Annotated in this window: 44 protein-coding genes (1 of these 44 running past the window's edge); 19 read left to right on the forward strand and 25 right to left on the reverse strand. The window is 65.5% G+C overall.

The genetic code is table 11. From position 1 onward, the window contains the following. The first annotated feature begins 976 nt into the window (after positions 1-976). The gene (locus HNP46_RS16905) at positions 977-1,441 is read left to right on the forward strand and encodes a BRO-N domain-containing protein (RefSeq protein ID WP_184590983.1); all 465 of its coding nucleotides are present in this window, start codon (positions 977-979) and stop codon (positions 1,439-1,441) included. A gap of 446 nt (positions 1,442-1,887) precedes the next feature. On the opposite strand, the gene HNP46_RS16910 is transcribed toward HNP46_RS16905, so the two are convergent. From HNP46_RS16910 to yaaA, 14 genes are all read right to left on the reverse strand, one after another. Continuing rightward, positions 1,888-3,330 carry a mannose-1-phosphate guanylyltransferase/mannose-6-phosphate isomerase gene (locus HNP46_RS16910; RefSeq protein WP_184590985.1) on the reverse strand — a complete coding sequence of 481 codons (1,443 nt, stop codon included), beginning with the start codon at positions 3,328-3,330 and terminating at the stop codon, positions 1,888-1,890. A gap of 349 nt (positions 3,331-3,679) precedes the next feature. Then, entirely contained in the window at positions 3,680-4,336 is a 657-nt protein-coding gene (algF, locus tag HNP46_RS16915) for an alginate O-acetyltransferase AlgF (RefSeq protein ID WP_184590987.1), read from the reverse strand. An 82-nt stretch (positions 4,337-4,418) separates the two neighbouring features. Further along, positions 4,419-5,597: an alginate O-acetyltransferase gene (locus HNP46_RS16920; RefSeq protein WP_184590989.1), complete on the reverse strand. Its 1,179-nt coding sequence runs from the start codon at positions 5,595-5,597 to the stop codon at positions 4,419-4,421. Between the two features lie 13 nt (positions 5,598-5,610). Beyond that, a complete protein-coding gene (locus tag HNP46_RS16925) occupies positions 5,611-7,173 on the reverse strand; it encodes an MBOAT family O-acyltransferase (RefSeq protein WP_184590991.1) in 1,563 nt (520 codons plus the stop codon). Positions 7,174-7,592: 419 nt separating this feature from the next. Next, positions 7,593-8,705, reverse strand: coding sequence for a mannuronate-specific alginate lyase (locus tag HNP46_RS16930; RefSeq protein ID WP_184591317.1), 1,113 nt, complete (start codon positions 8,703-8,705; stop codon positions 7,593-7,595). Between the two features lie 35 nt (positions 8,706-8,740). Further along, positions 8,741-10,153 carry an alginate O-acetyltransferase gene (locus HNP46_RS16935; protein ID WP_184590993.1) on the reverse strand — a complete coding sequence of 471 codons (1,413 nt, stop codon included), beginning with the start codon at positions 10,151-10,153 and terminating at the stop codon, positions 8,741-8,743. Between the two features lie 9 nt (positions 10,154-10,162). Further along, a complete protein-coding gene (algG, locus tag HNP46_RS16940) occupies positions 10,163-11,842 on the reverse strand; it encodes a mannuronan 5-epimerase AlgG (RefSeq protein ID WP_184590995.1) in 1,680 nt (559 codons plus the stop codon). Between the two features lie 155 nt (positions 11,843-11,997). Beyond that, positions 11,998-13,431: an alginate export family protein gene (locus HNP46_RS16945; protein ID WP_184591319.1), complete on the reverse strand. Its 1,434-nt coding sequence runs from the start codon at positions 13,429-13,431 to the stop codon at positions 11,998-12,000. A 101-nt stretch (positions 13,432-13,532) separates the two neighbouring features. Beyond that, positions 13,533-14,930 carry an alginate biosynthesis TPR repeat lipoprotein AlgK gene (gene algK / locus HNP46_RS16950; RefSeq protein WP_184590997.1) on the reverse strand — a complete coding sequence of 466 codons (1,398 nt, stop codon included), beginning with the start codon at positions 14,928-14,930 and terminating at the stop codon, positions 13,533-13,535. Between the two features lie 13 nt (positions 14,931-14,943). Next, positions 14,944-16,116, reverse strand: a complete 1,173-nt coding sequence (locus tag HNP46_RS16955) for an alginate biosynthesis protein Alg44 (protein WP_184591000.1) — start codon at positions 16,114-16,116, stop codon at positions 14,944-14,946. Between the two features lie 33 nt (positions 16,117-16,149). Next, complete coding sequence (alg8, locus tag HNP46_RS16960; protein ID WP_184591017.1) at positions 16,150-17,631, reverse strand: mannuronan synthase; 1,482 nt, start codon at positions 17,629-17,631, stop codon at positions 16,150-16,152. A gap of 213 nt (positions 17,632-17,844) precedes the next feature. Continuing rightward, positions 17,845-19,155 (reverse strand): GDP-mannose 6-dehydrogenase, encoded by a 1,311-nt coding sequence (algD, locus tag HNP46_RS16965; RefSeq protein WP_184591021.1) that lies wholly within the window; start codon positions 19,153-19,155, stop codon positions 17,845-17,847. Positions 19,156-19,413: 258 nt separating this feature from the next. Then, positions 19,414-19,659, reverse strand: coding sequence for a hypothetical protein (locus HNP46_RS16970; RefSeq protein WP_184591024.1), 246 nt, complete (start codon positions 19,657-19,659; stop codon positions 19,414-19,416). 589 nt (positions 19,660-20,248) lie between these two features. Beyond that, a complete protein-coding gene (gene yaaA / locus HNP46_RS16975) occupies positions 20,249-21,028 on the reverse strand; it encodes a peroxide stress protein YaaA (protein WP_184591026.1) in 780 nt (259 codons plus the stop codon). 527 nt (positions 21,029-21,555) lie between these two features. On the opposite strand from yaaA, the gene HNP46_RS16980 reads away from it, so the two are divergent. The 9 genes from HNP46_RS16980 (at position 21,556) to ubiT (ending at position 29,018) form a co-directional block, all read left to right on the forward strand. After that, positions 21,556-22,947: a PhoH family protein gene (locus tag HNP46_RS16980; protein WP_184591028.1), complete on the forward strand. Its 1,392-nt coding sequence runs from the start codon at positions 21,556-21,558 to the stop codon at positions 22,945-22,947. A 445-nt stretch (positions 22,948-23,392) separates the two neighbouring features. Then, positions 23,393-23,884, forward strand: coding sequence for a cyclic pyranopterin monophosphate synthase MoaC (gene moaC / locus HNP46_RS16985; RefSeq protein WP_184591030.1), 492 nt, complete (start codon positions 23,393-23,395; stop codon positions 23,882-23,884). After that, positions 23,881-24,129 carry a MoaD/ThiS family protein gene (locus HNP46_RS16990; RefSeq protein ID WP_184591032.1) on the forward strand — a complete coding sequence of 83 codons (249 nt, stop codon included), beginning with the start codon at positions 23,881-23,883 and terminating at the stop codon, positions 24,127-24,129. The genes moaC and HNP46_RS16990 overlap by 4 nt, the downstream gene beginning before the upstream one ends. A 4-nt stretch (positions 24,130-24,133) precedes the next feature. Then, positions 24,134-24,586, forward strand: a complete 453-nt coding sequence (moaE, locus tag HNP46_RS16995; RefSeq protein ID WP_184591034.1) for a molybdopterin synthase catalytic subunit MoaE — start codon at positions 24,134-24,136, stop codon at positions 24,584-24,586. A gap of 226 nt (positions 24,587-24,812) precedes the next feature. Next, positions 24,813-25,367: a molybdenum cofactor biosynthesis protein B gene (moaB, locus tag HNP46_RS17000; RefSeq protein WP_184591036.1), complete on the forward strand. Its 555-nt coding sequence runs from the start codon at positions 24,813-24,815 to the stop codon at positions 25,365-25,367. After that, positions 25,364-26,599, forward strand: coding sequence for a gephyrin-like molybdotransferase Glp (glp, locus tag HNP46_RS17005; protein ID WP_184591038.1), 1,236 nt, complete (start codon positions 25,364-25,366; stop codon positions 26,597-26,599). The genes moaB and glp overlap by 4 nt, the downstream gene beginning before the upstream one ends. A gap of 55 nt (positions 26,600-26,654) precedes the next feature. Continuing rightward, a complete protein-coding gene (gene ubiU, locus HNP46_RS17010; RefSeq protein ID WP_184591040.1) occupies positions 26,655-27,650 on the forward strand; it encodes a ubiquinone anaerobic biosynthesis protein UbiU in 996 nt (331 codons plus the stop codon). 10 nt (positions 27,651-27,660) lie between these two features. Then, on the forward strand, positions 27,661-28,551 hold the full coding sequence (locus tag HNP46_RS17015) for a U32 family peptidase (RefSeq protein WP_184591043.1): 891 nt from the start codon (positions 27,661-27,663) through the stop codon (positions 28,549-28,551). After that, complete coding sequence (gene ubiT / locus HNP46_RS17020; RefSeq protein ID WP_409372442.1) at positions 28,545-29,018, forward strand: ubiquinone anaerobic biosynthesis accessory factor UbiT; 474 nt, start codon at positions 28,545-28,547, stop codon at positions 29,016-29,018. Before HNP46_RS17015 ends, ubiT begins: the two co-directional genes overlap by 7 nt. A gap of 139 nt (positions 29,019-29,157) precedes the next feature. On the opposite strand, the gene HNP46_RS17025 is transcribed toward ubiT, so the two are convergent. From HNP46_RS17025 to HNP46_RS17035, 3 genes are all read right to left on the reverse strand, one after another. Next, positions 29,158-29,526, reverse strand: a complete 369-nt coding sequence (locus HNP46_RS17025; protein ID WP_184591045.1) for a putative zinc-binding protein — start codon at positions 29,524-29,526, stop codon at positions 29,158-29,160. A 617-nt stretch (positions 29,527-30,143) separates the two neighbouring features. Then, a complete protein-coding gene (gene narL, locus HNP46_RS17030) occupies positions 30,144-30,797 on the reverse strand; it encodes a two-component system response regulator NarL (RefSeq protein ID WP_184591047.1) in 654 nt (217 codons plus the stop codon). Continuing rightward, on the reverse strand, positions 30,794-32,656 hold the full coding sequence (locus HNP46_RS17035; protein ID WP_184591049.1) for a histidine kinase: 1,863 nt from the start codon (positions 32,654-32,656) through the stop codon (positions 30,794-30,796). The genes narL and HNP46_RS17035 overlap by 4 nt, the downstream gene beginning before the upstream one ends. A gap of 173 nt (positions 32,657-32,829) precedes the next feature. Here HNP46_RS17035 and HNP46_RS17040 point away from each other — a divergent pair, with 173 nt between their 5' ends. The 9 genes from HNP46_RS17040 to HNP46_RS17080 all read left to right on the forward strand — a co-directional run bounded on the left by HNP46_RS17040 (position 32,830) and on the right by HNP46_RS17080 (position 46,025). Continuing rightward, positions 32,830-34,131, forward strand: a complete 1,302-nt coding sequence (locus HNP46_RS17040) for a nitrate/nitrite transporter (RefSeq protein WP_184591051.1) — start codon at positions 32,830-32,832, stop codon at positions 34,129-34,131. A 12-nt stretch (positions 34,132-34,143) separates the two neighbouring features. Then, positions 34,144-35,550, forward strand: a complete 1,407-nt coding sequence (locus tag HNP46_RS17045; protein WP_184591053.1) for a NarK family nitrate/nitrite MFS transporter — start codon at positions 34,144-34,146, stop codon at positions 35,548-35,550. Positions 35,551-35,697: 147 nt separating this feature from the next. Then, on the forward strand, positions 35,698-39,477 hold the full coding sequence (locus HNP46_RS17050) for a nitrate reductase subunit alpha (RefSeq protein WP_184591055.1): 3,780 nt from the start codon (positions 35,698-35,700) through the stop codon (positions 39,475-39,477). Positions 39,478-39,488: 11 nt separating this feature from the next. After that, positions 39,489-41,036, forward strand: a complete 1,548-nt coding sequence (gene narH, locus HNP46_RS17055; protein WP_184591057.1) for a nitrate reductase subunit beta — start codon at positions 39,489-39,491, stop codon at positions 41,034-41,036. A gap of 5 nt (positions 41,037-41,041) precedes the next feature. After that, on the forward strand, positions 41,042-41,794 hold the full coding sequence (gene narJ, locus HNP46_RS17060; protein ID WP_184591059.1) for a nitrate reductase molybdenum cofactor assembly chaperone: 753 nt from the start codon (positions 41,042-41,044) through the stop codon (positions 41,792-41,794). A gap of 2 nt (positions 41,795-41,796) precedes the next feature. Continuing rightward, a complete protein-coding gene (narI, locus tag HNP46_RS17065) occupies positions 41,797-42,483 on the forward strand; it encodes a respiratory nitrate reductase subunit gamma (RefSeq protein WP_045210685.1) in 687 nt (228 codons plus the stop codon). A gap of 98 nt (positions 42,484-42,581) precedes the next feature. Continuing rightward, positions 42,582-43,400: a peptidylprolyl isomerase gene (locus HNP46_RS17070; RefSeq protein WP_184591061.1), complete on the forward strand. Its 819-nt coding sequence runs from the start codon at positions 42,582-42,584 to the stop codon at positions 43,398-43,400. 116 nt (positions 43,401-43,516) lie between these two features. Further along, positions 43,517-44,503 (forward strand): GTP 3',8-cyclase MoaA, encoded by a 987-nt coding sequence (gene moaA / locus HNP46_RS17075; RefSeq protein ID WP_184591063.1) that lies wholly within the window; start codon positions 43,517-43,519, stop codon positions 44,501-44,503. 745 nt (positions 44,504-45,248) lie between these two features. Then, complete coding sequence (locus HNP46_RS17080; protein WP_184591065.1) at positions 45,249-46,025, forward strand: ABC transporter substrate-binding protein; 777 nt, start codon at positions 45,249-45,251, stop codon at positions 46,023-46,025. Between the two features lie 1,258 nt (positions 46,026-47,283). On the opposite strand, the gene HNP46_RS17085 is transcribed toward HNP46_RS17080, so the two are convergent. From HNP46_RS17085 to HNP46_RS17120, 8 genes are all read right to left on the reverse strand, one after another. After that, entirely contained in the window at positions 47,284-47,907 is a 624-nt protein-coding gene (locus HNP46_RS17085; RefSeq protein ID WP_184591067.1) for a helix-turn-helix transcriptional regulator, read from the reverse strand. 80 nt (positions 47,908-47,987) lie between these two features. After that, positions 47,988-49,118, reverse strand: coding sequence for an NAD(P)/FAD-dependent oxidoreductase (locus HNP46_RS17090; protein WP_184591069.1), 1,131 nt, complete (start codon positions 49,116-49,118; stop codon positions 47,988-47,990). Next, positions 49,115-50,080, reverse strand: a complete 966-nt coding sequence (locus HNP46_RS17095; RefSeq protein ID WP_184591071.1) for an ornithine cyclodeaminase family protein — start codon at positions 50,078-50,080, stop codon at positions 49,115-49,117. The genes HNP46_RS17090 and HNP46_RS17095 overlap by 4 nt, the downstream gene beginning before the upstream one ends. A 199-nt stretch (positions 50,081-50,279) precedes the next feature. Then, the gene (locus HNP46_RS17100) at positions 50,280-52,238 is read right to left on the reverse strand and encodes a methyl-accepting chemotaxis protein (RefSeq protein ID WP_184591073.1); all 1,959 of its coding nucleotides are present in this window, start codon (positions 52,236-52,238) and stop codon (positions 50,280-50,282) included. A 320-nt stretch (positions 52,239-52,558) separates the two neighbouring features. Continuing rightward, on the reverse strand, positions 52,559-54,109 hold the full coding sequence (rhlB, locus tag HNP46_RS17105; RefSeq protein WP_184591075.1) for an ATP-dependent RNA helicase RhlB: 1,551 nt from the start codon (positions 54,107-54,109) through the stop codon (positions 52,559-52,561). A gap of 96 nt (positions 54,110-54,205) precedes the next feature. Beyond that, positions 54,206-55,363: a dipeptidase gene (locus HNP46_RS17110; protein WP_184591077.1), complete on the reverse strand. Its 1,158-nt coding sequence runs from the start codon at positions 55,361-55,363 to the stop codon at positions 54,206-54,208. A gap of 87 nt (positions 55,364-55,450) precedes the next feature. Further along, positions 55,451-56,389, reverse strand: a complete 939-nt coding sequence (locus tag HNP46_RS17115; protein ID WP_184591079.1) for a GGDEF domain-containing protein — start codon at positions 56,387-56,389, stop codon at positions 55,451-55,453. A 151-nt stretch (positions 56,390-56,540) separates the two neighbouring features. Further along, positions 56,541-57,671 carry the 3' portion of an acyl-CoA synthetase gene (locus tag HNP46_RS17120; protein WP_184591081.1) on the reverse strand. The gene runs 762 nt beyond the window's last position, so the window shows 1,131 of its 1,893 coding nt (coding positions 763-1,893); its start codon lies beyond the right edge, outside the window — the gene reads right to left on this strand; its stop codon occupies positions 56,541-56,543.

The raw sequence follows: 57,671 nt of genomic DNA on the forward strand, positions 1-57,671 counted from the left end.
TTGACCTCGTAGGGCGCATAACGCGCCAGCGTTATCCGCCGGGGGGTAAACGGCGGATAACCCGTGCCGGGTTATGCGCCCTACGTTCTGGCTCTGGTTTTGAAGTCTTCCAGCGAAATATCCGCTCGCGCCGAAGTGCCCCTTTCAGGAGGCCGAAGGTGATCGGAGTTCCAGGGGCCGAGCGACATGGATGTCGCGAGAGCGTTGTCGGGCCAGGGATGGCCCGTCAACGCGGGCCCCTGGAACTCCGAGGAACCGAGGGTACTTTTCGCGAAGCGAAAAGCCGGATGGCAGGGGCGAGACCTTTGCCCACCTTTGGGTCTTTCCAAAGTGGGTCGCCCGAGGGGGCGAAACACGTATTCCGCGCGCACGTCGAAGCGACGCGGGAAACCCGGAGCGAGGCAGGCTCATCGCGGACAGAGTCCGCTCCTACAGACTGGCTCCGTCGGTTTGGTTCGTGCAGAAGTGGGCTTCCCCATACGAGGTAAGCGTATGCCGGGAATGGCGGCTGGGGGCGGTTCGCGAGCAAGCTCGCTCCTACAGATATGGGTAACGACGAGGTGGGGATAAGTGGTGGTGTCCTATGTGCGCTCTCATGAATTAGTACCGCAGTTTCGTGTATGAAACTTCCGTATCATCCCCTGGCGTTCCGGGCGGGCTAACGGAGCCTATTGGGAAGCAGTACCTTTGCGCTCGGTGCTGAACACACCCAGTAGGCGGCCCGCCGCCACCCGACAACGCGGTTGTTTTTGCTGCTGTAGCTGCTGCTATGGCCGGGTGGCGCGCAGCCATAAAACACCCGAAAGGGGAAATCTGCGGGCGGTCCTACTGCCGTGTTCAAGCACCCGGTCGCCCCTCTGAACAGGGGGCGGAGGATGAACGAACCAGTAGGTATTCCGAATGACACATCTGCTCGATTTTCACGCCGTTTGCGTTCCCAGGATTTCATCCAGACCCTCCCTGACGGAGGCCCTCCATGGATAACGAAATCCTCATCCCCACTACCTTCATCCGTCACCGCCGTCAGTTGCGGGCATTCCTGCTCGATGACGAGCCCTGGTTCTGCGTCAGCGACCTGGGACGGCTGATCAACCGTCCGCTGGACGAGCGCCTGCACAACAGCCTTGATGCCGACCAGTTGCAGAACTGCTGGATCCGCAACAGTTGCGGCGATTACGAAAAGTCCCTGCTGGTCAGCGAGTCCGGCTCCTATGCCGCGCTGATCTTTCACTTCCATCCGGAGAACCGCAGCATCCGCCATTGGCTCAACCGGCAGGTGGTGCCGGCATTGCGCAGCGCAGAGCACCCGGCTTTGCGGCCGAGGGAGCGGCAGTTGAGCTGGGCCGACCAGCACCTGGGCGTACTGGAGTGGCACGGACGGTTGTGGGTGCCGTTCGATGACCTGCCGGCGATAGGCCGGCTGGAAAGGCCCGAGGCGTAATTCAATCGCTTGCTCCGAAACTTCGGCGGAGCACGACGTAGGATGGTGTGGAGCGCAGCGATACCCATCGATTCCGGTGCACCGACAGCATGGCTATCGCAAGCTCCACCCATCCTACAAAAGCGTTCTTCTGTGAAGGCGGCAGAGTGCGGTTCGCGAGCAAGCTCGTTCCTGCCATCGGGCGCTGCAAATCAGTGATGCCTGGGAGGATCGAATTCCGCCGCGCAGGATTTCGCGGACAAGGTCCGCTCCTGCGTCACCGGAAAATCCATCAGCCGAGTAGGGCGCATAACGCGACAGCGTTATCCGCCGGGGAAATGGCGGATAACCCGTTTCGGGTTATGCGCCCTACGCAGGGAATTCTGCGAGCGGGCATAAAAAAGCCCCCGCACCGGAAGGGGCGGGGGCATTGGCGCCGATGGGGGGGAAGCGCCAGGTCCCGGGGCTTAGCGGACTACAGCCTGGACTTCCACGTTCTCCGTGGTGCGGCCGTAGACGTCTTCCAGACGCTCGATGTCGTCTTCGCCCAGGTAGCTGCCCGATTGCACTTCGATGATCTCCAGCGGGATCTTGCCCGGATTGGCCAGGCGGTGGACCGAAGCGATCGGGATGTAGGTGGACTGGTTCTCGGTGAGCAGGAAGGTCTTGTCGTCACAGGTCACCTGGGCGGTGCCGGAGACGACGATCCAGTGCTCGGCGCGGTGGTGGTGCATCTGCAGGGACAGGCGCGCGCCCGGCTTGACGCTGATGTGCTTGACCTGGAAGCGGCCGCCCATGTCCACCGAGTCGTAGGAGCCCCACGGGCGGTAGACCTGGCAGTGGTTCTGGGTTTCGCTGCGGCCGGCGGCGTCGAGCTGGTTGACCACTTTCTTGACGTCCTGCACGCGGTCCTTGTGGGCAATCATCATGGCGTCCTTGGTTTCGACCACCACGATGTCCTCCAGGCCGACCACCGAGACCAGCTTGCCGTTGCCGTGCACCAGGCAGTTGTGGCTGTCGTGCACGACCACGTCGCCCATGGTGACGTTGCCGTTGTCGTCCTTGTCATGCACTTCCCAGATCGACGACCAGCTGCCGACGTCGTTCCAGCCGGCGGCCAGCGGGACCACGCAGGCGCGGCGGGTCTTTTCCATCACGGCGTAGTCGATGGAGTTGTCCGGGCAGCACTCGAAGGTGGCGGCGTCGATGTTGATCAGGTCGCCGTCGTGCTGGCTGCGCTCAAGAGCCAGCAGGCAGGTGTCGTAGATGTCGGCGTCATGCTTCTTCAGTTCTTCCAGGAAGCGGCTGGCGCGGAACAGGAACATGCCGCTGTTCCAGAAGTAGCCGCCTTCCTCGACGAACTGCTGGGCGCGGGCCTCGTCGGGTTTCTCGACGAAGCGCTCGACGCGGATGACGCCGTCCGGCAGGCCGCGCTCGTCGCCGGACTTGATGTAGCCGTAGCCGGTTTCCGGGCGATCCGCAGGGACTCCGAAGAGCACCATCTCGCCCTTTTCGGCGGCGTTGGTGGCCAGCGCCAGGGCACGCTGGAAGGCGCGCTGGTCGTCGATCACGTGGTCGGCGGGGAGGATCAGCAGCAGCTCGTCACGGCCTTCGGCCATGAGCTTCATGGCGGCGATGGCGACCGCCGGGGCGGTGTTGCGGCCGAAGGGTTCGAGGAGGATCGACTGGGTTTTCAGGTCCAGCGCTTCGAGCTGCTCCTGGACGATGAAGCGGTGTTCGAGGTTGCTCACCACCACCGGCGGTTCCATGCCCTCGAAGACCAGGCGTTCCAGGGTCTGCTGGAACAGGGTGTGTTCCCCGGTCAGGGCGAGGAACTGCTTGGGATACTGTTTGCGCGAAAGAGGCCAGAGTCGCGAGCCGCTGCCACCGGAAAGAATTACTGGAATCATCGGGTTTCTCCTAAAGCGTTTGCGTTCTGTCGACCGGCCCACGTCGTGCGGGCTGGCGTGCGGTTTGGGTGACCTCTCCAGTGCTGGCCGTCGTTGCGGCGCACGGGTCTTGCTGCCGGTGTGGGGCCGGTCTTGTTGTTTGGCTTGGGAGTGGTTGCACAGCACCCTCTCCCTAGCCCTCTCCCTGAAGGGAGAGGGGGACTGTTCGCAGCGAAGCGGGGCATCCCCGCTCGCCGGGTAGTACTGAACTTTCCGTGCGCACGGATGGCTCCCTCTCACTTCAGGGAGAGGGCGGGGGAGAGGGGTGCAGCTCACTGCCAGCACGATGCTTGCCATCCGCCTCAAGGTCTTAGTCCGCCTTCACCGGGCGCTTGACCCACACCGGATTCAGCTTGCTGTCGCCGGTTACATAGAGGCAGACCACTTCGCCGCGCTCGAGGGTGACGGGCTTGAGGTCGCTGACTTTCTTGGCGCCGTCGAACAGCGCCAGGTTCACTTTCACCGGATTGATCTCGCGGTCGCCGTGGCTTTGCGGGGCGACGTTGCTGACCACTTCGGTCTTGCCGTCGGCGGTCTTCAGGGTGAGGGCCTTGCCGCTGAGGTTCTGCACGCGCACCAGGGCCTTCTGCTTGTTCTTGAACGGCGGCTCGGGGACCAGGCGCGGCTGGCCGCCGGGCTGGCTGACGAGGGTGTAGTAGGCGTCCGGGTCGAGTTTCACCGGCAGGCTCTGGGAGCCGACCTTGGCGGTGTAGTTGCCCGGCGGGAGGAACTTGAAGTCGCTGGAGCCCTGCGGCGAGACGTCGTTGAGGGTGGCGTTGCCGACCGCGACGTTGAGTTCGCCGCTGCCTGCGTTGTAGGCGCGGACGAAGGACGAGCCCTTCGGCGCCTGCGGGCCGTAGAGTGCACCTTCACCGCCGGCGAAGGCGCCGAAGGAGGCGGCGCCCAGGGCCAGTGCCAGGGCGGACGACTTGAGGGTGCGAATGCTCAGACGGTTGATGCGGTTCATAGGGTGTACCTCCGGTCTTCTTTCGTCTGGTGGGCACGGCAGGTGCCCTGTTCAGCGCGCAGTGCGCCGTGGGTTCGGTGGATCAGTGAGCGCTTGCCTGGCTGGAAGCCAGGCGTTCGTCGCGGCTACCCGCGGCCCGCAGTTGCGCCACCCAGTCCGGGTTGAACTGGCTGAGGTCGCTGTGCATCGGCAGGTAGCGTTCGGGGAATTCCCAGACCAGCAGTTGCGCCGGCTTCTGCTTGAAGCCTTCGTCCTGCAGGAGTTCGAGCATCGGTTCCAGGGGGCCCTTGCCCTCCTTGGCGTAGTTGATGACATCCGCCGAGAGCGCCTGCTTGAGGGCGCCGGCGAAGTTCCAGCGCGGGTTGGCGCTGTAGCTGGTGCCGACCAGGGCGACCTGCGGCTGGGCGCTGTCGCCGAACAGGTCGCCGCCGCCGCCGCTGTCAGCGGAAGCTGCGGCGGTGTCCTCGGCCGGATGGGTCTGGCGCTGCTGCAGCTGGTCTTCTTCGGGCAGCAGGTTGGTGAACAGCGGGTCCAGCGGCAGGAAGGTCAGCAGGTCGCCCTTGTGCGCGCCGTTCTTGCCCGGTTCGGTGACGAAGGCCTGGGTGGGCAGGTCGGCGCCGGAGCCGGCGCGGATGCTTTCGCCCAGGCGCTGGGCCACGGCTTCGGCGCCCAGCGGGGTCCAGTGGGTGTCGGTGCGCAGGAAGACCTGGCCGTTGTCCTTGGCTTTCTCCAGCGTGCCGAGCAGCTCCGGCGCGGCCATGCCGGCCTGGCGGGCGCGCTGCAGGAAGTCTTCGTAGAGCGCGGCGTGCAGGGCGGCCGGTTGCTCCTTGCCGACGTACTCGGGGTAGAGGCGGGTCTTGGCTGGGATGATCGCCAGCACCAGCTTCACACCACGGCGCTCCAGCTCCTGCTGTACGCCGCGCACCAGTGCCCAGTTGTCGTTGAGCTGCTGGGCGGTGGGGGCGGGCTTGAACTCTTCGTCGGTGAACAGCCAGCCGTCCTTGCCGATCACCACGCCGGGGCGGCCTTCGTCGAAAACGGTGTAGTCCAGCGCGGCCCAGAGGTTGGTGCCCAGGCGCTTGATGGGGAATTCATCGTCGTAGTGGCCTTCGAAGGCGTGGGCCAGCTTGCCGTTGAGCACCGTGGTGCCCTCGGCGGCGGAGAAGCTGGGGAATGCCTTCAGCGACCAGCCGGCGAGGCCCAGCAGCATCCCGCCGAAGGCGGCGATGTAGGCGTACTGGAGGGGTTTGGCAATTGTCATGGTCTGGCCTCGCTCAGAACTGGAAGTAGAGGAACGGCGAGTAGCTCTGTGCCGAGAGCTTGAGCACCGAGGCGGCGAACAGCAGGAGCAGGGCGACGCGGGTGGCCAGGACCGGCAGCTGGGTCATCCAGTGCTGCTGGTACACAGCAGCGCCGCTGGGCGAATAGGCAATCGCCGCCGGGTCCTGCCGGGCCATGGCCGGGGTGCGCGGCTGGGCGCTGGCCGGGCCGTCGGCATCGACCTGTTCAGTCTTGGCGGCGGCCTTGGGTGCTTTGCTCTGCATCGGTTGGTTGTAGAACTGGCGCAGGCCGAAGAAGGCGAGCACGAGGTAGGCGATGACCAGGGTGCCGACCTGCAGGCCGGTGAGGCTGGCGCGGTTGAGCTCGGAGAGCTGCCAGTCGCCGAAGCTGAACATGGCGGCGTACATGCGCCAGGCCACGTGGAGATTCTCGGCGCGGAAGATCACCCAGCCGACGATCACCAGCAGGAAGGTGAACAGCCACTTCAGCGGGTTGAGCACCCGCGGCGCGGCGTTCACGCCCAGGGCGCGCTCGATGGCCAGCCACACGCCATGCCAGGCGCCCCAGATGATGTAGGTGACGTTGGCGCCGTGCCACAGGCCGCCCAGCAGCATGGTCAGGATCAGGTTGCGGTAGGTCTGGAAGGTGGTGCCGCGGTTGCCGCCCAGGCTGATGTACAGGTAGTCGCGCAGCCAGGTGGACAGGCTGATGTGCCAGCGCCGCCAGAACTCGGTGATGGATTGGCTGATGTAGGGCTGGTTGAAGTTCTCCATGAAGCGGAAGCCCATCATCAGGCCGAGACCGATGGCCATGTCGCTGTAGCCGGAGAAGTCGAAGTACAGCTGCGCGGTGTAGGCCAGCGCGCCGAGCCAGGCGTCGCCGGTGGTGGGGTTCTGCAGGGCGAAGCAGTGGTCGGCCACCGCCGCCAGGGTGTCGGCGATGAACACCTTCTTGACGAAGCCCTGCATGAAGCGGGTGCAGCCTTCGGCGAACTTGTCGACGGTGTGGGTGCGGTGGTTGAACTGGTCGACCAGGTCCTTGAAGCGCAGCACGGGGCCGGCGATCAGGTGCGGGAAGATCGCCACGAACGCCGCGAAATCGATCAGGTTGTGCGTGGCCGGGGTATCGCCGCGGTACACGTCGATGATGTAGCTGATCGATTCGAAGGTGTAGAAGCTGATGCCGATGGGCAGCAGGATGTGGGTCAGCACGAAGGGCTGCATGCCCATCGAGGTGATGATCTCGTTGAGGCTGTCGACGCCGAAGTTGGCGTACTTGAAGTAGCCCAGCACGCAGAGGTCGACCACCACGCCGAGGATCAGCCAGCGTTGGGCGGCCTTGGTGCGCACTCCGGCGGCGCCGATGCGCAGGCCGATCCAGTAGTTGAACAGGGTGACGCCAGCGAACAGCAGGAGGAAGTCCACCCGCCACCAGGCGTAGAAGATGTAGCTGGCGACCAGCAACAGGAGGTTCCGGTAGCGGTTCCCGCTCAGGTAGTACAGGCCGAGGAAGACCGGCAGGAACAGGAACAGGAACACGTTGGAAGAAAAGACCATTCCGCGTCTCTCTCTGGAGCTTCAAACCTTGAGTGGCTCCGGACCTTCCGGCGTCTTCGCGACGCCTTGAGGAAAGGCCGGGGCAACCCGCCAATTCCTCCCCATGTGGTGCTCAATCTGTTGCGCCCGCCCGCGTCTTTTTTGCGTGGGTCGGGTGGTGGTGCTGTTGCTTCGGAGCGAGGGCTTGCCCTCACCCCAGCCCTCTCCCAGAGGGAGAGGGGGCCGTCCGTAGTCGCCGGATGGCTCGGTGTTTCGCTTGCTGCCTCCCAGTCCCCTCTCCCCCTGGGAGAGGGTTAGGGTGAGGGGCTCTTTGCTCCCGTAGGGCGAATAACGCGAAGCGTTATCCGCCGTGATTTTGTGCCAGGCCCTTCGGCGGATAACCGCAAGCGGTTATGCGCCCTACGGGGACTGGTGCGTCTTCAGCTCCCCGCCCCCTGACGGTTGAAAACCTTGGTCACTTCACCCCCCAGGCGGAAGCTGTTGAACGGCTCCATCTTCTTCTTCCAGTCCTGGGTCTTGGGCGCGCAGCTGTAGAGGGCGCAGTAGGGTTCCAGCCAGGCGAACTTGCTGTTCTCCTTCAGGTCGGCCATGTCCTGGTCGTTGCCGGTCTTCGCGTCGAACGCGTTCTGGTCGTCCACGCCTTGCATCACGCGGTTGGCCAGGCGCTGCAGGGCGCCGTTGTTTTCCTGGCGCAGGTCGACGCCATTCACCTGGGCGAAGGCGGCGATCATGGTCAGCGGCGGCAGCGAGTAGTTGTGGTAGGACAGCGCACGCTGGCGGCGCTTGAGTTCGTTGGGCAGGTAGCCGTCGTTGTCCACCTGGTTGGCGGCGACCTTGAATTCCTGCACCGACCAGTCGAACAGGTCGCGGCGGTTGGTCACCACGGCGGTGGACATCACCGACCAGGCGGCCCAGTAGGAGTGGTTGTTGATCTTCTTCAGCGGCAGGTCGCTCCAGTCGCGCACCACCTGGCTGCCCAGGGTGCTGAACCAGTTCTCGATCTCCTTCGACTGCTCGCCGTAGGAGGCCAGCGGGCGGCTGCTGGAGAACTTCAGGCGCATGTAGGACGACGACAGGCTGCCCAGCGCCCATTTGCGCATGGACTTGCCGGTGTGGTTGTAGTCGCTGCTTTCCAGCGCGCCGGCTTTGGCCCACGAATCCAGCCAGCCCATGGCGCAGTCCAGGTCGCCCTTGTTGCCGCTGCGCATGTACTGGGTGATGAGCTTGGTGGCGCCGCGCTCCATGTCGGTGATGTCCTTGATCTGCGTGCGGAACTCCTTGTCCGCATCGGCGTTGAAGGTGGCGCGTGCCGAGTCCGAGCCCTTGTACTTGCTGGTGAACTGCAGGCTGCCGGTATAGGGCGTGGGCGGAGTAGGGCAGCTGTCGGCATCCTTCCTGCTGCCCTTGTCGCCAACGGCGGAGAAGTAGCCCGGTGGTGGCATCAGGTCGGCGGCATAGGTGGTGCTCTCGCCGAACAGGGCGCCGAGCACGGCGATGGTCAGGCCGATGCGGGCGACCACGGGTGTCTTGATCTTGCGTAGGCTGGGCATGGTGTTCATCCCTCGCTTCAGTTGGCGGCCACGTCGGCCGACTTGGCTTTGGGCGTCTGACAGAGCTTGGCCTCGACTTCCAGGCCCGCCGGCATGTCGTCCGGCGCCTCGATCTCCAGGGAGAGGAACTGCTGGTTCGACCAGTCCTCGTCGTTGCGCAGCTCGAAGACGTAGCGTCCGCCGGTATCCACGGCCTTGGACTGCTCGATCTTCAACTGCTCGCGACGACCGTTCATGTACCAGATGGTGTTCTTGAGTTCGTGCACGCCGGGGTCGGAGTAGGTGACGTCGGCGGTGTAGCTGCCCGAACGGATCGGCAGGGCGCCACTGTTGAGCAGCACCTCGTTGCTGCCCGCGTGCAGCTTGACCTTGCGGCTGATGGCCGGCTTGCCGTCGGCGCAGCCGTTGTCCACCAGCGGCATGGCCTGGCGGTAGAAGCTCTTCTGCGCCATGTCGTAGTGGGTGGCGAATTCCCAGATGAGGATCTTCGGCGGCTTGTCGTGGAATTCCTTGCTGGTCATGTAGGCCAGCAGGGAGCTGTCGAAGCCGCCGCCGGACACGGCGTTGTTGAGGATGTCGACCTTGCCGTACTGCTCCAGGAAGCCGGCGAAGTTGTACGCCGGGCCGCTGTTGGAGGTGCCGACCAGCGCCACCTGGGCATCGCCGCCCTCGCCGAACAGGTCGCCGCCACCGGTATCGCCCACCGGCTCGGTCTCGAAGCGGTCGACGTACTGCGGCGCGTAGCTGCTGCCACAGAGTTGCGCGGCGGCCTTGTGGAAGGTGCCCAGCTTGGACAGCAGGCCGACGCGCTTGCTCTCGAATTCCTTCTTCGGAATGTCGTTGTAGGCGGGGATTTCCTTCAGCGTCTGGGCGACGATTTTCGCGCTGCGCATCGAGCCGTACGGCGTCCAGTGGTGGTCACCCTTGAAGTAGTAAGGGTGCTCTTCCTTCTCGTCGAACAGCGGCGAGAAGTCCGGGGTGTAGATGCCGGCCTTGCGGAACTGGGCGATGGTCGCCTGGTAGTTCTTTTTCGCCAGGTCGAAGTTGAAGCTGGCCTTCTCCTGGGGATTGAGCTTCTCGCGGTTCACCAGGCCACGGGTGGGCTGGTAGACCACGACCAGGTCGATGCCCTTGCGCTTGAGTTCGTCGCGCAGCTGCTTGAGCTCGCGCCAGCCTTCGGCGCTGGTGCCGAAGTCGGTGCGCAGGTCGTAGGTGCTGCGGAACAGCCAGTCTTCCTGGGCCGGCACCAGGTGGGTGAAGAAGCCCAGGTACTTGGTGTTGTAGGCCGCGTCGTTGGCGGCGGTGGGGCACAGGCCGGCGGCCGGTTGTGCGGTGTAGCTGGGCGCATCGGCGGCGCCGGCCTGGTGGGCGACCAGCAGGGCGGCGGTGAGGCCCGACAGGCGCAGGAAATTGACGGTCATACGATTCATGGTCGGTCCTCAGTTCTGCAGTTCGGCCTGGCTTTCGACGGGGTCGATCAGCACCGCGCGTTGCTGGCGCACCAGCAGGTCCAGGATCTGGTCCTGCTTCTCGCCGAGCACGCCGTTGAAGGAGATGCCGGAAGATTTGGTCGGGCCGAGCATGGCCACCTTGTAGAGCTCCAGCGATAGCGGCGAGTCCACCGACAGCGGGCCCGAGCCGTTGCCGGCCAGCTTGCCGCCGACCACGATCAGCGAGACCTTGGTGTCGAAGGGGTCGAGGTCGATGTTGCGGTCGGTGTCGGTCAGGTCCTTGATGTGGCCGTAGACGCCGATCAGCTTGTTGCCGGCCGCGAGGTTCTCGTACAGGCGGATGTTCACGCTGTTGCGGATGCGGATGCCGTGGCGCAGGTTGGCCAGCACCTGGTTGCCGTAGATGAGGTTGTCGCCGGACTCGTACAGCGTGATGCCGTCGGAGTGGTTGCGGTACACCTCGTTGTAGGCCACCAGATTGCGCTCGGAATTACGGTCGAGGACGATCCCGGAGAGGTGGTTGTCGTAGGTCTTGTTGTGGATGATCCAGCTGTCGTTGACCTCGCGGGAGACGATGATGCCGTGCTTCTTCTTCGTCCCGTAGACGGTGTTCTCGGCGATGACCAGGCGGTGCGAACGGTCATGCGGGTCGATGCCGTAGACGATGTTGTTCTTGTAGGTATTGCCGCGCACCACCAGGTCGTCGGCCTCGTAGCAGTAGAAGCCGTACCAGGCGTCCTCGAAGGTCGAACCGATCACCCAGCCCTTGGGGCGCGGGCGCTTCATGGTCTTGTCCGTGCCCGGGCTGTACTGCGAGATGGAGATGCCGTAGGCCTTGGAGGCGTTGTAGCCGAAGCTGGTGAAGTGGCTGTTCACCAGGTACGCCTCGGCGCCGCCCCAGGAGATCAGGAACGGGCGGAACTCGTTGGGCGTCTTGAACCAGGCCGGCTCCTGCTTCGCCTCGTTCCAGGCGGTGACTCTGGTATCGCGGACGAACAGCTTGCCATCGTTGACCAGGAACGCACCGCGGTCCTGGGACAGGCGCAGTTCCTTGACCTTGCCGTCGATCTCCAGGGTTGCGCCCTGGCTCACCACGATGGGCAGGCGGGCGATGTAGACGCCCGGCTCGGTCTGTTCGAGGGCGGTTTTCGGCAGTTTGCCGACCAGCTCCGCGAGGTTGACGTAGCCACCGTCGATGAAGATCGCCTGGGGCATCTGGCGCTGGCGCTTCACCCACTCGGCGAGACGGTTCTTGCCGCCGGTGAATTCCTTCAGCGGCTGCTGCTGGACCATGCGCTCGACGCGGGCCTGGCCGCGCTTGTTGCGCTCGATCTTCTTCTCCACCGCCTCGGCGGTGTAGCCGGAGAGGTCGGGCAGCTTGGGCGGCTCCAGGTGCAGCGGCTCGCTGGGCGCGGCAGTCACGGTGTAGTTGCCGGACTCCTTCAGCGTCTGGGTGTGGCCGGGTTCGTTGGCCGGATGTTCTTCCGCGGTTTTCTCCTCCTCGGAGGCTTTCGTCGCGTTGGCCTGCTTGGCGTGCGCGGCGCTGGCTTGGGCCTTGGCCGCGGGTTGCGCTGCCCAGGCCGGCGTCGTCGCGAGCAGCACGCTGCCCAGCAGCAGGCTCGCCCAGGGCGCGGTGGCTAGCTTGCGCTGGCCTTGTGGCCCCCTCACCCCAGCCCTCTCCCGGAGGGAGAGGGAGCTGATCGGAGTGGCCGGCTGGCACGGCGCGCGTCCCGGCACCGAAGCGCCCCCTCTCCCCCTGGGAGAGGGTTGGGGTGAGGGCGACGGAGCGGAATAGGGGGCTCGGATAGTCATCGCTACGGTCCTCAGAAGCGCCAGATCACATCGACGAAGGCGTGGTGCATGGTCGAGTCGACGTGGCTGCCGTAGGCGTCGCCGGGTTTGAACACGCCGCCACGGAAGCGGATCAGCGCCGACGGTTCGTCGATCGCCTGACTCATCGAGGCCGGCAGCAGGCCCTGCTTGAAGTACTTGGTGACGACCAGGTCGACTTCCTGGCCGACGTCTTTCGAGTCGTTGACCATCGGCGCGGTGATGCCGCTGTTGCCGATGTCCGAGTCGCCGTCCACGCGCCAGAACTTGTGGTACACCAGGCTCGCGTCGTAGTCCTCGCGCAGCTGCCAGGAACCGAACAGGGTGGCATCCTGAAGGTTCGACAGTTCACCGCGGAAGGCCTCGCCGAAGCGGTGCACGCGCGAGCGGGTGCCGGTGAAGTTGGAGCGGTTGCTCTCCAGGCCGGTCTGCTGGAACTGGTCTTCGCCGTTGTGGCCGCCGCCGCTGCCGCGGGCGTAGCCGATACCGGTCTTCCACTGCTCATCGATGTTCCAGCGCAGGCCGAGGTCGACGCCGTAGGCGTTGACGTCACCGCTCTGCTTGCCGGTGGCGATGCGCTCGTTGTCGATGGTGGTGCTGGTCAGGCGGTCGCGGTTACCGGTCAGCCAGGTGGCGCTGGCCCAGTAGTTGAGCGGCATCTGCGAGCGGTAGTTGTAGGCGTCGCCGGTGGCCTCGATGCCGACCCAGGTGAGGTCGCCGGTGTAGGTCTTGTCGAGCGAGTCGATCTCTTCGCCCGGGTCCTTCAGGTGGCCGCTGTCGTCGGCGTGGTGCAGGCGCAGGCCGACCCAGTGGTTGGGTGCCCATTGCGTGGAGATGTCGCCGAAGACGTGGGTGCGGTCCTTGTCCTCCGGGGCCAGCTCGGTGAGGTCGGTGCGGTATTCGGAGAAGCGCTGGGCAACGCCGGCGTGGGCGCGCAGCAGGGTGGTGTCGAAGGTCCAGTTCAGCGCTTCGATGTTGGTGTCCTGCCATTGGCCGCTGTCGTCGCGCAGCCGCTGGCGACCGAAGCGCAGGTGCTCGCCCGGGTACTGGGTGAGGCCGGCGTAGTCGACCCAGAATTCGCGCAGGGCCAGGTAGCTGTCGTCGCGCTCGCGGCCGTCGTCGCTGTTGTCGTCACCGTTGGCGCTGGCGTTGTCTTCCTGCAGGGTGTCGGTCTGGATGGTGTCGGTGGCGGTCACCGCCTGGCCCATGGTGTAGGCGCTCCAGTCGCCCCACTGGCCGAAGGCCCAGGGGCGGACGTCCAGACCGAGGCCGTTGAGGTCGCCACCGTGGGCGGTGCCCAGGTCGCGGTCGTCCTCGGATTCGGCGGTTACCTTGATGTCGATGCCGAAGTTCTTCGGTGGCTCCTCCGCCGCATGGGCGAGGCTGCCGAACAGGGTGCCGGCCAGGCTCAGGCCGACGCCGAACATGGCCGGGAACAGGCGAGCGCGGCGCACAGCGGTTGCCAGAGCTCGCGGCTTAATCCCTTCGACAAGAGCAAACGGCGGGTTGGTCATCGGGTCGATGCGCTTCATAGGTTTTCTTGTTCCTGGTTGTTCTGCAGAAGGCTCACCGTGGCCTGCCAGTTGGCGCCACGAGCCTGTTCTTCACGCTTGAGCAGTTGTTGCGCGGCGCTGCGGTCGGCCGGCTGGATCTGCGGTTCGATCTGCGCCATCAGGTCGCTGGCGGTGGGTACCTGCTGGCGCTGGGCGAGTTCGCCGAAGACGTAGGCGTTGACCAGGTTCGGGCGCACGCCACGGCCCTGCGAATACAGTTGGGCGAGGGCCATGTCGGCGTTGGCCTGGCCGGCGCGGGCGGCGATGATCAGGTGGTCCACGGCCTTCTGCGGGTAGACCTGGCCGAGGAAGCCGCGGCGATAGATCTGGCCCAGGTAGTAGTGCGCCTGGGGCTCGCTGGCGGCGGCCTTGAGCAGGTGCTGCTCGGCCTTCTGCGGTTCCTGCGGGGCCCACTTGCCGTCGTAGTAGAGGCGCCCGAGCAGCAGCTCGGCGCGGGGCTGGGCGGCGTCCTGGGCCTTCTTCAGGTAGTCGAGCATCTGGTCCAGATCGCCCAGGTCGGGGTTGTCGTACTGCAGCTTGGCCAGGCTGACCCAGGCGGCCGGGTAGGTCGGCGCGATCTCGTTGAGCAGCGCCTGCGCGGCCTGCGGGTCGGCGGTGCCGATGTTCGGGTCGGCCAGTACGCCGGCCACCGACTCGACGCGCTCGGACGGCACGCGGCCGGCCTTCCAGCCTGCCTTGAGCGCTTCGATGTGGGCCTTCTGCTTATCCGCGTTGCCCTGCTTCTGGTACACGGTGGCCAGTTCCATCCAGCACACGTCCATGCGGTTCAGCCAGCGCTGGCAGACCTGCTCGACTTCGCCCAGGTGCTGGTCGTAGGTGCCCTGGGTGCGATACAGGATGATCTGCGCCAGGTCCGCCTGCGGCAGGCCCTGGGCGCGCCACTGGTCGATGCGCTGTTGCGGGTTCACGTTCGGCCAGGCCTGCGGGTACTGCAGGTAGAGGACGATCAGCGGCACCAGGGCGCTGTCCTCGCCTTCGTCGAAGGCGCGGGTCAGCAGCTGTTCGGCTTCGCGGTGCTCGGCGTCGCTGCCGCCGGGCTTGGCTGCCAGCCACTTGCCCAGGCGGGCGCGGGCACGCGGCGAGCTCTCGGCGGCTTCGCGGTAGAGCTTCTCGGCGCGGGCCTGTTCGTCGGGGTCGCCGGTGGCGGCCTGCATGTCGGCCAGTCCGACCTGTGCGTCGGCGTAACCCAGGGTGGCCAGGGCCTGGAAGTTGGCCTGGGCGGTGGCGATGTCGCCGCGCTCCAGGGCTTCCTGGGCCAGACGCTGGTCGGGCAGGCCGGCGCAACCGGCGGCTGCGGCGATGGCCAGTGCCAATCCAAGGTGCGGGGCGTGTCGGAAGACAGGTCGATTCATGCGGGCGGTCCTCTTAGCGGGCGGTGGCCAGGGCCATCGCCTTGTTCAGCAGGGTGCGGCCCGGCAGGCCGCCGATGCTGACTTCAGTCGGGCGGCCGGCCATCTGGCTGTCCAGTGGCTGGTCGGGGGTGATCTGCACGCGGATTTCCGAGGACAGGTCACCGTCCACCGGCGCGGTGCGCAGGATGCGGCCGCCGCGCACTTCGCTGTCGCCAGCGACCTGGAAGTTCACGTGGGTGCCGGGGGAGAGTTCGGCGGCGTTGCGGTAGGGGAAGCGCGCCTCGACGGTGGCGTTGCTGTCGCGCGGGGTCAGGGTGAAGATCACGTCGCCCTTGTTGGCGAACTGGCCGTTGGCGACGCGCTGCTCGACCACGCGGCAGTCGCAGGGGCTGGTCAGGGTGCCCTTCATCTGGTGGCCGAAGAGCTTCTCGATGTTGCTCGGGTTGAGCTGCTCTTCGGTCAGGTTGCCCTTGAGCAGGTCCAGCAGGTTGGCCGAGAAGGAGGCGATCGGCGCGCCCTTGGCGACGTCGGCGCCGGCTTCCACCAGGCTTTCCACGGTGCCTTCGCGGGGCATGGTGATCTGCTGGCTGGCGACGCTGACCACGCCCGAATCGGCATGGGTGACGAAGTACAGGTTGTAGATCTGGTTGAGGATCACTGCGAAGGCGCCGACGCCGACCACGAAGATCGCGGTGCTCACGGTGACCGCGCGGAAGCGGCCGAAGAAGCCCATGCCGCCGGAACCGACGCCGTGCTTGCGGGCCTTGGTGAAGTTCTCGCGCTGCAGGGTGTTGAGCATGTCGCCGACGCTGACCACTTCACCGGCCAGGTAGGAGGTGATCAGGTAGCGCAGGGCGGCGATCTCGCGCGGCTTCAGGTGCTGGAATTCGCAGCCGACGCGGCCACTGTCGCGGTCGTAGGAGCGCACCTGGAATTCCACTTCGAGGGAGAAGCTGATGCTGTCGATCTGGAACAGCAGCTTGCCCTTGTGCAGGTCACCGAGCTGTACCGGGGTGTTGTTCGCCGAAGCGAAGGCGAAGCCGCCGGCGGACAGGTCCAGCAGGCGTGCATCGACGCCCTCGCGATGGGAACCGATGAAGCGGATGCGCGCGGGCAGCTTGACCCGGGCGTGCTGGCGCTGGGCTTCGGATTCGTGCACGACATTGACGTTGACGGCGGTATTCATGAGGTCGAGTCCTGTTCGTAAAGGGAGTCGGGGTCAGACGATGGTCAGCAGTACGGCGACGAAAACGCTGGCCGCGGAAAAGGTCATGGCGCGCGACGACCAGGTGTTGAACCAGCGCTGGAAGCTGGCCAGGCCGCGATCGAGCTTGGTGTTCTGGCGGGTCCAGGACTGCTGGTCGAGGCGGAAGAACACGTAGATCTTCACCAGCGCACCGACGATCTGGTTGTAATAGAGGATCGCCGGGTAGGCCGGGCCGATGTGGTGGCCTGACAGCGACAGCAGCAGGGTCAGCACGAAGCGGGTGATGCCGATCCACAGCAGGTAGATGAGCAGGAAGGCGATGCTGTACTTGATGCTGGCGATGATCGCGGCGACCAGGCCGAGCAGGCAGGTCCACATCGACAGGCGCTGGTCGAACAGCACCACGCTGGTGAACCAGCCCAGGCGTTGCGGGCCCAGGGCCAGGGCGCGGGAGTTCTGCCGCAGGTTGTTGCCGTACCAGCGGAACATCAGCTTGCGGCTGGCCTTGATGAAGCTCTTCTCCGGCGGGTGCTCGACCGTGTTGATCGCCGCGTCCGGCACGTAGAAGGTGTCGTAGCCCAGGCGCATCAGGCTGTACCAGCTGGACTTGTCGTCACCGGTGAGGAACTGGAAGCGGCCCAGGCGCCAGTGGTCCAGGTGGTCGCTTTCGACGTCGGTGATGAAGTCCGGGTCGGTGACCACGGCGGCGCGGAACACCGACATGCGCCCGGTCATGGTCAGCACGCGCTTGGACAGGGCCATGGAGCACATGTTGATGTGGCGCTGGGCGAAGCGCAGCTTGTGCCACTCGCTCATCACGTAGCTGCCGCGCACTTCGCAGAATTCGTTGGTGGTCAGGCCGCCGACGTTGGGGAAGAGCTTGAACCAGGGCACGGTCTTCTTCACCACGCCAGGTTCGAGCACGGTGTCGCCATCGATCACCGCGACCACCGCGTGTTCGTCCGGCAGGTGGCGGGAGATGGCGCGGAAGCCGTGGGCGAGGCCGTCGCGCTTGCCGGTGCCGGGGATGCGCACGAAGTCGAGCTTCACGTGGTCCGGCGGGTTGAGCTTCTGCCACTGCTGCTTGATCAGCACCTCGTCGGACATCTCGACGATGGAGCACACCACGGTGGTGGGGTAGCCGCAGGCAATGGCTTCTTCGATGACCGAGCGATAGACCATGGAGGTGGTCAGCGCGTCGATGCGGAAACTGGTGACCATCAGGTACACGTGGGACGGATCGGCGGCGTCGCCGAGCTTGCGGACCTTGCGGCGGAAATGCGGGTAGACCACGTAGAGGAACAGCATGCCGCGCAGGAAGTGCAGGCCACCCATGGAATAGCGCCAGATACCGACCGCACCGATCAGCAGCAGGAAGTCCTTGGATTCGGCGTCGAACACCGTCGGCGGCACCAGCAGCGCCAGCAGCATCAGCAGGCTGAGGAAGACCAGCCAGCCCGTGGCTTCACCGATCACTCGTTTGTAGGTTTCCATCGTCGTCTATCCGTCTGGTGGAGCTTGGTTTCCAGCCCGCCTGAGCGGGCCGGAAACCGGCGCTTTTGCGTTCTGAAGGCATGGACTCGATTGAGCGAGCTAGAGTCCGGTTAGGCGGAGAGGAGCGAGGAAGCGGAGTTCACTGAAGTGAATGAGCATTTCCGAGTTCCTCTCCAACGACACCGGGCCGACGCGCAGCCAATCGATGCCCAATTACCAGCAGATGCCTTCGGCGCGCTCGTCTGTGACACTGGGCATGAAGCCGATCAGGTCGATCACCTTCTTGCCCTCGGGCGCCTGCTTCACCACGTCGACGAACAGCTCGTCGCCGTTGCCCAGCACCAGCACGTCGGAGTTCTTCACCACCGCGTCCAGGTCCGAGACCAGCAAGGACGAGACGTGCGGGATCTTCGATTCGATGTACTCCTTGTTCGCGCCATGGACGCGGGCGTACTCGACGTTGCGGTCGAAGATCTGCAGCTCGTAGCCCTTGCCGATGAGCATCTCGGCGAGTTCCACCAGCGGGCTTTCGCGCAGGTCGTCGGTGCCGGACTTGAACGACAGGCCGAGCAGGCCGACCTTGCGGCTGCCGTGGGCGGCGATGATGTCGAAGGCCTTCTGCACCTGGTGCTGGTTGCTGCGCATGATCGAACCGAGCATCGGGTGTTCGATGTCCAGCTGGCTGGCGCGGTAGGTGAGGGCGCGCACGTCCTTGGGCAGGCAGGAGCCGCCGAAGGCGAAGCCGGGCTTCATGTAGTAGCGCGACAGGTTCAGCTTGCGGTCCTGGCAGATCACATCCATCACTTCGCGGCCATCGACGCCGACGGCCTTGGCGATGTTGCCGATCTCGTTGGCGAAGGTGACCTTGGCGGCGTGCCAGACGTTGCAGGTGTACTTGATCATCTCGGCGACCTCGACGGTCTTGCGGATGATCGGCGCGTCCAGCTCGCGGTAGATTTCTTCGAGCAGGTCGCCGGTCTGGCTGTCCAGCTCGCCGATGACGGTCATGGGCGGGAAGTCGTAGTCCTTGATCGCGGTGGACTCGCGCAGGAACTCGGGGTTGGTGCCCACGCCGAAGTCGGCGCCGGCCTTCTTGCCCGAGCAGTCCTCGATGATCGGGATCACCACGTTGTTCACGGTGCCCGGCAGCACGGTGCTGCGCACGACCACGGTGTGGCGCTCCTTCTTCTCGCGGATGGCGTAGCCGATCTCGCGGCAGACGGACTCGATGTAGCCCAGGTCCAGGTCGCCGTTCTTCTTGCTCGGGGTGCCGACGCAGATGAACGACACGTCGGTGTCCAGGACGGCCTTCTTGAAGTCGGTGGTGCCCGACAGGCGGCCGGTGCGGATGCCCTGTTGCAGCAGCGGCTCCAGACCCGGCTCGACGATGGGCGACTTCCCGTTGTTGATCAGATCGATCTTGGTGGTGGAAACGTCCACCCCAACGACTTCATGGCCTCGTGCAGAGAGGCAGCCGGCACATACTGCGCCAACATACCCAAGACCAAAGATGCTGATACGCATCGCATTCACCTCTTCAATGGTCGAACTGTTTAAAGTTGCCCGGCAGGGCGTTTTATTCAGGCTGAATTAACCCGCGGTAGATGCTCTTTCGAGTGTCTTCCGTATTTCCTTCCAGGCAGGCATGGGAATCGATTGCTAAACTTTCGAGCACAGTATTGGAGCAAACTCTGAATGTTTGCCCTGTTATGTTTCAGGCCGATTGCAAGATTGGTGCAGTGTCTGCCTGGCGTGCTCCAGTCTGGTTAGATGATTGCCTCGTCATCTGAAAAGTTCAGTGATTTCATTGGGTTGCAGTTTTATGGTCAGTCGTCGATAGCCGATCGAAATAACCTTGTAACTGAACAAGCCAATTTCCATCGGGGCATTTCTGTTTTGCCAACGATGGTCGTTGCGCAAATAGGATTTATCCGAAATGCGGTTAGTTCCTTCCGCCCATCCCATCTGTGAAATCTTCTGAAATATCCAATTGATATCACTTGATGTTGGCTTAATGGCAAATTGCACGGCGCTTTGCTTGATGCAAAGTGCACGGTCGGGGAAAGTTCCATTGAATTTTTCGTTAAAAACGACCCTGTATCGTCGCCAAGACATTCGTTCAGCTGCCGTTCAGCTTCACCTCTTGCAAAGTGCAATCGTGAAATGCATGTCATGGCCAAGGGCTGTTAATGGCCAATGGATTACAAGGCAGAGGGCGAATCAGGACGATTCCCAACCAATGGATCGGTCCGGCGGGTCGAAAAAATTTCTCACGATTAATCCTGAAGCGGACGAACGGTCGTTTTGACCATTGCTGGCGTGTGGTCTTTCGGGGGTGTTTTGCGCAGTAAACGTACAGATCGGCCATTGGTGACCGGGTGGTCTTATGGTCAATGGCTTACAGGCCACTTGGAATCAGCGGCGATTCCGGGCTCTTCGTAGGAGCGAGCTTGCTCGCGAACCCATCCAGCGCCATCGCAGCCGGAGGGATCTGTTCGCTAGCAGGCTCGCTCCTGCAAGGGACAATCCCGCTCCAACAGGGGAAGAGTTCGGCGAACGAAGCAGAAACGAAAACGGGAGCCTCGAAGGCTCCCGTCTGGTGCAGCAAAAGAGTGGATCAGTCGTCAGCGTGGTCGCGCAGGAACACCAGCTGGTCCGCCTTGGAGTGCTCGGCGCTGTAGGCGTAACCCGCGTAATTGAAGTCCTTCAGACCTTCGGGGTTGCTCAGACGCTCCTTGATCACGTAGCGCGCCATCATCCCGCGGGCCTTCTTGGCGTAGAAGCTGATGATCTTGTACTGGCCGTTCTTCAGGTCCTTGAACTCGGTGTCGATCACCCGCGCGTTCAGGGCCTTGCGCTTCACCGCGCCGAAGTACTCGTTGGAGGCGAGGTTCAGCAGCACGTCATCGCCCTGTTCGGCCAGGGAGTCGTTCAGCCAGCCGCTGATGCGCTCGCCCCAGAAGGCATAGAGGTCCTTGCCGCGGGCGTTGGCCAGCTTGGTGCCCATTTCCAGGCGGTACGGCTGCATCAGGTCCAGCGGCCGCAGCACGCCATAGAGGCCGGAAAGCATGCGCAGGTGGCGCTGGGCGAAATCGAAGTCGGCTTCGCTGAAGTCCTCGGCCTGCATGCCGGTGTAGACGTCACCCTTGAATGCCAGCAGCGCCTGCTTGGCGTTGGCCTGGGTAAATTCCGGGTGCCAGCTGCCGAAGCGCGCGGCGTTGAGCCCGGCCAGCTTGTCGGACAGGTGCATCAGCTCGGCGATCTGCGCCGGCGCCAGTTCCCGCAGGATGCCGATCAGCTCCTGGGCGTCGTCCAGGTGCTCGGGCAGGGTGAAACGCTGCGTCACCGGCGCGGTGTCGTAGTCCAGGGTCTTGGCGGGGGAAATCACCATCAGCATCGTGCGGTCTCCTACAAGCGCGCTCCTGCAATCGAGGCGCGATTGTAAGGAGTTGCAGCCGATGGCTCCACCTATGGGGACGATTAGCCTCCGGCGCGTGGGCGCGGTGACCTCTATATAGGCAGGGTGGAAAAGTGCGGAAAGGCGGCGCGCGGCGCCAGGCGCCGGGCTAGACCGGGTGCAAGGTCTAAGGGACTGATCCGCCGAGGGAAAGACAGGAAATTGCGAGAGGTGGGACCCCTAAAACTAGCGCTGTCCGGGGCCCTCGCCAAGGTATTTCGTCGTACGACGAAAAAAACCTTCTTAGGAAGGAAAAAGACTTTTTATCGTCATGTTTTTTCCTGTATTTGTTGAGACGTAGACCGCCGAACCCTGCAGACAGGTGGCGGCCCCGGCCCGGCCCCTCCTCTTCTCGCAGTGCTCCGGATCCAAGCCCCCTGGCAGGACACCGGAGCCGGTGGCTCACCGCACGGCGGAGCGCTGTCACGGCATTCCGTCGTACCGATCCCAGAAGAGGTGACCTGCGTATGGATGACCACGGACGCTCCCGCCCCACCCAGCCCACCCTGTACGTCCTCGACACCAACGTCCTGATCCACGATCCCAACGCCTTGCTGAATTTCCAGGAGCACCACGTCGCCATCCCGATGACGGTGCTGGAGGAACTGGACAAGCTCAAGACCGGCAAACACACCGTGGCCGCGGAATGCCGCCAGGCGATCCGCCTCATCGATTCGGTACTGGGCGAGGCCTCGCCCGAGCAGGTCGAGGATGGCGTACCCATCCAGCGCGGCAAGAGCGGGCCGTGCGGCAGCCTGTCGATCCTCATGAGCAAGCGCGCGGAGCCGATCACCTGGCTGCCCGAGCACCTCAACGATAACAAGATCATCAACCAGCTGGTGGAGCTGAAAAGTCGCCATAGCAGCAAGCGCGTGGTACTGGTCACCAAGGACATCAACATGCGCCTGAAGGCGCGTGCCTGCGGGGTATTTGCCGAGGACTACCACACCGACCAGCTGGTGGATGACATCAACCTGCTGTCGCGTGGCTACCACTCGCTGAACGGATCGTTCTGGGACCGCGTCAGCAAGGTGGAGACCCGCCAGGACCGCGGTCGTACCTGGCATCGCGTGCAACTCACCGACAACCTGCCGGCCGTACACATCAACGAGTTCATCGTCGATGAGCAGGGTTTCGTCGGCTGGATCAAGGGCATCCACGAGGACGAACTGACCATCCTCGACCTGCACCAGGAGCCGCTGCTGCACCAGGAAGCCTGGGGCCTGCGTCCGCGCGACGTGTACCAGTCGCTGGCGCTGTACGCGCTGCTCGACCCGGATATCCACCTGGTCAACCTCTCCGGCGCCGCCGGCTCGGGCAAGACCATCCTCGCCCTGGCTGCCGCCATCGAGCAGACCATGGTCACCAAGCGCTACAAGCGCATCATCGCCACTCGCAGCGTGCAGGGCCTGGACGAGGACATCGGCTTCCTGCCCGGCACCGAGGCGGAGAAGATGGAGCCGTGGCTGGGCGCGATCACCGACAACCTCGAAGCGCTGCATTCGGACGATGAGTGCACCCACGGCAGCGTCGACTACATCCTCGGCAAGGTGCCGCTGCAGTTCAAATCGCTGAACTACATCCGCGGCCGCAGTTTCCAGCAGAGCCTGATCCTCATCGACGAGTGCCAGAACCTCACCCCGCACCAGATGAAGACCATCATCACCCGCGCGGGCAACGGTTCGAAGGTGATCTGCCTGGGCAACCTGGCGCAGATCGATACCCCTTACCTGTCGGCCACCAGCTCCGGCCTGACCTATCTGACCGAACGCTTCAAGGACTTCCCCCACGGCGTGCACGTGACCCTGCAAGGGGTGCCGCGCTCGGTGCTGGCGGAGTACGCCGAAGCGCACATGTAAGCGAAACGCGGCAACCGGCTTGCACCGATCATCCCTCCAACTCCAGACGACCCCCTCTCCCTTCAGGGAGAGGGCTGGGGAGAGGGCGGCGGGGTTCGGCCATACCTAGGCGTTGGGGCCAAATTCGTTCCCCCTCACTAACCCTTCCCGCAAGCGGTGGAGGGGACTGTTGGGCAGAACCTGCAGCCGAGCGGTCAGCCGGATGCGCCGTTCGCGAGCAAGCTCGCTCCTACAGGTTCTGTGTTCGAGGCGGCCATTGGTGCTGCTGGCTGGCTTTTCGTGGGAGCGAGCTTGCTCGCGAACCCGCCCAGCGCCAATGCCGACGGCCATCCCGCTCGTACCTCTTCTTGTATACAATCCTCCCCCCAACGCGCCATCCGTCGCTCCGCCGGTGGCGCGCACCGGGAGTACACTGTCCCCCTGATTCTCCAGAGAGTTCCCAGCCGTGCTGACCCATCTCGATTCCCAGGGCCGCGCCAACATGGTCGATGTCACCGAGAAAGCCGTGACGTCCCGTGAGGCGGTGGCCGAAGCCCGGGTGCGCATGCTCCCGGCGACCCTGCAGCTGATCCAGGACGGCGGCCATCCCAAGGGCGACGTGTTCGCCGTGGCGCGCATCGCCGGTATCCAGGCGGCGAAGCGCACCCACGAACTGATCCCGCTGTGCCACCCGCTGCTGCTCACCAGCGTCAAGGTCGAGCTGGCTGCCGAGGGTGAAGACACCGTACACATCGTCGCGCGCTGCAAGCTGGCCGGGCAGACCGGCGTGGAGATGGAAGCGCTGACCGCTGCCAGTGTCGCCGCGCTGACCATCTATGACATGTGCAAGGCCGTGGACCGCGGCATGACCATCGACAGCGTGCGCGTGCTGGAGAAGCTCGGCGGCAAGAGCGGGCACTGCGTCGCGACCGACAGCGCTGCAGGAGACACTCCATGATCCGCGTGCAGTACTTCGCCCGCTACCGCGAGGCCCTCGGCCTGGACGGCGAGCAGTTGAACTGGAGCGCTGCTCTGGCCAGCCTCGACGACTTGCGGCGCCTGCTACTGGAGCGTGGCGGCGTCTGGGAAGTGCTCGGCGAGCAGAACCTGATGTGCGCGCGCAACCAGGAGCTGTGCTCCCTGGACGAGCCCCTCGCCGACGGCGACGAGGTGGCCTTCTTCCCCACCGTCACCGGAGGCTGAAGCCATGGCGATCCGCGTCCAGCCGGCGGCGTTCGATCCGGGCGCCGAGCTCAATGCGATGCACGCCGCCAATGTCGGCGTTGGCGCGGTGGTCGGCTTTGTCGGCTACGTGCGCGACTTCAACGATGGCCGCGACGTGGCCGGGCTGTTCCTCGAACACTACGCCGGCATGACCGAGAAGGCCCTGGCCAAGATCGAAGTGGAGGCCAACGAGCGCTGGCCGCTGCTGCGCCTGGAAATCCTCCACCGCATCGGTCGCCTGGAGCCGGGCGAGCCCATCGTCTTCGTCGGCGCCGCCAGCGCTCACCGCCAGGCAGCGTTCGACGCCTGCAACTTCGTCATGGACTACCTCAAGACCCGCGCGCCGTTCTGGAAGAAGGAAGACACCAGCGACGGCCCGCGCTGGGTCGAAGGCCGCTGCAGCGACCAGGCGGCGGCGGAGCGCTGGAAGGGCTGATCTCCCATTCACCAGATGGCGGATAACGCCATCGGCGTTATGCGCCCTACGGGATGTATCGGCGTCCAGCGTAGGGCGCATAAAGCGGAACGCTTTATCCGCCGCCTCTGCTGAACGGCACTGCCCCGCACGCGCCGAGGCTGTACCTCCTAGGAGGAATGGGCGGTAGGGGAGAAGGGGCGCAGGCTGGCACCAGCCCTTTTTGCTCCGTCCCGGAGAGCCCCTCATGAGCCACCTCAGCACCGCGGAATTCCAGCCGCTGCAGATCGCCGTCCTCACTGTCAGCGATACCCGCAACCTGCACAATGACACCTCCGGCCAGGCCCTGGTCACCTCCCTGCAGCGCGCCGGCCACGTGCTCGCCGAGCGCCGCCTGGTGATCGACGATATCTACCAGATTCGCGCCGTGGTCTCGGCCTGGATCGCCGATGCGAAAATCCAGGTCGGCCTGATCACCGGCGGTACCGGTTTCACCGTCCGCGACAACACCCCGCAAGCCGTCGCCCCGCTGCTCGAACGCACGGCGGACGGTTTCGGCGAGCTGTTCCGGCAGATTTCCCGCGAGGAGATCGGCACCTCCACCCTGCAGTCCCGCGCCCTCGCCGGGGCCACCAACGGCACCCTGGTCTGCTGCCTGCCGGGCTCCACCGGCGCCTGCCTGACCGCCTGGGAAAAGATCCTCGTGCACCAGCTGGACAGCCGCACCAAGCCCTGCAATTTCGTCCCTCACCTCAAGCGCCAGCCCGAGCGCCCGGCAATGGCCTGCGGTACAAGGTCATGAGCGGCTGCGGCTGTTCCGGCAGCGGCCTGCGTCCGGTGGACGAGGCCATTGCCGCGCTGATGGACTTCGTTCCCGCGGCGCCGCCGACTGCGCGGGTCGACCTGGAAAGCGCCCTGGGCCGCATCCTCGCCCAAGACATCCGGTCCCCTATCGACCTGCCCCTGTGGGACAACAGCGCGATGGACGGCTACGCCCTGCGCAGCGCCGACACCGGCGCATCCGGTACGCGGCTGAAGATTGCCGGCTATATCGCCGCCGGTGACGCCGCCCAGGTAGAACTGCAACCCGGCGAGGCCATGCGCATCTTCACCGGCGCACCGCTGCCGCCGGGGGCGGACAGCGTCATCGCCCAGGAAGATTGCGCGGTCGATGGAGACCGCCTGCAGGTGCCCGTGGTCGAGCACGGCAGCCACGTGCGCCGTCGCGGGGAAGAACTCCGGGCAGGCGATGCCCTGCTGAGTGTCGGGCAGAAACTGCGTGCCCAGGACCTCGGCCTGCTGGCCAGCGTCGGCCTGGATCGCATCAGCGTTTATCGCCCGCTGCGGGTGTGCCTGCTGAGCAGCGGCGACGAGCTGCGCGAGCCGGGCGAGCCACTGGCGCCAGGGCAGATCTACAACGCCAACCGCTTCAGCATCGGCGCGTTGTTGCGAGGCTGGGGCATGGAAGTTCACGACTACGGCGTACTCGCCGACACCCTGGCGGCCAGCCGCGATGCACTGAGCCTCGCCGCCTCCGAATGGGACGTGCTGATCACCAGCGGCGGCGTCTCCGTGGGCGACCGCGACTACCTCAAGCAGGCGATCCGCGAGCTGGGCGAGCTGCACCTGTGGAAGCTGAAGATGCAGCCGGGCAAGCCGCTGGCGTTCGGCAGCATCGCCGGCAAACCGTGGATCGGCCTGCCGGGCAACCCGGCCGCCGCGCTGGTCACCGCGCTGGTGGTGGCGCGGCCGTTCCTCTGGCGTGCCCAGGGGCGCCGGTCGGTGGAGACGCTGCCGGTGACGCTGCCGGCCGGCTTCGACTGGCCCACGGCCAACTCGCGCCGCCAGTACCTGCGCGCGCGTCTGGAGCTGGATGGCACCGGCGTGGCACGCATCTGCCTGCATCCGCAGCAGGGCTCGGCCATGTTGCGCGCGGCGAGCTGGGCCGATGGCCTGGCGGTGGTGGAGGCCGGGCGCACGCTTTGTGCCGGCGAGCCGCTGCCCTTCCTGTCTTTCAGCGAACTCGGCGCCTGACGCCGTTCCCGGCTGCCGGCGGGGGCCGGCGGCCTCCGTACTGCCCGGGGGAAGCATGCAACTGGTCTGCCCGGCGGGAAGTCTGCCCGCCCTGAAATCGGCCCTGCGCGAAGGCGCCGACGCCATCTACGTCGGCTTTCGCGACGACACCAACGCCCGGCATTTCGCCGGCCTCAACCTGGATGAGCGCCAACTGCGCCAGGGTGTGGAACTTATCCACAGCGCCGGCAAGCAGATGTACGTGGCGGTCAACACCTATCCCGGCGCGGCCGGCTGGGCGCGCTGGCAACGGGCGGTAGACCACGCTGCCGACCTGGGCGTGGATGCGCTGATCGCCGCCGACTGTGCGGTGCTCGGCTATGCCGCCAAACGCCATCCGAACCTCGCTCTGCATCTCTCGGTGCAGGGCTCGGCCACCAACGTCGCCGCGCTGGCGTTCTACCACGAGCGCTACGGCATCCGCCGCGCCGTGCTGCCGCGGGTGCTGTCACTGGCGCAGGTGCGCCAGGTGGCGGCGAACAGCCCGGTGCCCATCGAGGTCTTCGCCTTCGGCAGCCTGTGCATCATGGCCGAGGGGCGTTGCCATCTGTCCTCCTACGTCACCGGCGAGTCGCCCAACCTGTGCGGCGTCTGCTCGCCGGCCAAGGCGGTGCGCTGGAGCGAGGAGCCCGAGGGGCTGACCTCGCGCCTGAATGACGTGCTGATCGACCGCTACGCGCCCGACGAGCCGGCGGGCTACCCGACCCTGTGCAAGGGCCGCTTCGTGGTCAACGGCGAGCGCTTCCATGCCCTGGAAGAACCCACCAGCCTCAACACCATCGACCTGATCCCGCAGCTGGCGGAGATCGGCGTGGCGGCGGTGAAGATCGAGGGCCGGCAACGCAGCCCGGCCTATGTCGAACAGGTCACCCGCGTCTGGCGCCAGGCGCTGGATGCCTGGCAGCGCGCACCGCAGGACTACCGCGCGCTGACGCAGTGGCAGGACGCCCTGGACAAGCTTTCCGAAGGCCACCAGACGACCCTGGGCGCCTACCATCGTTCCTGGCAGTGAGGTGCCCGTGATGAAACTCAGCCTGGGGCCGGTGCTGTTCTACTGGGACCGCCGGACACTCCTGGATTTTTATGCGCAGATGGCCGAGCAGCCGCTGGATGCGATTTATATCGGCGAGACCGTCTGCTCGAAACGCCGCGCGCTGTCGCTGGACGACTGGCTGGGGCTGGGGCGCGAGCTGCAGCAGCAGAGCGGGGCGGAAATCCTCATCTCTGGCCTGGCGCTGATCGAGGCGGCTTCCGAGCTGTCGTCGTTGCGCCGGTTGTGCGCCAACGGCGAGTTGCGCGTCGAGGCCAGTGACATGGGCGCGGTGCAGATTCTCTCTGGCCTGGGCGTCGAGTTCGTTGGCGGCCCGGCGCTCAACGTCTACAACGGCCACACCCTGGCGGAACTGCACGCCGCCGGCCTGCGCCGCTGGGTGCCGCCGGTGGAATGCTCCGGCGAGCAGATCCACGCGGTGATCGAGCAGGCTCGCGAACTGGGGCTCGGTGACGTGGAGACCGAGGTGTTCGCCTACGGCCATCTGCCGCTGGCCTATTCGGCGCGCTGCTTCACCGCGCGTGCGGAAAACCGGCCCAAGGATGACTGCCAGTTCTGCTGCCTGAACTACCCCGAAGGCCTGTCGATGCTCAGCCAGGAAGGCCTGCCGCTGTTCACCCTCAACGGCATCCAGACGATGTCCGGCGAGGCCAGCAATTTGCTGGCGGACTACGCGTCGCTGCGTGATTGCGGCGCCGACCTGCTGCGCCTGAGCCCCCGCGCCGAAGGCATGGTGGAGGTGGTGCAGGCCTTCGACCGCGTGCGCCAGGGCGCTACACCGCCGCTGGCCGTGGAGGGCTGCAATGGCTACTGGCATGGCCGACCGGGCATGCTGCGCAGTGATGAGGTGAACCTGTGCTGACTCTCGAATCCGGCGCGTTGCGCGCCGCTGACCGACTCCTGCCGATGGTCGCGCGCGCTCCCTTGGGGTTGCAGCGCGCGGTGCTGCAGCGTGCCGCCAATCGCCTGTTCGCCGATGCCTTGGCTGATGGCGCCTTCGACATCCTCGACGGCCATTGGCTACGCCTGGAGGTGAGCGATCTGGGGTTGGCCTGGAGCTTCACCCATGAGCGGAAGGGCCTGCGCTTCGCCGATGCCTGCGCGCCCAGCGTGACCATCCGTGGCAGCTGGCGCGACTTCCTGCTGCTGGCGGGGCGCCAGGAAGACCCGGACACGCTGTTCTTCCGTCGCCGCCTGGTGATCGAGGGCGATACCGAGCTGGGGCTGGCGGTGAAGAACCTGATCGACAGCCTCGATCCGGACAGCCTGCCTCCCTGGCTGTGGAACGCCATGCGCCGCGCCAGCCGGGTGGTGCAGGAGAACGCCTGAAGCGCTCTGCGTTGGATGGCGTATCGCGAAGCGATGCCCATCGATTGCTGTGCCAGGACGGCATGGGTATCGCTGCGCTCCACGCCATCCTACGTTGGAGTTCTCCGTTGGCTCTGTGCCTGGGCTGGGTGAAGAAGGCTCAAGCCGGTGTGCGCACAAGGAACTGCAGTTCCTCGTAGAGCATCTCGAAGTCCTGTACCGGCGCGTCCTGGCCGTAGCGTTTCTTCAGGCCGTATTCGGTCAGGGTGATCTCGTGTTCGGCCTTCACCCCGTGGCGTGCCAGGCAGCTCTGCACGCAGTGCAGGTGGCAGCCGTCCACGGCAATGATCGTCCGGCCGGAGCAGGCCTTCTTCACCAGCGCTGGTACGTCGCCGCCTACACCGGCGATGCAGGACATCTCCGCCAGGCCGTCACGGTCCAGGCGCAGGGCGAGGTCGTTGGCCAGCTGCGCGAGGTTGGAGCAGCCGGAGCAGGAGTAGACGAGAGGCAGGTGCGGCGAGGGTGGCATGGGGACCTCCGGGGCGAGTCCCGCAGTGTCCTGCCGACGCCCTCTGGCGCGACATGATCTGAATCAAGCCGGCCGTTGAACTAACCCGGGCGAGGTAGTCGCTGTTGCAGGAGAGGATTCATCCGTGATGGTCCGCAACGAGTGTCGAGACATCGCGGACAGAGTCCGCTCCTACGGCAGCCTTGTCGTCCGGCGCAGGCGATCAGAGCAGGGTAGGGCGCATAAAGCGGAACGTTTTATCCGCCGTTGCGGGATACCGGCGGATAACGCCTGTGGAGTTATCCGCCCTACATGCTAACCCGGGCGAGGTAGCCGCTGTTGTAGGAGCGGATTCATCCGCGATGGTCCGCAACGAGCGTCGAGACATCGCGGACAGAGTCCGCTCCTACGGCAGCCTTGTCGTCCGGCGCAGGCGATCAGAGCAGGGTAGGGCGCATAAAGCGGAACGCTTTATCCGCCGTTGTGGAATGTCGGCGGATAACGCTTGTGGCGTTATACGCCCTACTTGCGCGGAGCGGCTCTTCGTAGGAGCGAGCTTGCTCGGGAGCGGCCCTGTCGCAGAGCCGGTTCGCGAGCAAGCTCGCCCCTACAGGTAGAGTCACGTTCGGTGCAGATGACTAGACCAGATGGTTCTCCACCGCCCACACCGCCGCCTCGACCCGCGAGCGCATGCCCAGCTTGTGCAGTACGCGTTTCACATGGACTTTCACGGTGCCTTCGGTGATGTCGAGTTTGCGCGCGATCATCTTGTTGCTGTAGCCGTGGGCGAGCTGGCGGAGGATCTGCCGCTCGCGGTCGGTGAGTTCCTCGATGCCCTTGGGCCGGTCGTCGCCGCGCAGGGCCTGGGCCAGCACCTGGGTCAGCTGCGGGCTGATGGTGAGCTGGCCGGTGGCGGCCTGGCGGATGTGTTCGAGCAGACGTTCGGGCTCCATGTCCTTGAGCAGGTAGCCGTCGGCGCCGGCGCGCAGGACGTTGATCACGTCGTTGCGGTCATCGGAGACGGTGAACACCACGATGCGTGCGTCCACGCCCTGTTCGCGCATGGCGCGCAGGGTGTCCAGGCCGGTCATGCCCTTCATGTTGAGGTCGAGCAGGATCATGTCCGGCTCCAGCTCCGCGGCCAGGCGCAGGGCTTCCTCGCCGCTGCCGGCTTCGCCCACGACGTCGAGGTCATCCTCGAATTCCAGCAGCTGCACCACGCCCTTGCGCATCATCGGGTGGTCGTCGACGAGCAGGATGCGCGCGCGGTCATCGGTGGGGGTGGCCGTCATGGGTGGGTCTCCGGGTATTGCGAGAGGGGTTTGTGGGTGAAGCGCACGCTGACGCGGGTGCCCTTGGGCGCGCGCGGGGCGATGTCGAAATTCGCCTCCAGGGTCTGGCTGCGCTCCCGCATGATGCTAAGCCCATAGTGCCCATTGCGGCTCTGCGCTGGGTCAAAGCCCACGCCATCGTCGTCCACGGTGATGCAGACCTGCTCCTGGGCATCCTCGAAGAGGGTGACTTTCGCCTGCTCCGCCTGGGCATGACGGACCACGTTGGAGAGCGCCTCGCGGACGATCTGCAGGATGTGGATTTCCTCGTTGGGGTTGAGCGGGATGTGCGCCAGGCGGTTGTCCAGTTCGATGGCGAGGCTGCCGCGTTCGCCGAACTCCTCCACGGTCTTCACCAGCGCCGCCTCCAGGCTGGATTGCTCCAGGCTCAGGCGGAAGGTGGTGAGCAGTTCGCGCAGCTGGCGATAGGCACTGTTGAGGCCCTCGCGCAGCTCGTCGAGGGTCTCGTCGATCTTCTCTGCTGGCACGTCGCGCTTGAGCAGCGTGGCCAGGCGGCTGACCTGGATCTTCAGGTAGGACAGCGACTGCGCCAGCGAATCGTGCAGCTCGCGGGCGATGGTGCTGCGTTCGGCGAACAGCGCCAGGCGGTTCTCCTGTTCCTGCTGCAGGGACAGGGCGAAGGTGCGCGCGATGTTGTCGCAGAAGCCTTCGACGAACTGCCGCTGCCAGTCTTCCAGCTGGCCGTCGGGGGTCTCGATGAACAGCTCGCCGAAGCGGTGCTCGCCGATGGACAGCGGCTGCATCAGCAGCGGGTTGACGCCGCGGATCGGGTTGTTGCAGTCGTCGGCCTGGGCGCGGCAGTCGCCGCAGTTGCCCTGCAGGCAGAAGCCGCCGGTGATGCCGTCGGTGGTCAGCGAGGTATAGGCGCGCTCGACGCCATCCTTGTTCAGGCACAGGGTCACCTTGCCGGCCTGCAGCACGCGTTCGAGCTGATTCAGCAGCGGTTGCAGGGAGCGTTCGTCGTACGGGTCCTGGCCCAGGCGGCGGGCGCTGTCGTAGAGCAGCTCCAGGCGCTGGTGGCTGTTGGAGAGGTCGCGGGTCTTGTCTTTCACCCGCGCCTCCAGTTCGCGATAGCTGGTCTGCAGTTCGGCGGCCATCTGGTTGAAGCGTTCGCCCAGCTGGCTCAGTTCGTCCTCGCCGCTGCTGCTGACCCGCGCATCGAGGTCACCTTCGCCCAGGCGGCGGGCGGTGCCGGTGAGTTCGCGCAGCGGCCCGACCACGTGGTAGCTCAGGTCGTAAAGGCTGATGAACACCACCAGCAGACTGAGGAACAGGCACAGGCCCTGCACCGTGCTGAGCATCTGCGAGCGGTATTCGGCGTTGCGCTGCAGGGTGCCGACGAAGCCGTCGATGTGCCCGACGAAGGTGTCCAGGGTGGCCAGCGCCGGTGCTTCGGAGAGGTCGAGGTTCTGCAGCTCGCTGCGCAGTTGTTCGTGCTGCTGGCGGATCGGCGCGTCGGCATCGGCGCGGCGCAGCAGGCGGGTGATCTCGTCGTTGTCCAGGCGCGCGGTCAGGGTTGCCTGCAGGGCCTGGCGGTTGATCGGCGAAGGGTCCAGCGCCAGGCGGTAGGTGAGCATGCGCAGCGAACCGGCCTGGTTGATCACCGCCGCGTCCTGGTGCGAGTAGTCGGCGAACAGCAGGGCGCTGAACATCCCGGCCAGGGCCAGGGACACCAGCAGGGTGAGGTAGCAGCCGAAGCGCACGACGATGGATTTGCGCAGGGAAGTGCGTCCGGCCGGGGGGCTACCCACAAAGAGTCGGTCGCTGGAAGCAGGCGCGGAAGAGGGTGCCGTTTTCATTAAAAATGCCTTTAAAAACAATGCATTAAGCATTCATTTCGGTGATACCCACTAGGAGGTAGCGGCGCGCATCTGCTCATGAATCGTCGTTTGGCTCATTGATGACGATCAAGAGAAGGCCACTACGCCTTACTTAACGTGCGGGCAAAGGCTGTCAGGAAGTGAGCTTAGCCATGCTGTCCCACCGTCAGAAACAGTACTCCGTGCTCGGCATGAGCACACTGGCGTTCGCCGTGAACTTCGCGGTCTGGACGATGTTTTCGATCATCGGTATCCGCATCAAGGAGGAGCTGGGCCTGTCCGAGGCACAGTTCGGCCTGATGGTGGCGCTGCCGATCCTCACCGGTTCGCTGGTGCGTCTGCCGCTGGGGCTGATCACCGACCGCTTCGGCGGACGCATCGTGTTCTTCATCCACATGCTGCTGGTGGCCATCCCGATCTACGGCCTGGCCTTCGCCACCCTCTATTGGCATTACCTGGTGCTGGGCCTGTTCGTCGGCCTGGCCGGCGGCTCCTTCGCCGTGGGCATCGCCTACACCTCCTCGTGGTTCGAGAAGGAGCGCCAGGGCACCGCCATGGGTATCTTCGGCGCCGGCAACGCTGGCGCGGCGATCACCAACCTGGTGGCGCCGATGATCGTGGTCGCCTTCGGCTGGCGCATGGTCCCGCAGATCTATTCGGTGGCCATGCTGGTGACCGCGCTGCTGTTCTGGTTCTGCACCTGGACCGATCCTGCCCACACCAAGGGCGGCGACGCCGACCCGAGCCGCCCGCGCCCGACCCTGGCCAAGCAACTGGCGCCGCTGGGCGAGCTGCGCGTATGGCGCTTCGGCCTCTACTACTTCTTCGTCTTCGGCGGCTTCGTCGCCCTGGCCCTGTGGCTGCCCAAGTACTACATCGCCGAGTACGGCCTGGACCTGCGCACCGCCTCCTTCATCACCATGCTGTTCACCCTGCCGTCGGGCCTGATCCGCGCCCTGGGCGGCTGGTTCAGCGACCACTACGGCGCCCGTGCGGTGAACTGGGGCGTGTTCTGGATCTGCCTGGTGTGCCTGTTCTTCCTCTCGTACCCGCCGACCACCATGACCATCCATGGCATCCAGGGTGACGTCAGCCTCGGCATCGGCCTGAACGTCTGGCTGTTCACCTTCCTGGTGTTCATCGTCGGCATCGCCCAGGGCTTCGGCAAGGCCAGCGTGTACCGGATCATCCACGACTACTACCCGCAGAACATGGGCACCGTCGGCGGCATGGTCGGGGTCATCGGCGGCCTCGGCGGCTTCTGCCTGCCGATCCTGTTCGGCTTCGCCGCCGATGCGGTCGGCGTGCGCTCCTCCTGCTTCATGTTGCTGTTCGGCCTGACCGTGGTGTGCATGGTCTGGATGCACTACGCGATCAAGCAGCAACAGCGTCTCGACGGTCAGGCCCGCGCGGCCGATGTCGACGCCACCCCCATTCCTTCCAGCCACTCCTGAGGTAATGCCGTCATGGGCATGATCGCCAACACCCAACTCAAAGCCGCCAGGGGGCCGCTGCTGGTCGACTGGCGCCCCGAGGACCCCGAGTTCTGGGCGCAGACCGGCAAGCGCATCGCCGCGCGCAACCTGTGGATTTCCATCCCCGCGCTGCTGCTCGCCTTCGCCGTGTGGATGATCTGGAGCACCGTCACCGTGCGCCTGAACGCCGCCGGTTTCAGCTTCAGCAACGAACAGCTGTTCATGCTCGCGGCGCTGCCGTCGATCTCCGGCGCCACGCTGCGGATCTTCTACTCCTTCATGGTGCCGATCTTCGGTGGCCGCCGCTGGACCGCGCTGTCCACTGCCTCGATGCTGATCCCGTGCATCTGGCTGGGCTTCGCCGTACAGAACCCGGAAACCCCGTACTGGGTGTTCGCCTGCATCGCCCTGCTGTGCGGCTTCGGCGGCGGCAACTTCGCTTCCAGCATGTCCAACATCAGCTTCTTCTATCCCAAGAACCAGCAGGGCACAGCCCTGGGCCTGAACGCCGGCCTGGGTAACCTGGGCGTCTCGGTGATGCAGTTCGCCGTTCCGCTGGCGGTTGCCGGCGGCCTGTTCGGCGCCTTCGGCGGCGAGCCGGAAACCCTCTCCGACGGCACTCGCCTGTGGCTGCAGAACGCCGGCTGGATCTGGGTGCCCTTCATCGCCGTAGTCTCGGTAGCCGCCTGGTTCGGCATGAACGACATCGCTGACGCCAAGGCTTCGTTCCGCGAGCAGTCGGTGATCTTCAAGCGCAAGCACAACTGGCTGATGTGCTGGCTGTACGTGGCCACCTTCGGCTCGTTCATCGGCTTCTCCGCCGGCTTCGCCATGCTCAGCAAGACCCAGTTCCCGGACATCAACCCGCTGCAGTACGCCTTCCTCGGCCCGCTGGTCGGTGCCCTGAGCCGCCCGCTGGGTGGCTGGCTGGCGGACAAGTTCGGCGGCGCGCGCATCACCCTGTGGAACTACGCGGCGATGATCGCCGGCGTGTTCGCGGTGATCAGCTTCCTGCCGGGCGCCAACGGCGCGGGCAGCTTCTTCGGCTTCCTCGGCTCGTTCATCGCGCTGTTCTTCTTCGCCGGCATCGGCAACGGCAGCACCTTCCGCATGATCCCGGTGATCTTCCGCAACGAGTGGGCCGCGCGCCTGAAGCAAGGCGGCGTCACCGAGGCCGTGGCCGCCAAGAGCGCAAGCATGGAATCGGCGGCGGTGATCGGTTTCTCCGCCGCCATCGGCGCGTTCGGCGGCTTCTTCATTCCCAAGGCGTTCGGCACTTCGCTGGCCATGACCGGCAGCGCCGAGGGCGCCCTCTATGTGTTCGTCGCGTACTACCTGAGCTGCATCGTCGCCACCTGGTGGTGGTACGCGCGCAAGGGCGCCGAGAGCCCCTGCTGATTCATCCGGCGGATAACCCGTTCCGGGTTATCCGCCCTACGGATTGCCCATGGCGCAGGGCGGATGAGCTCCATCCATCCGCCGAGCCGCGCCACCAGAGTTGATTAGCGTTTGAACGCCCGGCGCAGACCGGGTGAGGAGATACAGATGAGTTACCTACTCGACCGCCTGCAGTTCTTCAAGAAGAAGCAGGGTGAATTCGCCGATGGCCATGGCGAGGTCACCAACGAGAGCCGTGCCTGGGAAAACAGCTACCGGCAGCGCTGGCAGCACGACAAGATCGTTCGCTCTACCCACGGAGTGAACTGCACCGGCTCCTGCTCCTGGAAGATCTACGTGAAGAACGGCCTGATCACCTGGGAAACCCAGCAGACCGACTACCCGCGCACCCGCCCGGACCTGCCCAACCACGAGCCGCGCGGCTGCCCCCGTGGCGCCAGCTACTCCTGGTACATGTACAGCGCCAACCGCCTGAAATACCCCAAGGTGCGCAAGCCGCTGCTCAAGCTCTGGCGTGAAGCCCGCGCCGCGCACAACGACCCGGTGGACGCCTGGGCCAGCATCGTCGAAGACAAGGCCAAGGCGAAGAGCTACAAGATCGAGCGCGGCCTGGGCGGCTTCATCCGCTCCAGCTGGAGCGAAGTCACCGAGATCATCGCCGCCGCCAACGTCTACACCGCCAAGGTCTACGGCCCGGACCGCGTGGTCGGCTTCTCGCCGATCCCGGCCATGTCCATGGTCAGCTACGCCGCCGGCGCCCGTTACCTGTCGCTGATCGGTGGCGTGTGCCTGTCCTTCTACGACTGGTACTGCGACCTGCCGCCGGCATCCCCGCAAATCTGGGGCGAGCAGACCGACGTGCCGGAATCGGCCGACTGGTACAACTCCAGCTACATCATCGCCTGGGGCTCCAACGTCCCGCAGACCCGTACCCCCGACGCGCACTTCTTCACCGAAGTCCGCTACAAGGGCACCAAGACCGTGGCCGTCACCCCGGACTATTCCGAAGTGGCCAAGCTCACCGACCTCTGGCTCAACCCCAAGCAGGGCACCGACGCCGCGCTGGGCATGGCCTTTGGTCACGTCATCCTCAAGGAGTTCCACCTCGAGAAGCCCAGCGCCTACTTCGTCGACTACTGCCGCCAGTACACCGACATGCCCATGCTGGTGCTGCTCGAACCGCACACAGACGGCGTGCTCAAGCCGACCCGCTACCTGCGCGCGGCGGACCTGGCGGGCAATCTTGGCCAGGACAACAACCCCGAGTGGAAGACCATCGGCCTGGACGAAATCTCCGGCGAACTGGTCTCGCCCACCGGCGCCATCGGCTACCGCTGGGGCGAGTCGGGCAAGTGGAACATCGAGGAAACCGAAGGCGGCGCGAAGCGTGAAACCCGCCTGGCGCTGACCCTGATCGACGGCCCGGAAAAGGCCTGCGACGTCGGCTTCCCGTATTTCGCCGGCCAGGAACACCCGCACTTCAAGGGCGTGGACAACGACGAGGTGCTGGTGCGCCGCGTACCGTTCCGCGAAGTGACCGGCGCCGATGGCCAGACCCTGCGCGTCGCCACCGTGTATGACCTGCAGATGGCCAACTACAGCGTCGACCGCGGCCTGGGCGGCGCCAACGTGGCCGCTTCCTACACCGACGCCGACGTGCCCTACACCCCGGCCTGGCAGGCCCGCATCACCGGCGTACCGGCTGCCCGCGCCATCCAGGTGGCCCGCGAGTTCGCCGACAGCGCCGACAAGACCCGTGGCAAGGCCATGGTCATCATCGGCGCGGCGATGAACCACTGGTACCACATGGACATGAACTACCGCGCAGTCATCAACATGCTGATGATGTGCGGTTGCATCGGCCAGAGCGGTGGCGGCTGGGCGCACTACGTCGGCCAGGAAAAACTCCGCCCGCAGACCGGCTGGGTCCCGCTGGCCTTCGGTACCGACTGGAGCCGCCCGCCGCGGCAGATGAACGGCACCAGCTTCTTCTACCTGCACAGCTCGCAATGGCGCCACGAGAAGATCTCGATGCACGAAGTCCTCTCGCCGCTGGCCGATACCAAGCAGTTCCCCGAGCACGCGCTGGACTACAACATCCGCGCCGAACGCATGGGCTGGCTGCCGTCCGCCCCGCAGCTCAACCGCAACCCGCTGCACATCGCCGCTGACGCCGAACGCGCTGGCATTCCCGTGCAGGACTACGTGGTCCGCGAACTCAAGGCCGGCAACCTGCGCGTGGCCAGTGAACAACCGGACGATCCGCAGAACTTCCCGCGCAACATGTTCATCTGGCGCTCCAACCTGCTCGGTTCTTCGGGCAAGGGCCACGAGTACATGCTCAAGTACCTGCTGGGCGCGAAGAACGGCGTGATGAACGACGACCTCGGCAAGGCCGGCGGCCCGTGCCCGGGTGAAGTCGACTGGGTCGACGAAGGCGCCGAAGGCAAGCTGGACCTGGTCACCACCCTGGACTTCCGCATGTCCTCCACCTGCATGTATTCGGACATCGTCCTGCCGACCGCGACCTGGTACGAGAAGGACGACCTCAACACCTCCGACATGCACCCCTTCATCCACCCGCTGTCGGCCGCCACCGACCCGGCGTGGGAAGCCAAGAGCGACTGGGAAATCTACAAGGCGATTGCCAAGAAGTTCTCCGAAGTCTCCGTCGGCCACCTGGGTGTGGAGAAGGACCTGGTCACCGTGCCGCTGCTGCACGACACCGCCAATGAACTCGCGCAGCCCTTCGGCGGCAGCGACTGGAAAAAGGGCGAGTGCGAACCGGTCCCCGGCCGCAGCATGCCGACCCTGCACGTGGTCGAGCGTGACTACCCCAACACCTACAAGAAGTTCACCTCCCTCGGCCCGCTGCTGGACAAGCTCGGCAACGGCGGCAAGGGCATCGGCTGGAACACCGACAAGGAAATCAAGCTGCTCGGCGAGCTGAACCACAAGGTCACCGAGCCGGGCATCAGCGAAGGCCGCCCGCGCATCGAGAGCGCCATCGACGCTGCCGAGGTGATCCTCGCTCTGGCGCCGGAAACCAACGGCCAGGTCGCCGTGAAGGCCTGGGAAGCGCTGTCGAAGTTCACCGGCCGCGACCACACCCACCTGGCGCTGCCCAAGGAAGAAGAGAAGATCCGCTTCCGCGACGTCCAGGCGCAGCCGCGCAAGATCATCTCCAGCCCCACCTGGTCGGGCCTGGAAGACGAGCACGTGAGCTACAACGCCGGCTACACCAACGTCCACGAAATGATCCCGTGGCGCACCATCACCGGTCGCCAGCAGTTCTACCAGGATCACCCCTGGATGCAGGCCTTCGGCGAAGGCTTCGTCAGCTACCGGCCGCCGGTCAACACCCGCAGCACCGACAAGCTGTTCAACAAGAAGCCCAACGGCCACGCCGAGATCACCCTGAACTGGATCACCCCGCACCAGAAGTGGGGCATCCACTCCACCTACAGCGACAACCTGCTGATGCTCACCCTGTCGCGCGGTGGCCCGATCATCTGGATGAGCGAGCACGACGCACAAAGCGTAGGCATCGAGGACAACGACTGGGTCGAGGTCTTCAACGCCAACGGCGCCGCGACCTGCCGCGCCGTGGTCAGCCAGCGTGTGAAGGACGGCATGGTGATGATGTACCACGCCCAGGAACGCATCGTGAACCTGCCGGGCAGCGAGACCACCGGCACCCGCGGCGGCCACCACAACTCGGTGACCCGCGTGGTCCTCAAGCCCACCCACATGATCGGCGGCTACGCCCAGCAGGCGTGGGGCTTCAACTACTACGGCACGGTTGGCTGCAACCGCGACGAATTCGTCGTGGTGCGCAAGATGAACAAGGTCGACTGGCTCGACGAGCCGGAGCAGGGCGGGCTGGGCGGTGACGCTCTGCCGCAACCGCTGCCCCAGGACATTTGAGGATTACTGCCATGAAAATTCGTTCGCAAGTCGGCATGGTGCTGAACCTCGACAAATGCATCGGTTGCCACACCTGCTCCATCACCTGCAAGAACGTCTGGACCAGCCGCGAAGGCGTCGAGTACGCCTGGTTCAACAACGTCGAAACCAAGCCCGGCATCGGTTACCCGAAAGAATGGGAAAACCAGGAGAAGTGGAAGGGCGGCTGGAAGCGTAACGCCGACGGCTCCATCGTCCCGCGCATCGGCGGCAAGTTCCGCGTGCTGGCGAACATCTTCGCCAACCCGGACCTGCCGGAAATCGACGACTACTACGAGCCCTTCGACTTCGATTACCAGCACCTGCACACCGCACCCAAGGCCCAGCACCAGCCGGTTGCCCGCCCGCGTTCGCTGGTCTCCGGCCAGCGCATGGACAAGATCGAGTGGGGCCCCAACTGGGAAGAAATCCTCGGCACCGAGTTCGCCAAGCGCCGCAAGGACAAGAACTTCGACCAGGTCCAGGCGGACATCTACGGTGAGTACGAAAACACCTTCATGATGTACCTGCCGCGCCTCTGCGAGCACTGCCTGAACCCGGCGTGCGTGGCCTCCTGCCCGAGCGGCGCGATCTACAAGCGCGAGGAAGACGGCATCGTCCTGATCGACCAGGACAAGTGCCGCGGCTGGCGCATGTGCATCAGCGGCTGCCCGTACAAGAAGATCTACTTCAACTGGAAGAGCGGCAAATCCGAGAAGTGCATCTTCTGCTACCCGCGCATAGAGGCCGGCCAACCGACCGTCTGCTCGGAAACCTGCGTGGGCCGCATCCGCTACCTCGGCGTGCTGCTGTATGACGCCGACCGCATCCACGAAGTAGCCACCTGCGAGAACGAGCGCGAGCTGTACCAGAAGCAGCTGGAAATCTTCCTCGATCCGTTCGATCCGAAAGTGATCGAGCAGGCCCGCAAGGACGGCGTACCGGACAGCGTCATCGAATCCGCGCAGAAGTCGCCGGTGTACAAGCTGGCCATGGACTGGAAGCTGGCCCTGCCGCTGCACCCGGAATACCGCACGCTGCCGATGGTGTGGTACGTGCCGCCGCTGTCGCCGATCCAGAACGCCGCCTCCGAAGGCCATATCGGCAGCGATGGGGTGATCCCGGATGTCGAGTCCCTGCGCATCCCCGTGCAGTACCTGGCCAACCTGCTGACCGCTGGCGACACCGCCCCGGTGCTGCTGGCCCTCAAGCGCCTGCTGGCCATGCGCGCCTACAAGCGCTCCGAGCACGTGGAAGGCAAGCAGGACCTGGAAGTGCTGAAGAAGGTCGGCCTCTCCGTGAACCAGGTGGAAGAGATGTACCGCTACCTGGCGATTGCCAACTACGAAGACCGCTTCGTCATCCCCACTGCGCACCGTGAAGAGGCGCTGTCGGATGCCTTCGCCGAGCGTTCGGGTTGCGGCTTCAGCTTCGGCAACGGTTGCTCCAGCAGCTCTGGCAGCAATTCTGGCGTGAACCTGTTCGGCGGCAAGGCCGTGGACAAGCGCAACGTCATCCAGACCGTGCAGATACAGGAGTGACAGTGATGGGAATCTCCCTTGAGAGCCATAGCCAACTGCTCAAGCTCAGCGCACTGCTGCTGGACTACCCGCGCGTCGAACTGCGCGAGGAAAGCCTGGCGCTGCACGCCCTGATCCGCACCTGCGACCTCTCGGAAAAGCAGCGCGACGGCCTCGCCGCGCTGCTCAACGAGCTGTGCAAGGGCGACATCCTCGACGTCCAGGCCCGTTACGACGGCCTGTTCGAGCGTGGTCGCTCGGTCTCGCTGCTGCTGTTCGAACACGTGCACGGCGAAAGCCGTGACCGTGGCCAGGCGATGGTCGACCTGATGGACCGCTACACCCAGGCGGGCCTGGTCATCGACGTCAACGAGCTGCCGGATTACCTGCCGCTGTACCTGGAGTTCCTTGCCCTGCAGGACGCCGAGTCGGCCCGCGTCGGCCTGGCCGAAGTCGCCCACATCCTCGCGCTGATCGCCCTGCGCCTGGAAGAGCGCGGCAGCAGCTATGCGGCGATCTTCAACAGCCTGCTGGAGCTGTCCGGCGAGCAGCCCGACCTCGGCGCGCTCAAGCGCGACCGCGAACAGGAAGTGCGCGACGACAGCCTGGAAGCCATCGACAAGGCCTGGGAAGAAACCCCGGTGAGTTTCACCGAGCCGGCCGTCGGTTGCCCATCCACCAGCGCGCGACGCATGTCCTCGTCCGCCGAACAACCCATGCAGTGGGTCGCCCAGCCGGTGCCGCAGATGCAGTACCGGGCGGCCAGAGAAGGAGTCTGAACATGTCCCTCGATCTTCTAGCGTTCGGGATCTATCCCTACGTCGCGCTCGCCATCTGCCTGATCGGCAGCTGGGCGCGCTTCGACCTGTCGCAATACACCTGGAAAGCCGGCTCCAGCCAGATGCTGAGCAAGAAGGGCATGCGTGTGTACAGCAACCTGTTCCATGTGGGCGTGCTGTTCATCCTCGCCGGCCACTTCGTCGGTCTGCTGACTCCGCACGCGGTCTACGAGCACCTGATCAGCACCGAGCAGAAGCAACTGCTGGCGATGGTGTCCGGCGGCTTCTTCGGCATCCTCTGCTTCATCGGCCTGACCGGCCTGATCCTGCGCCGCCTGACCAATGAGCGCGTACGCGCCACCGGCAACGCGTCGGACCTGATGATCCTGCTGGTGCTCTACGTCCAGCTGATCCTCGGCCTGTCCACCATAGTCGCGTCGACTCATCACCTGGATGGTTCGGTGATGGTCATGCTGGCCAACTGGGCGCAGTCCATCGTCACCTTCCAGCCGCTGGCCGCCGCCGAGGCGATCGCGCCGGTCTCGCTGGTCTACAAGCTGCACGTGACCCTCGGCCTGACCCTGTTCGTGCTGTTCCCCTTCACCCGCCTGGTGCACATCGTCAGCGCCCCGGTGTGGTACTTCGGCCGTCGCTACCAGGTGGTCCGCACCAAGCGTCGCGCAGCGTGATGAAGCGGCGGATGACGCTGGTGCGTCATTCGCCCCAGGCTCTTCCCCCTCTCCCTTCAGGGAGAGGGCCGGGGAGAGGGTAAACGGAGGTTATCGAAATGAGTTGCTCCCACTACGAAGCCAAGGTCGAACACGTCGACCTGCCGAAAATCGAAGTCAACGGCGTCGCCATCGCCGAGGACGAACTGGCCCGCGAGCTGCAATACCACCCCGCTGCCAGCCATGCACAAGCGCTTTACTCCGCCTGCCGCGCGCTGGTCGTGCGCCAGCTGCTGGTGCAGCGCGCCGATGCCCTGGGCCTGACCGCCGAGGCGGAAGAGGGCGAGGCGCCGGAAGAAGCGCGCATCCGCGCCCTGATCGACCAGGAAGTCGGCGTGCCCGAAGCCGACGAAGCCAGCTGCCGCCAATGGTACGCAGCCAATCCTGCCCGCCTGACGTCGCCCTGGCGCATGCGTCTGCGCCATGTGCTGCTGGGCTGCGCACCGGACGACCTGGACGGCCGCGCCAAGGCCCGCGAGCAGGCCGAGGAGCTGCTGGCCGAACTGCGCGAGCATCCCGAGCGTTTCACCGAGAAGGCCATGCGCTTCTCCGATTGCCCGTCGAAGGACGACGGCGGTGACCTGGGCTGGATCGAACCGGGACAGACTGTCCCCGAGTTCGAAAAACGCCTGCTGCAACAGCAACCCGGCCTGCTCGGCCACCCGCTGGAAAGTCGCTACGGCCTGCACGTGGTCGAGCTGATCGAGCGCGAGGGTGGTGAGCCGCTGGACTTCGCCGAGGCGCGCCCGCGCATCGCCGGCTACCTGCGCGCCCAGGTGCTGCAGCGTGCCGTCAGCCAGTACATCAGCGTGCTGGCCGGTGAAGCGCGGATCGACGGCTTCGTCTTCGACGGGGCGGAGTCGCCGCTGGTGCAGTGAACCGGTTCCGGGCCCCTCTCTCCCAATTCCTCCCCCAGCGGAGAGAGGGGCTTCGGAAACGGCCATGAATTTCGGCCCTCGCCGTGGATAGCGAGGGTTGGCCGGAGTGAAACACCATGTCCGAATGGATCGACGGCCAGGGCCGCAAGATCGACTACCTGCGCCTGTCCGTAACCGACCGCTGCGACTTCCGCTGCGTCTACTGCATGGCGGAGAACATGCGCTTCCTGCCGCGCCAGCAGGTGCTGACCCTGGAAGAGATCGAGCGGGTTGCGCGCATTTTCGTCGAGCGCGGTGTGAAGAAGCTGCGCCTCACCGGCGGCGAACCGCTGGTGCGCCCCGGCATCGTCCACCTCTGCGAACGCCTCGCGGCGCTGCCCGGCCTACGCGAACTATGCATGACCAGCAACGGCTCGCAACTCGGCCGCCTGGCCGGCGACCTGCGCGCCGCCGGGCTGACTCGCCTGAACATCAGCCTCGACACCCTCGATCCGCAACGCTTCGCCGCCATCACCCGCACCGGCCGCCTGGAGCAGGTATTGCGCGGTATCGACGCCGCCCAGCAGGCCGGCTTCGAGCACATCAAGCTCAACTGCGTGGTGATGAAGGGCCGCAACGCCGACGAGGTGCCGGCGCTGGTGGACTACGCCATCGCCCACGGGCTGGACATCAGCTTCATCGAGGAGATGCCGCTCGGCCAGGTCGGCCGCGAGCGCGAGGAAAGCTTCTGCTCCAGCGACGAAGTCCGCGCGCTGATCGCCGAACGCCACGAACTGCTCGACAGTGCCGAGCACAGCGGTGGCCCGGCCCGCTATGTGCGCCTGGCGCAGCATCCGGGCACGCGCATCGGCTTCATCTCGCCGCATTCGCACAACTTCTGCGCCACCTGCAATCGCCTGCGCCTGACCGCCGAAGGCCGCCTGCTGCTGTGCCTGGGCCACGAGAACTCCCTGGACCTGCGCGGCCTGCTGCGCCGCCATCCGATTCACGACGAACCGATCCTCGAAGCCCTGCGCAGCGCTCTCGCGCGCAAGCCGGCGCGCCATGAGTTCAGCGTCGGCGACGTGCAGGTGCTGCGCTTCATGAACCTCAGCGGCGGCTGAACCCGACCTCCCTTGGCGGACCTAGTGTCCGCCCTTTGCCTTGCCTGCCTTGGTTTCCGGCTGACGCCAAACCTCATCTCCACGCCGAACAGCCCCCTCTCCCCTTGGGAGAGGGTTGGGGTGAGGGCGGCCCGAGCTCCCGACTTCCTCGTAGCACCTTTCCCCAGGCAAAAGAAAAGCCCCAGCGACATGAGCGTATCGCGGGGGCTTCGGGCATCTGCCAAAAGGTAAACCGTGGAAGCTACGGTCAATCATGCGAAAGAATCGTTCGAATCCTCCTCGGATCGCTGTGGAACGCCTCCAGACTAAAGCGCCGCTCCGCTGAGCCACATCCCTCCGAAGGAGTAGCGGTTGAACCGCAAAGGAGAGTGCGCCGGGCTGCCGCAGGATGATGCTGCGTCGCGTCAAGTAACCCGTAGGGCGGATAAAGCGGAACGCTTTATCCGCCGCCTCGCCATCCGTGAAAGACGGATGGCGGATAACGCCCGAGGCGTTATCCGCCCTACGATCGGGCGGCGTTAATGGCGATTGACGATGTGTACTTTTTAGTCCAGATTGGATTTTAAGTTTACGCGCGCCTGCGCGTGAACCGACCAGAACAAGAAGTCGTTCGCCTGGGTCAGGGCAAGGCAATGCCGCTGCGAGCTTTGGCTTCGCGCCCCTGGACGAACCCGGAAATGCCGTACTCACTGCCAGGACGTACCGGCCGGCGCTCGCCCCGGCGACCACACAACGGAGTTCATCGATGAATCGCAAAGCCCTGCTGGGCGGCCTGATGCTGGCCGCCTTCGCCACCTTCTCCCATGCCGACGACAAGCCGCTGCGCATCGGCATCGAGGCGGCCTACCCGCCCTTCGCCTACAAGACCCCCGAAGGCGGCATCGCCGGCTTCGACTACGACATCGGCAACGCGCTGTGCGCCGAGATGAAGCGCAAGTGCCAGTGGGTCGAGCAGGAATACGATGGCCTGATCCCCTCGCTGAAGGTACGCAAGATCGACGCCGCGCTGTCCTCCATCACCATCACCGAAGAGCGCAAGCACTCGGTGGACTTCACCCACAAGTACTACTTCACCCCGGGCCGCCTGGTGATGAAGGAAGGCTCGCCGCTGGACGAGCAGTTCAGCCAGCTCAAGGGCAAGAACATCGGCGTGCAGCGCGGCTCCACCGCCGACCGCTTCGCCACCGAGGTACTGGGCAAGGCTGGCGCCAACGTGGTGCGCTACACCAGCCAGGACGAGATCTACCTGGACCTGCTGGCGGGCCGCCTGGACGGCACCTTCGCCGACTCCATCCCGCTGGAGATCGGCTTCCTGGAAACCCCGCGCGGCAAGGGCTTCGCCTTCATCGGGCCGGAGTTCAAGGACCCGAAATACTTCGGCGAGGGCGCCGGTATCGCGGTACGCAAGGGCAACACCGAACTGGTCGGCCAGCTCAACGCCGCCATCGATGCGCTGCGGGCCAATGGCAAGTACAAGGAAATCGAGGGCAAGTACTTCAAGAGCGATATCTACGGGGACTGATCTTTCCGTCTCGCTGTTGCAAAGGCCGCCTTCGGGCGGCCTTTGTTTTTCTTAGGAGTGAGCTTGCCCTGCGCGGAGTTTTGGCTGTCGTAGGAGCGGACTTCGTCCGCGATGTCCTCCGCGGCGGGCTCCCGTATTAACGGGAGACTCTGTATTCCGGCGCCATTTGTAGGGGCGCGCCATGCCCGTAATTTTCCTGCTTCCAGTTGGGTGTTCCAGCGTCGCTTCGGTTTGCGCACGGACTCTGTGTTTCGCCCCCTCGGGCGAGTCCCTTTTGGCAAACGCCCCAAAAGGAACCAAAAGGTCTTGCCCCGGACATCCGGTTTTTCGCTTGGGGCGAAAAATTCCCTCGTTGAAGCGCAGTTTCAGGGGCACGCGCTGACGGGCCATCCCTGGCCCGACAGCGCTCTCGCGACATCCATGTCGCTCAACCCCTGAAACTGCGCTTCAACGAGGCCTTCTGAACGGGGCAGTCGGAGTGTGTGGATATTTCTCTGGAAGTCTCCAGGAGCCAAAGCCAAAGCGGCGAATGAGCTCTTCGTAGGAGCGAGCTTGCTGGCGAACCGCATGGCACCGTATTTCCCCGTAGGAGCGGACCTTGTCCGCGAGCAGAGTTCCCACCCCCACCGGAACCACGGCGAAGCACAAACGTAGGATGGGTGGAGCTTGCGATACCCATGCTGTCCTCGCGCGGGATTCGATGGGTATCGCAGGCTCCACGCCGCAAGACCCACGTGTTCATGGGAAGTGCCGGCAGAGTGCGGTTCGCGAGCAAGCTCGCTCATACAATCGGGCGCTGTACATCGGTGTTACCTGGGAAAAGTGAGTTCCGCCGCGAGGGATTTCGCGGACAAGGTCCGCTCCTACGGAAACACACCGCCTCACACCACAACGCTCGTCCTTGCTCTTGCCCTTGCTCTGAAAGTCTTCCAGCGAACTATCCGCACGCACCGAAGTGCCCCTTTCAGGAGGCCGAAGGTGATCGGAGTTTCAGGGGGAGAGCGGCATGGATGCCGCGCAAGCCGCGACTGGCCATGGATGGCCCTTGGCGGCGGCCCCCTGAAACTCCGAGGAACCGAGGGTACTTTTCGCGAAGCGAAAAGCCGGATGGCAGGGGCAAGCCCTTTGGTTACTTTCTGGCGTTTGAGAAAGTAACTCGCCCGAGGGGGCGAAACACGGAGTCCGCGCGTATGCCTGAGCGGAGCGAGAATGCCCAACCACTGACAGGGGCTCTTCGTGAGCTCACGTCAGGCGGCCCTCAAGCCTCTTCCTTCAACTCCTTCAAATGCTTGTACACCGTCGCCCGCCCCATGTTCAGCACGTTGGCCACATAGTTCGCCGCGCTCTTGCCCTTGAACGCGCCCTCGGCGTGCAGCGCCAGGACCAGTTCGCGCTTGTGGTCGCGGCTGAGGGTGGAGAGGCTCAGCTGGCGCTGCTGCAGCCAGCCATGCAGGAAGGTGTTGATGCGCTCCTGCCAGTCGTCGCGGAACAGCGCGTCTGGCTGTGGGATGACCTTGCTGGAGGAGAGGAACAGGTCGAGCGCTGCCTTGGCGGTCTCGAACAGGGTGATGTTGAGGTTGATGCACAGCACCGCCAGCGGCTCGCCCCTGGCGTCGCGCAATACAGTGCTGATGGAGCGGATCTTCTGGCCGTCCCAGTTGAGCTTCTCGTAGGGGCCGATGTTGCGTTCGTCGTGGCCGCCTTCGAGCATGTCTTCAAGGGCCGAATCGTCGCCGATCTCGCGCTTGGAGATGTTGTTCGCCAGGTACGCCACGCGCTGGTTGCGCAGGTCGTGGATGACCACTTCGGCGTGGGGGAAGAACAGCGCGGCGATGGCGTCGGCGATGGCCTTGTAGTTGTCCAGCGGATCAGCGGCGGTCATGGGCAAGGCTCTCGGGAAGGAGGTCGGGCGGGCGCTGGCGAGTGTGCCGCAAGCGCCCGCGGGCTGTCACGAACGGCGGCTCACTCGGCCAGCAGGCGTGCCGGCGACAGCATCTCGGCGGTCAGGCCGTGACGGGCCAGGTGCTCGGGCAGCGCCTCGCGGCGGATCAGCGCGGCGCTGGCCTCGCCCATCGCCGCCGAGGTCTGGATGCCGTAGCCGCCTTGCCCCGCGACCCAGTAGAGGCCGGGCGTGGCCGGATCATAGCCGGACACCAGGTCGCCGTCGGCGAAGAACGAGCGCAGGCCGGCCCAGGTATGGCTCGGGCGGCGGATGCTGAGGGTGGTGTGTTCCTCGATCTGGTAGATGCCCAGGGCGATGTCCAGCTCTTCGGGCTGTACGTCGTGGGGTTCCACCGGGTCGGCGTTGGCCGGCGAACCGAGCAGCATGCCGGCGTCGGGCTTGAAGTAGAAGGATTCGTCCAGGCTCACCAGCACCGGCCAGGCATGGCTGTCGATACCCTCCGGCGGGCTGAACAGGAAGGCCGCGCGGCGCTTGGGCGTGAGGCCCAGGGGAGCGGCACCTGCGAGTTCGGCGACCTTGTCGGACCAGCTGCCTGCTGCGTTGACCAGCACGGGCGCACGGTAGGTCTGCTGCGCGCAGCGCACTTCCCAGGCGCCGTCGATTCGGCTGATTTCCAGGGCTTCGCTGTCCAGCTGCACGCTGCCGCCGTTGCGCCGGATACCGCGCAGATAGCCCTGCAGCAGGCCATCGGTGTCGATGTCGGCGGCGCTGGGGTCGAGCATCGCGCCATGGACTTTCTCGCGGCGCAGCACGGGGACGATGGCGCAGGCTTCGTCGGCGTTCAGCAGGCGCATCTCGGGAACGCTGGCCAGGGCGCTTTCATACTGGCGCTGCAGCTCTTCCGGGTTGCCTTCGAAGTCCACGGTCATTTCGCCACGCGGGGTGAGGATCGGGTGTTCGACGAAGCCTTCTGGCGGGTTGTCGAAGAAGGCGCGGCTGGCGGCGGTCAGGGCGCGCACCTGGGGCGTGCCGTAGGCGACGGTGTACAGCGCTGCCGAGCGGCCGGTGGAGTGATAGCCGGCGTGGGATTCGCGCTCCAACACGGCGACCTTGCCGTGGCGGGAGAGGAAATAGCCGGTGGAGGCGCCGGCGATACCGCCGCCGATGATGAGGAAGTCGACTTCGATCATGTTCGTCTCCGGCTCAGGCGTTCTTGCGTTGCAGATGTATAGAGCGCATTGGCCAGGGCGACGTCTTCCAGGCCCAGGCCGATGGAGCGGAAGAAGGCGTGGCGCTGGTAATCCGGCCTGGCGGCCTGGCCGCTGACCAGCTCCGGCAGGTCGCCACGGATGGCGCCGTCCCAGCCATGCTCGTCGCGCGCCAGGCGCATCTCGCCGGCGGAGGCCGGGGTGGTGGCGCGGTAGTCGCAGTACACATCCATCTGCGCCAGCGACTGGGGCGGCACTTCGTGGGCGCGGGCAACGTTGGTGCTGATGGAGGTGATCAGCGCCGGCTTGCCGAGGATCGCCGGGTCCAGCACCGGAGTGCCGGAGGAGGTGCACAGCAGCACCACGTCGGCGTCGGCCACGGCGGCTTCGACACTGGTGGCCGGTTCGGCGCGGGAATCGATGGCGCCGAACTGGGCCAGCACGCCGGCATTCAGGTTCGGCGAGTACACGCGGATGCTCTGCCAGTCACGCAGGCCAGCGACGTAGCGCAGGTGCGCACGGGCAACCGGGCCGCTGCCGACGATGGCCAGGCGCTTGGCATCCGGACGAGCCAATTCCTGCACGGCGAGTGCGGTGGTTGCGGCGGTGCGCGCGGTGGTCAGGCTGCCGGCATCGCACAGCAACAGCGGCTGGCCGCTGTCCATGGACATCAGCAGGCTCCACGCGGTCACCAGCGACTTGGGCTGGCGCACGATGTACGGCGAGGTCTTCACCCCGTAGACCTGCTGCGAAGCCAGCACGCCCAGGTAGTTGATGAAGTCGCCGCCGCCGTTGGGGAATTCCACCAGTTGCTGCGCGGGCTGCACAGCGCTGCCGGCGGCCAGCTCGACGAACATGTCGCGCATCGCCTGGAGCACGTCGACCTGTTCCAGCAGGCGTTCGGCGTCGGCCTGGTTGAGGGTGAAAGGCGTGGCGGCGGACATGGCGAGACTCCAGGTATGGATTTATTTTTCCATTCTGGACTCTGCTGTCTTTATCGGCAAGGGCGTGTGGTCGGGTGGGCTTTTCGTAGGACCGAGGGGGACGCCCAGTCCTTGCTCGCGAACGCATTCTGCCGGGGGTTCCGGTGTCGTGCGGTCCGCGAGCAAGCTCGCTCCTACAGGGTGATCCCCGGCTGAAGGCTTACAGCTTGAACTGCGCCACCAGCTCTTCCTGGCTGCCGGCGACGCGGCGCAGGTGTTCGCCGCAGTCGCGGGTGTGGGCGGCGGTCTTGCGGTTTTCCACGGTCATGTCGCTCAGGCGGTGCATGTGCTGGTTCACTTCCTGGGTCGTGGCGGCCTGCTGTTCGGCGGCGGCGGCGATCTGGAAGGCCATGGCGTGCACGCCCTGCAGGGAGTCGTCCAGCGCGCCGAGGGCTTGCAGCACGGCCTGGGTGTCCTGCTCCAGGGTATGCGCCTGTTCGCTGGCGCCGCTCATGCTCGACTGCGCCTGCACCGAGGAATCCCCCAGGCTGCCGACGATAGCGACGATCTCGTCGGTGGCGCTGCGGGTGCGCTGGGCGAGGCTGCGCACCTCGTCGGCGACCACGGCGAAGCCGCGGCCTGCCTCACCGGCACGGGCGGCCTCGATGGCGGCGTTGAGAGCCAGCAGGTTGGTCTGTTCGGCAATGGAGCGGATCACGTCCAGCACCGAGCCGATCTGCTGGCTTTCGCCGGCCAGGGTCTGCACCACGCCGTCGGCCTGGCGCAGGCCGACCAGCAACTGGTCCTGGCGGCCGATCATGTGCTGCAGGGTGCCCTGCATGGCGACGAAGGCTTCCCGCGCGGCGGCGCTGCCGTCGGCGCTGCGGCTGGCGCTGCCGGCGATTTCCTGCACGGTGGCGGCCATCTGGTCGACGGCGCTGACCACCATCTCCAGGGCTTCCTGCTGCTGGTCGAGGTGATGGCTGGTGCGCCCGGCGGCGTCGAGGATGTCGCCGCTGGCGTCGCCCACCGCCTCGCTGGCCTGGCGCAGGCGTTCGACCACCTGGCGCCAGGCCGTGGTCATTTCGCGCAGGGCCTGCATCAGGCCGCTGCTGGCGCTGGCGTCGTCGCCCAGGCGCAGCTCGCCGCTGGCCAGGCGCTGGGCCAGCGCGGCCATGCTGGCCGGCTCGCCGCCCAGCGGGCGCATCACGCTGCGACTCACGACCCAGGTGCCGGCGGCGACGCCCAGCAGGGTCAGCACGCCGAGCACGAGGATCTGCCACATCAGCTTGCGCACCGGGGCGAAGGCCTGGGCCTGGTCCATTTCCGCCACCAGCGCCCAGTGCTGACCGTCCAGGCTCAGCGGAACGAAGGATTTCAGTGCCGGCTCGTTGCTCAGGCCTGGCTCGGTGAGGCGACCCTGCTCGCCGGCCAGGGCTTTCTCGATGGCCTGGCCGGGCAGCGTTACCGGAGCTTCCTTGTCGCGGCGCACATGGTGATCGGCGAAGCGCGCCGAGTCCGAGCGCAGGCTGCCGTCGTCGCCCACCAGGTAGGTCTCGCCGGATTCGCCCAGGCCCTGGCGGCTCTGCATCACCTCGTTGATCGCGGTCAGCGGCAGCTCCAGCACCAGCAGCAATTGCAGCTTGCCGTTGTCCTTGATCGGCGCGGCCAGCCATTGCACCGGCTGCGGGTCGTCCAGGGCGGTTTCCAGATCACTGATGCTGGGCTTGCCGCTGCTCAGCGCGCCACGGATGAACTGGCCGAAGGGCGTGTCGCGCCATTTCGGCGCATCGACGTTCTGCTGGTAGTCCACGCCGCGGCCGAGGCTGAAGACCACGGTGCCGTCGCCGGAGACCAGACGCAGCTCGCGATAGCCGAAGGTCTTGATGAAGTTCTCGAACACCGGCCGGTCGTAGTTGGCGGTGGTCACCAGCGACTCGCTGTCCAGGCCCGCATAGTTGCTGCCCAGGTTGGTGGCCAGGCTGCTGAGCTGGTCATTGCGGGATTTCCAGGCATCCATCAGCTGCCGCTGCTTGATGCTGGCGACCGCCTCCAGGGCGTTCAGGCTTTGGTCTTCGAGGGCACGGCTGGCCTGGAGATAGACCACGATGGCCATCACCAGCACGGGGATCAGGCCGACCGAGAGGAAACTCAGAGCAAGTTTGGCGCGCAAGGGCATGGGAGGATTCCGACGAGTTCTTGGAATTGTTCTCGCGTGCTTTGCAAGAAGCGTGCGAATTTTTTTACGTCTGTAAATAAAACTGAGCGGGAAAGGCCGGGGCGGGGCTGGTTTCCGCTGGAAGATGGCGCGGTGCCATTGTTCGCGGCGGAATGCCGCACGGTCGTCCCAGCGGGTCCGGCGGGAATAACGCGAGGCTCTAGCGTGGGGATGAGGGTGATTTCAGCGGAGGTGGGAAGGGTGGCGTCACCCGCGGTAACGCTGGCGGAAACAAAAAAGGCGAAGCCGGGTGGCTTCGCCTTCTTCGATCGCCGGGGCGATCAGTGCTTGCGCGGGACCGGCTTGAGCAGCTCGGTGGGCGGCATTTCGCAGGTGATCTTGCGACCCAGCAGTTCTTCGATCGGTGGCAGGGCGAAGGCATCGTCCTCGCCGGCGAAGCTGATCGAGGTACCGGTGGCGCCGGCACGGCCGGTACGGCCGATGCGGTGCACGTAGTCGTCCGGATCTTCGGGCAGGGTGAAGTTGATCACGTGGCTGATGCCGTCGACGTGGATGCCGCGGCCGGCGACGTCGGTGGCGACCAGGACGCGGATCTTGCCTTCACGGAAGCCTTCCAGGACCTTGATGCGCTTGTGCTGCGGCACGTCGCCGGACATCTGGGCGGCGCTGATGCCGTCCTTGGTCAGGCGTTCCTCGATGCGGCGTACCTCGTCCTTGCGGTTGGCGAAGACCATCACGCGGGTCCAGTCGTTCTGCGCGATCAGGTTGTACAGCAGCTTGTACTTGTCGCTGCCGGCCACGGCATAGACGTGCTGCTCGACGGTGTCGCTGGCGACGTTTTCCGGCTCGATCTCGACGATGGCCGGGTCGACCGTCCACTGCTTGGCCAGGTTCATCACGTCGTCGGTGAAGGTGGCGGAGAACAGCAGGGTCTGGCGCTCGCCCTTGTACGGGGTCTGGCGGATGATCTGGCGGACCTGGGGGATGAAGCCCATGTCGAGCATGCGGTCGGCTTCGTCCAGCACCATCACCTCGACCATGTCCAGGTGCACCTCGCCGCGCTGGTTGAAGTCCAGCAGGCGGCCGGGGGTGGCCACGAGGATGTCGCAGAAGCGCGATTCCAGGGTGCGCAGCTGCTTGTCGAAGTCCATGCCGCCGACGAAGCTCATGACGTTCAGGCCGGTGTACTTGGCCAGGCCCAGGGCGTCGTTGGCGATCTGCACCACCAGCTCGCGGGTCGGCGCGATGATCAGCGCACGCGGCTCGCCCATGTAGCGCTCTTTCGGCGGCGGGGTCTGCAGCAGCTGGGTGATGATCGAGATGAGGAACGCGGCGGTCTTGCCGGTGCCGGTCTGGGCGCGGCCGATGGCGTCCTGGCCGCGCAGGGTGAAGCCCAGCACCTGCGCCTGGATCGGCGTGCAGTAGGGGAAGCCCAGGTCATGGATGGCATGCATCAGGCGCGGGTCGAGGTTGAAGTCGTGGAAGCGGGTCTTGCCTTCGGCCGGCTCCACCACGAAGTCTTCCAGCTTCCAGTTGTCCACCACCGGCGGGCGCGGCTTGCGCTCGCGGCGCGGCTTGGGCTGGCGGGGCTTGTCGGCGCCCTCGTCCTTGGCAGGCTCGTTTCGGGGAGCGTGCTCGCGTTTTTCGCCGCGTTCGCCTTTGTCGGCACGCTCGGCGCGGGGTTTGTCGCTCTTCGGGCCGCGGGCCGGCTTCTCGGAAGCTTCGCCTTCGGGGCGCGGATTGCGCGGTTTGCGCGGACGCTTTTCGCCGCTCTGGGCGGGCTGGGAGGCAGCGGGAGCGGGGGCTGCCGGGGTGGCGACGGGCTGCTCGCCTTCGCCCTTGCTGAAGATTTTCTTGAGTGCTTTGAGCACGGTGATCTCGGACTGGTTAAGGAATGAACGGCCGCCAGTGTAATGCAAGATGCCCGCAGGGCGAAGTGCCACGGGCATCGTGCCTATTGACTTGGCCTACGGAAGGTTCTCCAGCAGCAGCCGGCGCACGTTGCCGCCCATGATCGCGGCGATGTCGGCGTCGCTGAAACCGGCCTTGGCCAGGCCCTGGGTCAGCTGCGCGAGGCCGGTGGTGTCGAAGGGGGCGTTGACCGCGCCGTCGAAATCCGAGCCCAGCGCGACGTGTTCCACGCCGACCTTGTCGGCGGCATAGCGCATGGCCTTGACGATGGCGTCCACGGAGGTTTCGCAGACCGCACCGTCCCAGTAGCCGATGCCGATCACCCCGCCGGTGTTGGCGATGCCGCGCAGGTGGGCGTCGGTCAGGTTACGCGGGCCGGGGCAGGTGCCGGCAACCCCGGTGTGGGAGACGATCAGCGGGCGCCTGGCGATGGCCAGTACGTCATCGATCAGCGGGCGCGAGGCGTGGGCCAGGTCGATGAGCATCTTCTTTTCTTCCAGACGCGGGATGACCTGGCGACCGAAGGCGGTCAGGCCGCCTTTCTTCAGGCCGTGGGCGGAGCCGCCGACTTCGTTGTCGAAGAAGTGCGTCAGGCCCATGATGCGGAAGCCCGCTTCGTACATGCGGTCGATGTTTTCCAGCTGGCCTTCCAGCGGGTGCAGGCCTTCGGTGGCGAGGATGCCGGCGAGCTGTTTCGGGTCCTTCTGCCAGGCGGCAAGGTAGCGGGTCAGGTCGTCGCGGCTGCGGATCAGGGTCAGCTTGCCCTGGCTGTCGGCGGCGGCCTTGTCGAGCAGTTCGCCCTGGTACAGGGCGCGCTCCAGCAGGCTGTTCCAGGTTCGCGCCGGCCAGCGCTGGGCGATGATCAACGGGGTGATGTTGTCGCTGTCGGCGCCGTTGCTGTCGTAGTTCAGGCCGCGCGGGGTCTTGGTGACGGTGGAGAACACCTGCAGGCCGACGTGGCCTTCGATCAGGCGCGGCACATCGGTATGGCCGTGGTCGTGGCGGTCGAGCAGGTTGCGGTCCCAGAGCAGGGCGTCGTCGTGCAGGTCGGCGACGAACAGGCTCTGATGCAGTGCCTGGGCCTGCGGCGAGGCGGGGTAGGGCGGTGGGCTGGCCACGGTGTTCATCTTCCGGTCCATATAGCCCGGCAGGTTGAAGAAGATCCCCAGGCCAACGGCCAGCAGGACGAGCAGGACGATCAGCAGTTTGCGCATGTCAGCTTCCCAGCTTTTTTGTTTTTGGTCTTGTTGGTTGATTGCTGGGGCGCAATCTAACAGAAGGAGTCCGCCGGAGCTGCGATCTCAACCGCAGAGGCAGTTGCGGCCTTTCTGCTTGGCCTGGTAGAGGGCGCCGTCGGCGCGCTGGATGAGGCTGGGCAGGTTTTCCTGGAAGTCCATCTGGGCCAGGCCCAGGGACACGGTGACGCCGGGCAGGATGCCCACCGGGGAATAGAAGGAGGCGACCTGTTCCAGGCTCTGGCGCAGGCGGTTGCCGATGCGCCGGGCTTCCTCGATGGCGATCTCCGGGAGGAGGATGACGAACTCCTCGCCGCCGTAGCGCGCCATGCTGTCCTTGGGCCGCAGCTGGCTGCGCAGGGTGTGGGCGACCAGGCAGAGGGCGTAGTCGCCGGACAGGTGGCCGTGCTCGTCGTTGTAGTTCTTGAAGTGGTCGACGTCGAGCATGAGCATGCACAGCGGCTGCTCGTTGAAGGCGCAGCGGGTGCTCTCGCGGTCGTAGATGTGTTCCAGCCAGCGCCGGTTGAACAGCCCGGTGAGGGTGTCGATGTTGGCGTTCTGTTCGGTATCGAGAATGATCCGGTTGCCCTGGCGGACCCGCTCGCAGAGGACCGAGAGGAGGTTCTGCATGATCTGCGGGGATTGTTCGAACAGGCCGATCAGCGCCTCGCGGTGCAGGCGCAGTACGGTGGACGGTTCACTGGCGACGACGTAGGCAGAAGGGTGGTCGCTGTCGATGAAGCTGATCTCGCCGGCGCAGTCGCCGGGGCGCAGGGTGGTTACCGGCTGGTTGTCCAGGGAGCCCAGGTACACGGTCAGGTGCCCGGACAGCACCATATAAAGGAAATGGTTGCGGTTGAACGGCGACAGCAGGATTTCCCCGCGCTCCAGTTCACAGGCGCGGAATTCCTTGAGCAGCGTTTCCAGGTTGGCCGCGGCCACGTTCTGGAACAGGCGCAAATGCTGGACTTGGCGGACGTCCTCGTTCCACTGCGCGGCTTTCATCGTGCAGCGGAAGTCGGTAGGGGACTGATGATGTGCACGACTGACTCTCCCTGTAGTCCTCTTCGCACATTGAGCCATCAGTATTAGTCAGATTTGACTACTGGCAATTCGAGCTCAGCCCCGGCCGACCGGCGGTCGGCCGGGTGTTTCATCAGCTTTCCAGCAGCTCCATGTGCACGGCGTAACCGCCCAGGCGGTCGGCCAGTGCAGCGCGCAAGTCTGGGGCGAGGGCGCCGACGAACAGGCGGGCTTTCTGCCCATGGCGGTCATCGGCGAGCACCTCGATGCGCGGCGCCGGCGACAGGTGCCGGGTCTCTTCTTCCAGCACGCGACGGATGGCGTCCAGGCGCAGCGCCGGCTTGAAGGTCTTGCCCACCGCGGTGACCGGAATGGCGTCCAGCAGCCAGACGTCCTTGGGCACCGCCGCGCGCTCGGGCACATGCCGGGCGGCATGCTCCAGCAGCTCGGTCTCGCTGGCTTGCGCGCCGGGCTTGAGCTGGATGTACACCACCGGCAGCTCGCCGGCCTTCAGGCACGGCTTGCCGACGGCGGCGGCCATGGCCACGGCGGGGTGGCGGTGCAGGGCTTCCTCGATCATCTGCGGGTCGATGTTGTGCCCGCCACGGATGATCAGGTCCTTGCTGCGGCCGGTGAGCCAGATGTAGCCGTCGGCATCGATGCGGCCCAGGTCGCCGGTGTTGAACCAGTCGCCGTCGACCCAGATGTCCTGGTTCTTGCTGGCCTGCAGGTAGCCTTTGAAAATGGTTGGACCGCGCAGGCAGATGTTGCCGATCTCGTCCACGGCGGCGTCGCGCAGGTACTGGCCGTCGCCGCCGAGGATCACCGACTTCAGCTCGCAGTAGGGCAGACGCAGGCCGATGGAGCCGGGCCGGCGCTCGCCGCCGCGCGGGTTGCAACTGGTGCCGCAGGTGCCTTCGGTCATGCCGTAGCCTTCGATGACCTTGAGGCCGGTCTTGGCCTCGAACTGGCGGATCAGCTCCACCGGCATGGGCGCTGCGCCGCACAGGGCGAAGCGCAGGCTGGAGAGGTCGCGGCCCTCGCTGGGCACCTGTAGCAGGGCGGCATAGATGGTCGGCACACCGCTGAAGCTGGTGACCTTGTAGCGTTCCACCAGCTTCCAGAAATCCTGGATCAGTGTCGGGTTGCGGTAGCCCTGGGGGCCGGCGAGCAGCACTTCGCCGCCACGCATGAAGGGCGCGAGGCCGCTGACCATCACGCCGTTGACGTGGAACAGCGGCAGGCCGCAGAGCAGCACGTCGTG

This window comes from Pseudomonas nitroreducens, assembly GCF_014204515.1.
In the GTDB taxonomy this organism is placed as follows: domain Bacteria; phylum Pseudomonadota; class Gammaproteobacteria; order Pseudomonadales; family Pseudomonadaceae; genus Pseudomonas; species Pseudomonas nitritireducens_A.

Bases quoted from the DNA above. Each gene is read 5' to 3' on its own strand.
- HNP46_RS16905 (WP_184590983.1), top strand. From the start codon at position 977: ATGGATAACGAAATCCTCATCCCCACTACCTTCATCCGTCACCGCCGT.
- HNP46_RS16910 (WP_184590985.1), bottom strand. From the start codon at position 3,330: ATGATTCCAGTAATTCTTTCCGGTGGCAGCGGCTCGCGACTCTGGCCT.
- algF (WP_184590987.1), bottom strand. From the start codon at position 4,336: ATGAACCGCATCAACCGTCTGAGCATTCGCACCCTCAAGTCGTCCGCC.
- HNP46_RS16920 (WP_184590989.1), bottom strand. From the start codon at position 5,597: ATGACAATTGCCAAACCCCTCCAGTACGCCTACATCGCCGCCTTCGGC.
- HNP46_RS16925 (WP_184590991.1), bottom strand. From the start codon at position 7,173: ATGGTCTTTTCTTCCAACGTGTTCCTGTTCCTGTTCCTGCCGGTCTTC.
- HNP46_RS16935 (WP_184590993.1), bottom strand. From the start codon at position 10,153: ATGAATCGTATGACCGTCAATTTCCTGCGCCTGTCGGGCCTCACCGCC.
- HNP46_RS16945 (WP_184591319.1), bottom strand. From the start codon at position 13,431: ATGTTCGGCGTCGGCCTGAGCCTGGCCGGCACCCTGTTCGGCAGCCTC.
- algK (WP_184590997.1), bottom strand. From the start codon at position 14,930: ATGAATCGACCTGTCTTCCGACACGCCCCGCACCTTGGATTGGCACTG.
- HNP46_RS16955 (WP_184591000.1), bottom strand. From the start codon at position 16,116: ATGAATACCGCCGTCAACGTCAATGTCGTGCACGAATCCGAAGCCCAG.
- alg8 (WP_184591017.1), bottom strand. From the start codon at position 17,631: ATGGAAACCTACAAACGAGTGATCGGTGAAGCCACGGGCTGGCTGGTC.
- algD (WP_184591021.1), bottom strand. From the start codon at position 19,155: ATGCGTATCAGCATCTTTGGTCTTGGGTATGTTGGCGCAGTATGTGCC.
- yaaA (WP_184591026.1), bottom strand. From the start codon at position 21,028: ATGCTGATGGTGATTTCCCCCGCCAAGACCCTGGACTACGACACCGCG.
- HNP46_RS16980 (WP_184591028.1), top strand. From the start codon at position 21,556: ATGGATGACCACGGACGCTCCCGCCCCACCCAGCCCACCCTGTACGTC.
- HNP46_RS16990 (WP_184591032.1), top strand. From the start codon at position 23,881: ATGATCCGCGTGCAGTACTTCGCCCGCTACCGCGAGGCCCTCGGCCTG.
- moaE (WP_184591034.1), top strand. From the start codon at position 24,134: ATGGCGATCCGCGTCCAGCCGGCGGCGTTCGATCCGGGCGCCGAGCTC.
- moaB (WP_184591036.1), top strand. From the start codon at position 24,813: ATGAGCCACCTCAGCACCGCGGAATTCCAGCCGCTGCAGATCGCCGTC.
- glp (WP_184591038.1), top strand. From the start codon at position 25,364: ATGAGCGGCTGCGGCTGTTCCGGCAGCGGCCTGCGTCCGGTGGACGAG.
- ubiU (WP_184591040.1), top strand. From the start codon at position 26,655: ATGCAACTGGTCTGCCCGGCGGGAAGTCTGCCCGCCCTGAAATCGGCC.
- HNP46_RS17015 (WP_184591043.1), top strand. From the start codon at position 27,661: ATGAAACTCAGCCTGGGGCCGGTGCTGTTCTACTGGGACCGCCGGACA.
- HNP46_RS17025 (WP_184591045.1), bottom strand. From the start codon at position 29,526: ATGCCACCCTCGCCGCACCTGCCTCTCGTCTACTCCTGCTCCGGCTGC.
- narL (WP_184591047.1), bottom strand. From the start codon at position 30,797: ATGACGGCCACCCCCACCGATGACCGCGCGCGCATCCTGCTCGTCGAC.
- HNP46_RS17035 (WP_184591049.1), bottom strand. From the start codon at position 32,656: ATGAAAACGGCACCCTCTTCCGCGCCTGCTTCCAGCGACCGACTCTTT.
- HNP46_RS17040 (WP_184591051.1), top strand. From the start codon at position 32,830: ATGCTGTCCCACCGTCAGAAACAGTACTCCGTGCTCGGCATGAGCACA.
- HNP46_RS17045 (WP_184591053.1), top strand. From the start codon at position 34,144: ATGGGCATGATCGCCAACACCCAACTCAAAGCCGCCAGGGGGCCGCTG.
- HNP46_RS17050 (WP_184591055.1), top strand. From the start codon at position 35,698: ATGAGTTACCTACTCGACCGCCTGCAGTTCTTCAAGAAGAAGCAGGGT.
- narH (WP_184591057.1), top strand. From the start codon at position 39,489: ATGAAAATTCGTTCGCAAGTCGGCATGGTGCTGAACCTCGACAAATGC.
- narJ (WP_184591059.1), top strand. From the start codon at position 41,042: ATGGGAATCTCCCTTGAGAGCCATAGCCAACTGCTCAAGCTCAGCGCA.
- narI (WP_045210685.1), top strand. From the start codon at position 41,797: ATGTCCCTCGATCTTCTAGCGTTCGGGATCTATCCCTACGTCGCGCTC.
- HNP46_RS17070 (WP_184591061.1), top strand. From the start codon at position 42,582: ATGAGTTGCTCCCACTACGAAGCCAAGGTCGAACACGTCGACCTGCCG.
- moaA (WP_184591063.1), top strand. From the start codon at position 43,517: ATGTCCGAATGGATCGACGGCCAGGGCCGCAAGATCGACTACCTGCGC.
- HNP46_RS17080 (WP_184591065.1), top strand. From the start codon at position 45,249: ATGAATCGCAAAGCCCTGCTGGGCGGCCTGATGCTGGCCGCCTTCGCC.
- HNP46_RS17085 (WP_184591067.1), bottom strand. From the start codon at position 47,907: ATGACCGCCGCTGATCCGCTGGACAACTACAAGGCCATCGCCGACGCC.
- HNP46_RS17090 (WP_184591069.1), bottom strand. From the start codon at position 49,118: ATGATCGAAGTCGACTTCCTCATCATCGGCGGCGGTATCGCCGGCGCC.
- HNP46_RS17095 (WP_184591071.1), bottom strand. From the start codon at position 50,080: ATGTCCGCCGCCACGCCTTTCACCCTCAACCAGGCCGACGCCGAACGC.
- HNP46_RS17100 (WP_184591073.1), bottom strand. From the start codon at position 52,238: ATGCCCTTGCGCGCCAAACTTGCTCTGAGTTTCCTCTCGGTCGGCCTG.
- HNP46_RS17110 (WP_184591077.1), bottom strand. From the start codon at position 55,363: ATGCGCAAACTGCTGATCGTCCTGCTCGTCCTGCTGGCCGTTGGCCTG.
- HNP46_RS17115 (WP_184591079.1), bottom strand. From the start codon at position 56,389: ATGAAAGCCGCGCAGTGGAACGAGGACGTCCGCCAAGTCCAGCATTTG.